The 57,671-nt window shown below is 55.7% G+C and carries 46 protein-coding genes (2 of these 46 cut by a window edge); 18 read left to right on the forward strand and 28 right to left on the reverse strand.

The features are described from left to right. From AB3175_RS03280 to AB3175_RS03315, 8 genes are all read right to left on the reverse strand, one after another. On the reverse strand, positions 1 to 181 hold the start of the coding sequence (locus tag AB3175_RS03280) for an FAD-binding oxidoreductase (protein WP_367359515.1). 1,202 nt of this gene lie to the left of the window's left edge; 181 of the gene's 1,383 nt are visible here — the first part of the coding sequence; its start codon is at positions 179 to 181; the stop codon falls past the left edge of the window. A 1-nt stretch (position 182) separates the two neighbouring features. Continuing rightward, positions 183 to 1,211: a heterodisulfide reductase-related iron-sulfur binding cluster gene (locus AB3175_RS03285; RefSeq protein WP_367359516.1), complete on the reverse strand. Its 1,029-nt coding sequence runs from the start codon at positions 1,209 to 1,211 to the stop codon at positions 183 to 185. A gap of 49 nt (positions 1,212 to 1,260) precedes the next feature. Continuing rightward, complete coding sequence (locus AB3175_RS03290; protein WP_367359517.1) at positions 1,261 to 1,785, reverse strand: gamma carbonic anhydrase family protein; 525 nt, start codon at positions 1,783 to 1,785, stop codon at positions 1,261 to 1,263. Between the two features lie 47 nt (positions 1,786 to 1,832). After that, the gene (gene moaA / locus AB3175_RS03295; protein WP_367359518.1) at positions 1,833 to 2,834 is read right to left on the reverse strand and encodes a GTP 3',8-cyclase MoaA; all 1,002 of its coding nucleotides are present in this window, start codon (positions 2,832 to 2,834) and stop codon (positions 1,833 to 1,835) included. A gap of 159 nt (positions 2,835 to 2,993) precedes the next feature. Further along, positions 2,994 to 3,347, reverse strand: a complete 354-nt coding sequence (locus AB3175_RS03300) for a DUF5320 domain-containing protein (RefSeq protein ID WP_367359519.1) — start codon at positions 3,345 to 3,347, stop codon at positions 2,994 to 2,996. A gap of 641 nt (positions 3,348 to 3,988) precedes the next feature. After that, positions 3,989 to 4,453: a PaaI family thioesterase gene (locus AB3175_RS03305; protein WP_367359520.1), complete on the reverse strand. Its 465-nt coding sequence runs from the start codon at positions 4,451 to 4,453 to the stop codon at positions 3,989 to 3,991. 26 nt (positions 4,454 to 4,479) lie between these two features. Next, on the reverse strand, positions 4,480 to 6,069 hold the full coding sequence (locus AB3175_RS03310) for a peptide chain release factor 3 (protein ID WP_367359521.1): 1,590 nt from the start codon (positions 6,067 to 6,069) through the stop codon (positions 4,480 to 4,482). A 277-nt stretch (positions 6,070 to 6,346) separates the two neighbouring features. Beyond that, complete coding sequence (locus tag AB3175_RS03315) at positions 6,347 to 7,546, reverse strand: TIGR03790 family protein (protein WP_367359522.1); 1,200 nt, start codon at positions 7,544 to 7,546, stop codon at positions 6,347 to 6,349. Positions 7,547 to 7,906: 360 nt separating this feature from the next. On the opposite strand from AB3175_RS03315, the gene AB3175_RS03320 reads away from it, so the two are divergent. The 7 genes from AB3175_RS03320 (at position 7,907) to AB3175_RS03350 (ending at position 16,549) form a co-directional block, all read left to right on the forward strand. After that, positions 7,907 to 8,617 carry a CerR family C-terminal domain-containing protein gene (locus AB3175_RS03320; RefSeq protein ID WP_367359523.1) on the forward strand — a complete coding sequence of 237 codons (711 nt, stop codon included), beginning with the start codon at positions 7,907 to 7,909 and terminating at the stop codon, positions 8,615 to 8,617. After that, positions 8,614 to 10,077, forward strand: a complete 1,464-nt coding sequence (locus tag AB3175_RS03325) for an efflux transporter outer membrane subunit (RefSeq protein ID WP_367359524.1) — start codon at positions 8,614 to 8,616, stop codon at positions 10,075 to 10,077. Before AB3175_RS03320 ends, AB3175_RS03325 begins: the two co-directional genes overlap by 4 nt. A gap of 24 nt (positions 10,078 to 10,101) precedes the next feature. Beyond that, complete coding sequence (locus tag AB3175_RS03330; protein WP_367359525.1) at positions 10,102 to 11,412, forward strand: efflux RND transporter periplasmic adaptor subunit; 1,311 nt, start codon at positions 10,102 to 10,104, stop codon at positions 11,410 to 11,412. Next, the gene (locus AB3175_RS03335) at positions 11,409 to 12,122 is read left to right on the forward strand and encodes an ABC transporter ATP-binding protein (protein ID WP_367359526.1); all 714 of its coding nucleotides are present in this window, start codon (positions 11,409 to 11,411) and stop codon (positions 12,120 to 12,122) included. Before AB3175_RS03330 ends, AB3175_RS03335 begins: the two co-directional genes overlap by 4 nt. Continuing rightward, complete coding sequence (locus AB3175_RS03340; RefSeq protein ID WP_367359527.1) at positions 12,122 to 13,327, forward strand: ABC transporter permease; 1,206 nt, start codon at positions 12,122 to 12,124, stop codon at positions 13,325 to 13,327. The genes AB3175_RS03335 and AB3175_RS03340 overlap by 1 nt, the downstream gene beginning before the upstream one ends. Before the next feature lie 224 nt (positions 13,328 to 13,551). Next, positions 13,552 to 15,465, forward strand: a complete 1,914-nt coding sequence (gene htpG, locus AB3175_RS03345) for a molecular chaperone HtpG (RefSeq protein ID WP_367359528.1) — start codon at positions 13,552 to 13,554, stop codon at positions 15,463 to 15,465. Positions 15,466 to 15,736: 271 nt separating this feature from the next. After that, positions 15,737 to 16,549 (forward strand): DnaJ domain-containing protein, encoded by an 813-nt coding sequence (locus AB3175_RS03350; RefSeq protein WP_367359529.1) that lies wholly within the window; start codon positions 15,737 to 15,739, stop codon positions 16,547 to 16,549. Between the two features lie 289 nt (positions 16,550 to 16,838). Here the strand turns inward: AB3175_RS03350 and AB3175_RS03355 are convergent, their stop codons facing one another. From AB3175_RS03355 to AB3175_RS03365, 3 genes are all read right to left on the reverse strand, one after another. Continuing rightward, the gene (locus AB3175_RS03355; RefSeq protein ID WP_367359530.1) at positions 16,839 to 17,849 is read right to left on the reverse strand and encodes a histidinol-phosphate transaminase; all 1,011 of its coding nucleotides are present in this window, start codon (positions 17,847 to 17,849) and stop codon (positions 16,839 to 16,841) included. Positions 17,850 to 17,964: 115 nt separating this feature from the next. Continuing rightward, on the reverse strand, positions 17,965 to 18,414 hold the full coding sequence (locus AB3175_RS03360; RefSeq protein WP_367359531.1) for an iron-sulfur cluster assembly scaffold protein: 450 nt from the start codon (positions 18,412 to 18,414) through the stop codon (positions 17,965 to 17,967). 63 nt (positions 18,415 to 18,477) lie between these two features. Further along, a complete protein-coding gene (locus AB3175_RS03365) occupies positions 18,478 to 19,119 on the reverse strand; it encodes an MBL fold metallo-hydrolase (protein ID WP_367359532.1) in 642 nt (213 codons plus the stop codon). Between the two features lie 505 nt (positions 19,120 to 19,624). On the opposite strand from AB3175_RS03365, the gene AB3175_RS03370 reads away from it, so the two are divergent. From AB3175_RS03370 to AB3175_RS03380, 3 genes are all read left to right on the forward strand, one after another. Next, positions 19,625 to 20,104 carry a flavin reductase family protein gene (locus AB3175_RS03370; RefSeq protein WP_367359533.1) on the forward strand — a complete coding sequence of 160 codons (480 nt, stop codon included), beginning with the start codon at positions 19,625 to 19,627 and terminating at the stop codon, positions 20,102 to 20,104. Positions 20,105 to 20,197: 93 nt separating this feature from the next. Further along, the gene (locus tag AB3175_RS03375; protein WP_367359534.1) at positions 20,198 to 20,827 is read left to right on the forward strand and encodes an NAD(P)H-dependent oxidoreductase; all 630 of its coding nucleotides are present in this window, start codon (positions 20,198 to 20,200) and stop codon (positions 20,825 to 20,827) included. Further along, positions 20,805 to 22,748 carry a monovalent cation:proton antiporter-2 (CPA2) family protein gene (locus AB3175_RS03380; RefSeq protein ID WP_367359535.1) on the forward strand — a complete coding sequence of 648 codons (1,944 nt, stop codon included), beginning with the start codon at positions 20,805 to 20,807 and terminating at the stop codon, positions 22,746 to 22,748. Before AB3175_RS03375 ends, AB3175_RS03380 begins: the two co-directional genes overlap by 23 nt. Positions 22,749 to 22,838: 90 nt before the next feature. Here the strand turns inward: AB3175_RS03380 and AB3175_RS03385 are convergent, their stop codons facing one another. Both AB3175_RS03385 and AB3175_RS03390 read right to left on the reverse strand, forming a co-directional pair. Then, positions 22,839 to 24,485, reverse strand: coding sequence for an HDOD domain-containing protein (locus tag AB3175_RS03385; protein ID WP_367359536.1), 1,647 nt, complete (start codon positions 24,483 to 24,485; stop codon positions 22,839 to 22,841). 23 nt (positions 24,486 to 24,508) lie between these two features. Continuing rightward, complete coding sequence (locus AB3175_RS03390; RefSeq protein ID WP_367359537.1) at positions 24,509 to 25,567, reverse strand: diguanylate cyclase; 1,059 nt, start codon at positions 25,565 to 25,567, stop codon at positions 24,509 to 24,511. Positions 25,568 to 25,916: 349 nt separating this feature from the next. Here AB3175_RS03390 and glp point away from each other — a divergent pair, with 349 nt between their 5' ends. Together glp and AB3175_RS03400 are read left to right on the forward strand one after the other, a co-directional pair. Beyond that, positions 25,917 to 27,149, forward strand: a complete 1,233-nt coding sequence (glp, locus tag AB3175_RS03395; protein WP_367359538.1) for a gephyrin-like molybdotransferase Glp — start codon at positions 25,917 to 25,919, stop codon at positions 27,147 to 27,149. A 30-nt stretch (positions 27,150 to 27,179) separates the two neighbouring features. Further along, entirely contained in the window at positions 27,180 to 29,138 is a 1,959-nt protein-coding gene (locus AB3175_RS03400) for a molybdopterin biosynthesis protein (protein ID WP_367359539.1), read from the forward strand. 139 nt (positions 29,139 to 29,277) lie between these two features. Here AB3175_RS03400 and AB3175_RS03405 read toward each other — a convergent pair whose 3' ends face one another. Next, positions 29,278 to 30,399 (reverse strand): putative sulfate/molybdate transporter, encoded by a 1,122-nt coding sequence (locus AB3175_RS03405; protein ID WP_367359540.1) that lies wholly within the window; start codon positions 30,397 to 30,399, stop codon positions 29,278 to 29,280. A 265-nt stretch (positions 30,400 to 30,664) separates the two neighbouring features. On the opposite strand from AB3175_RS03405, the gene AB3175_RS03410 reads away from it, so the two are divergent. Genes AB3175_RS03410 through arcC form a run of 3 tightly spaced genes read left to right on the forward strand, consistent with a single transcriptional unit; the run spans position 30,665 to position 34,731 of the window. Continuing rightward, entirely contained in the window at positions 30,665 to 32,416 is a 1,752-nt protein-coding gene (locus AB3175_RS03410) for a TrkA family potassium uptake protein (protein WP_367359541.1), read from the forward strand. A 52-nt stretch (positions 32,417 to 32,468) separates the two neighbouring features. After that, a complete protein-coding gene (locus AB3175_RS03415; RefSeq protein ID WP_367359542.1) occupies positions 32,469 to 33,800 on the forward strand; it encodes a cyclic 2,3-diphosphoglycerate synthase in 1,332 nt (443 codons plus the stop codon). After that, complete coding sequence (gene arcC, locus AB3175_RS03420) at positions 33,790 to 34,731, forward strand: carbamate kinase (RefSeq protein WP_367359543.1); 942 nt, start codon at positions 33,790 to 33,792, stop codon at positions 34,729 to 34,731. Before AB3175_RS03415 ends, arcC begins: the two co-directional genes overlap by 11 nt. Positions 34,732 to 34,908: 177 nt before the next feature. Here the strand turns inward: arcC and AB3175_RS03425 are convergent, their stop codons facing one another. Continuing rightward, a complete protein-coding gene (locus AB3175_RS03425) occupies positions 34,909 to 35,526 on the reverse strand; it encodes a hypothetical protein (RefSeq protein WP_367359544.1) in 618 nt (205 codons plus the stop codon). A 378-nt stretch (positions 35,527 to 35,904) separates the two neighbouring features. Further along, complete coding sequence (locus AB3175_RS03430; protein WP_367359545.1) at positions 35,905 to 36,489, reverse strand: M15 family metallopeptidase; 585 nt, start codon at positions 36,487 to 36,489, stop codon at positions 35,905 to 35,907. Positions 36,490 to 36,836: 347 nt separating this feature from the next. Here AB3175_RS03430 and AB3175_RS03435 point away from each other — a divergent pair, with 347 nt between their 5' ends. From AB3175_RS03435 to flaF, 3 genes are all read left to right on the forward strand, one after another. Continuing rightward, positions 36,837 to 37,988: a hypothetical protein gene (locus AB3175_RS03435; RefSeq protein ID WP_367359546.1), complete on the forward strand. Its 1,152-nt coding sequence runs from the start codon at positions 36,837 to 36,839 to the stop codon at positions 37,986 to 37,988. A 582-nt stretch (positions 37,989 to 38,570) separates the two neighbouring features. Beyond that, a complete protein-coding gene (locus AB3175_RS03440) occupies positions 38,571 to 38,972 on the forward strand; it encodes a flagellar biosynthesis repressor FlbT (RefSeq protein ID WP_367359547.1) in 402 nt (133 codons plus the stop codon). Continuing rightward, positions 38,953 to 39,333: a flagellar biosynthesis regulator FlaF gene (flaF, locus tag AB3175_RS03445; protein WP_367359548.1), complete on the forward strand. Its 381-nt coding sequence runs from the start codon at positions 38,953 to 38,955 to the stop codon at positions 39,331 to 39,333. Before AB3175_RS03440 ends, flaF begins: the two co-directional genes overlap by 20 nt. Before the next feature lie 12 nt (positions 39,334 to 39,345). Here flaF and AB3175_RS03450 read toward each other — a convergent pair whose 3' ends face one another. The 12 genes from AB3175_RS03450 to AB3175_RS03505 form a co-directional block, all read right to left on the reverse strand. Beyond that, positions 39,346 to 45,249 carry a glycosyltransferase gene (locus AB3175_RS03450; protein ID WP_367359549.1) on the reverse strand — a complete coding sequence of 1,968 codons (5,904 nt, stop codon included), beginning with the start codon at positions 45,247 to 45,249 and terminating at the stop codon, positions 39,346 to 39,348. Positions 45,250 to 45,310: 61 nt separating this feature from the next. Then, positions 45,311 to 46,447, reverse strand: a complete 1,137-nt coding sequence (locus tag AB3175_RS03455) for a methyltransferase domain-containing protein (protein WP_367359550.1) — start codon at positions 46,445 to 46,447, stop codon at positions 45,311 to 45,313. Positions 46,448 to 46,464: 17 nt separating this feature from the next. Then, on the reverse strand, positions 46,465 to 47,583 hold the full coding sequence (locus tag AB3175_RS03460; protein WP_367359551.1) for a radical SAM/SPASM domain-containing protein: 1,119 nt from the start codon (positions 47,581 to 47,583) through the stop codon (positions 46,465 to 46,467). A 13-nt stretch (positions 47,584 to 47,596) separates the two neighbouring features. Next, entirely contained in the window at positions 47,597 to 48,646 is a 1,050-nt protein-coding gene (locus AB3175_RS03465; protein ID WP_367359552.1) for a radical SAM/SPASM domain-containing protein, read from the reverse strand. Between the two features lie 20 nt (positions 48,647 to 48,666). Further along, positions 48,667 to 49,809: an FkbM family methyltransferase gene (locus tag AB3175_RS03470; protein ID WP_367359553.1), complete on the reverse strand. Its 1,143-nt coding sequence runs from the start codon at positions 49,807 to 49,809 to the stop codon at positions 48,667 to 48,669. 89 nt (positions 49,810 to 49,898) lie between these two features. Continuing rightward, positions 49,899 to 51,089, reverse strand: coding sequence for an FkbM family methyltransferase (locus AB3175_RS03475; protein ID WP_367359554.1), 1,191 nt, complete (start codon positions 51,087 to 51,089; stop codon positions 49,899 to 49,901). Positions 51,090 to 51,104: 15 nt separating this feature from the next. Beyond that, a complete protein-coding gene (locus AB3175_RS03480) occupies positions 51,105 to 52,271 on the reverse strand; it encodes an FkbM family methyltransferase (RefSeq protein ID WP_367359555.1) in 1,167 nt (388 codons plus the stop codon). 15 nt (positions 52,272 to 52,286) lie between these two features. After that, positions 52,287 to 53,462 carry an FkbM family methyltransferase gene (locus AB3175_RS03485; protein ID WP_367359556.1) on the reverse strand — a complete coding sequence of 392 codons (1,176 nt, stop codon included), beginning with the start codon at positions 53,460 to 53,462 and terminating at the stop codon, positions 52,287 to 52,289. Between the two features lie 104 nt (positions 53,463 to 53,566). After that, the gene (locus AB3175_RS03490) at positions 53,567 to 53,902 is read right to left on the reverse strand and encodes a hypothetical protein (protein ID WP_367359557.1); all 336 of its coding nucleotides are present in this window, start codon (positions 53,900 to 53,902) and stop codon (positions 53,567 to 53,569) included. Further along, entirely contained in the window at positions 53,889 to 55,727 is a 1,839-nt protein-coding gene (locus AB3175_RS03495) for a carbamoyltransferase (RefSeq protein WP_367359558.1), read from the reverse strand. The genes AB3175_RS03490 and AB3175_RS03495 overlap by 14 nt, the downstream gene beginning before the upstream one ends. Continuing rightward, positions 55,724 to 56,971 (reverse strand): SGNH/GDSL hydrolase family protein, encoded by a 1,248-nt coding sequence (locus AB3175_RS03500; protein WP_367359559.1) that lies wholly within the window; start codon positions 56,969 to 56,971, stop codon positions 55,724 to 55,726. The genes AB3175_RS03495 and AB3175_RS03500 overlap by 4 nt, the downstream gene beginning before the upstream one ends. A gap of 26 nt (positions 56,972 to 56,997) precedes the next feature. Next, positions 56,998 to 57,671, reverse strand: the end of a protein-coding gene (locus AB3175_RS03505; RefSeq protein ID WP_367359560.1) for a thiamine pyrophosphate-binding protein. The gene runs 1,126 nt beyond the window's last position; 674 of the gene's 1,800 nt are visible here — the last part of the coding sequence; its start codon lies off the right edge, out of view — the gene reads right to left on this strand; the stop codon is at positions 56,998 to 57,000.

The following is a 57,671-nucleotide window of genomic DNA, read 5'->3' on the forward strand; positions in this document are numbered from 1 at the left end:
CCCGCCCCGCCAGTCTGACGATCGCCTGAATTTCCTCGACGGACCGGGGCAGGACGACGTAATCGGGCGCATGAGCAGGCATCAGCCCGGGGTCTCTTCCATAGAAATACCGCTCCTCCGCGGAGGCGGAAACATAGGGCTTTCCCACGATCCCGGCAAGGGCCTGGACAATGCTCTCCATATCACCGCCCTCCTTCCGGCGTTTCACCGATGGCCATCCGGCACAGATCGATCAGGTGCAGGGGGGTCATTCCCCGAGCGGCCACCAGGGGGCTCAGGGCGTTCATGCACCCGTGGCAGTTGAAGATGCAGTATTCGGCGCCGCTTTGCGCCATATCCTCCAGGTTCCGGCCCTGGACATCGGCCATCAGGTCATATCCGTACATGGCCCGGAAGATGCTGCCGCAGCACAGGGCGGTTTCATCCTGGTAGGTCCTCTGCACCAGGGTTGCACCGATCCGATCCATGATCTTCCGCAGAAAAAGATGGCTGTCCCCGCAGAGCCGATTGGAGCAGGGGCGCTGGTAGACCACCTTCACATTTAAGGGTCTGATCAGATCCTTAAGCGCCGTTAAGCGGTTATACAGGTATTCAAAGTAGTGCACCGATTTGAAAGGGACCTCCATGCCGTAGGCGGGGGCCAGGGAGGTAAAGGCGGCATAGCACTCGTCATGGAGAAAGACCACCTCTTCAACACCCAGTTTATGGATATTTTCGATCACCACGGGAAGGCGCTCCTTGAACACTTTCGTATTGGCAAAATGGATATAGACGACGTTGCAGAAAAATTCCTGCCCGAAGAAGTAGGAGGGCATCACATCTTCGAAGAGTCTGCCCTTCGTGATCTCCTTCAACTGTGGCATGAAACCGAAGGAAAGGGCGATCTTTCCGATCCTGCCAAGTTCATACTTCCCCTTGGGCTCGCCGATATGGATCCACTGCCGCGTGATGGCGCGAGGGGCCGTCAGGATTCCCTTGTTCTCTCTCCTCTCGTTGATCAGGTAAAAGGGATGATTGCCCCGCTTGCAGTACTCCTCGCAGGCATAACAGGTAACACAGTCCTGCAGTACCGGGGAATCTTCACCCCGGAATATTTTGACCATCTCTTTCCTGGCCGGGTCGGCTTCATATTTCAGGTACTGGCACTGAACCAGACAGGCCCCGTCCGGGCAGGCCAGACACCGCTTTTCATCGAACTTGAGCTGATACATCAAGACCTCCTTTCAAAGGCCCTCTTCTTTTTGCTCCTGGAAAGAAAAATCAATCCAGGCGTTTGAGCTTTTCCGGATAGGATCGGGCAAGATCCACATAGAGCTGCTTGCCCCAGGTCCAGAATTCCTTGTGCCTCGGTTGAACGTCTCCAACCACCTTTGCCGGAACGCCGGCAACGAATTTTCCCGACTCGACCCGGGTCTTGCTGGGTAGAACCGAACCTTCCGCAACAATGGCCCATTTCCCGACGGTCACTTTCAGGCTGAGCACCGAACCCATGCCGATCACGGCGAAATCATCAATCCGATCGGCATGGAGAATCGCCCCGTGGCCGACGGTAACCCGTTCCCCGAAGATGCTCAGCCCGTCCGGCTCGATGTGAACCACGGCATTTTCCTCAATGGCGGTTCCCGGCCCGATCCGGATACTTCCGTAATCACCGCGTAAGATGACCCCGTGACCGATGTAGCACCCATCCCCGATTTCGACATCTCCGATCACCCGGGCGGAATCGCTGACGTAAACATCCTTTCCGATTCTGGGTACCCGGTCACCGAATGAATAAATCGCCATACGATGGACTCGCTCCTTTCTTCCTGCAGATCTTTGCCATAATTTCGTTACCCGCCGATACGGCTCATCGGCCGAACGCATTTGCGGGGGTTGTTCAAGTCGAGGTCGTGGCCCCTGGGTTTGTTTAAGATCGCATCCCGGATCAGTGCAGACAGGTAAGGGTCTTCCCGACCCTCCCGCAGCGGGGTCTTGAGGTCCGTTTCCCGGTCTGAAAAGAGGCATCCCCGCAGCTGCCCGTCCGCCGTCAGGCGGAGCCGATTGCAGGTCTCGCAGAAATGGTGGCTCAATGCCCCGATCAATCCGATCCTACCCCTGGCGCCTTCGAGGATGTACATTTCCGCCGGGCCGGCCATCGATTCGGATTCCACGCGCCGGACAGGCCCCAGGGTTGAAATCCGCTCCAGAATTTCCCCACTGGAAATAAATCCTTTCATCCGGGCGTCGGCCGCCCCGATGGGCATCATTTCGATGAAACGCACATGATAGGGTTTCCGGTAGGTAAGGCGTGCGAAATCCAGGATTTCATCGTCGTTGAAGCCTTTCATGGCAACCACATTGAGTTTGATGGGAGCCATCCCCACCGATTCGGCCTCTTCAATCCCCTCCCAGACCTTCTCGAAGAAAGGCCGCCGGGTAACGGCATTGAATTTCTCAGGCTTCAGGGTATCCATGCTCACATTGATCCGGCAGATGCCGTATTTCCGGAGGTCACGGGCAAACTCTTTCAGGAGGACGCCGTTGGTCGTCAGGGTGATTTCTTTCAGGTTTTCTATCCTGTTGAGCCTGTCAATAAAAGAGATAATGCCCCTGCGCACCAGGGGTTCGCCCCCGGTCAGCCGGATCTTTCGGATTCCATTGGCGACACAGAGTTCGACAAGATGCAGCATTTCCTCGTAGGTCAGGATTTCCCTGTGGGGAATAAAGGTCATCCCTTCGTCAGGCATGCAGTAGACACATCTCAGATTGCAGCGATCCGTTACGGAAAGACGCAGGTAGTTGATGGTCCGGTGGTGTCTGTCCGTCAAATCGGCCTTTTGTTCCAGAGCCATCCGGGAATACCGACCTTCAAAAGATTCTTGGCTCTTCTTTATCATGTTGATCAGGAAGTCTCCATAGCTACTTGAGTCTTTTTTGCCCGGATGTCCCGCATGGCGGCCGCGCGGAAAGAATAATCCGTGCGGCCGCCATGGTAATGATCGCCGCGGTTTTTATTCCGCAGCCTTTGCGGATTCCAACTCGTCCAGGCGCTTCTGGAGATCGCTCAGTTCCGCTTTCAGGGCGTCGGCCTCTCTTTTGAGCATCTGCTTTTCCATCTCCGGATCAGGGATTTGATATGGTGCGCCATACCCGGCGGGCCTCATCCATCCCCAAAATCCTGATGCGAAAAATCGATTTCTCCAGCCTCGACCTCCGCTCCGGAACCCGCGTCCCCGGCCGTAACCCAGCCCGAAGGCCGGCGGAGCATCCGTGTAACCCGGCGCTCCCAGCCATGAGCAGAATCCCGCTCTACGCCCCGTCATCGGACCTCTTCCCATGGGTCCCGTTCCATCTCCTCTCGGCATGATGGCATCCTCCTTTATTAATTTGATCGTTAAACATTTTTCATCCCAAAAACCTACTCCCTGGCCATTGTGCTTCCGCATTGCGGGCATTTCTGCTCGGCGCAGGGAACTCCGAGCCTATGTGGCTCCCGGTGACCGCATTGCGGACAAACACAGTATCCGCCGGGTCCAGCCGCAAGGGGTCCACCCATCCGGCCCAACCCACGGCCGCCACGCCCTCGACCTGGCCTGCCGCCTCCTCCCATGGGTCCCGTTCCATCTCCTCTCGGCATAATTCTGCCCTCCCTTACTTATTGAATCCTTCTTATCAAAGGCTTCGACGTTGATCTTTCTACAAACGCACACACCAAGGGAATATAAAATGTCACATTCCAACATTCCCTCTATAAGGTAAAAGGCATTCTCTATGCCAATGTTTTAGTTAAAAGAGGATAAGAACTAACTATTTGAATATAGAGGATAATATGGATGAGAGGGTGGACGGTGAACGATATGGAGTTGCTTATATGCTACTATATTGAGAAGAGACAGGTGCAGATATGCACCCATCTTTTTCCAGGCATGGCTGTCCAACGGGGGAAATGGCCCCGCCTGTTTTCAGGGGACGAAGGGGACTGCTTTTGGGGGCGCCGCTGCGGCCGTTATCTGTTTTCCGGGATCAGCACCATAATGGCTTCGCCCTTGGCGCGGATCTCGCCTTCGGCGGACAAGGCGGTACTGACAATGATCTTCCGGCCCTTGATCTCGAGGACCCTTGATCTCAACTCGATGGGTTTTCCCATGGGCGTGGGCTTGAGGAAATCAATCTTGAGGGAAGCGGTCACATAGCGGGAAAGGGGTTTATCGCCCAGGCCATGGCCGTCTTCGCGCAGCTTTGCAGCCGACGCCGTAGCTGCGCTGTGGCAGTCGATCAGCGAAGAGATGAGCCCGCCGTAGAAATAGCCGGGAAAACCGCCCGTGAAAAAGGGCTCCGGAACATAGCGGCAGACGCTTTCCTCCCCGTCCCAGTAACTCTTGATCTGCAATCCGTCCTTGTTCAGCCGCCCACATCCGTAGCAATGGGCAAATTCATCCGGGTAGAAATCCTGGAAGGCTTTTTCCTCCATGTTTTACTCCCTCCTGTCCGACTGCATCAACTGAGCCTCTGGCTGTGCTCCATCGTCTTGTGCATGGAAATGTCGGGCCATTCCTCCATGGTGTTGGAGAGGCGCCACTCACTCATGGCCAGATATATCAGATTTCCTTCAGAATCAAGGGCAAGATTATTCCTGTGCTGCTTTTCGAAGATCGCCAGCTTTTCCCGGTCCGCACAGGTGATCCAGCGGGCGGCGGCGTAATCGGCCGGCTCGTAATCCGCATCAACGCCATACTCGCTCAACAGGCGGGCCATGGTCACATCGAACTGAAGAACGCCCACCACGCCCAGGATGTAGTCATTGCTTGAAAGGGGCCGGAAGACCTGGACAATCCCCTCTTCCGAAAGCTGGGTGAGGCCCTTTTGCAGCTGTTTCATCTTCAGGGGGTTCTTCAGCCGGACCCGGCAGAAGTGTTCGGGAGCGAAATTGGGAATTCCCGTAAATTTCAGCTCCTCCCCTTCGGAAAAGGTATCGCCGATCCGGATGGTCCCGTGGTTGTGAATGCCGATGATGTCGCCGGGATAAGCCTCTTCCACCGAGGCGCGATCCTGGGCCATGAAGATCGTCGCATTGGCCAGCGTCACCTCTTTGCCCAGCCGGTTATGGCGGACCTTCATTCCCCTGGTGAATTTCCCCGAGCAGATCCGGACAAAGGCGATCCGGTCGCGGTGTGCGGTGTCCATGTTCGCCTGAATCTTGAAGGCAAAACCGGAAAATTCTTTCTCCGAGGGCAGAACTTCGCGGGTCGTCGCCAGGCGCGGGCGGGGGCTGGGAGCAAGCTCCACGATGGCATCCAGCAGCTCCCGCACGCCGAAATTGTTGATGGCGCTGCCGAAGAAAACCGGCGTCTGGTTCGCCTTGAGAAAATGCTCATAGACAAAGGGATTGGCAGCGCCCTCCATCAGGTCGATGTCCTCGCGAAGCTCGGCGGCCTGGGTTCCCAGCCGTTCGTCCAGCTCCAGATCATCGAGATCGCGGATGACGACAACCTCCCCGCCCCGGCTCGCAGCCCCGGGTTTGAAAAGCTGCAGTTCCCTGCGATACAGGTTGTAAACCCCGCGGAAGCTTTTTCCCATTCCAATGGGCCAGGACATGGGGACACACTCGATCTGCAGCTTTTTTTCGATATCGGCCAGAAGTTCCAGGGGTGACAGGACCTCCCGGTCCAGCTTGTTGATGAAGGTGATCACCGGCGTATTGCGGAGGAGGCAGATCTCCATGAGCTTCTCCGTCTGGGGCTCCACGCCCTTGGCCCCGTCGATGACCATGACCGCACTGTCTACGGCGGTGAGAACCCGGTAGGTATCCTCGGAGAAGTCCCGATGCCCCGGCGTATCGAGGAGGTTGATTTCAAAATCCCGGTAATGAAATTTCATCACCGAGGTGGTGACGGAAATGCCCCTTTCCTTTTCAATGGCCATCCAGTCGCTCGTGGCGTGACGGGTGGCCTTGCGGGCCTTGACGGTCCCGGCCAGCTGGATCGCCCCGCCGAAAAGGAGCAGCTTTTCCGTCAGGGTCGTCTTTCCGGCATCCGGATGGCTGATGATGCCGAAGGTCCGGCGCCGTTCAATCTCTTTCTGGTGCATCGTTATTTCTTGAATCCTTTCTTCTGCAAAACAATGAAAAAAAAGCGGGCCTCATTAGGCCCGTTTCACGTTATGTTTCACGTTATTTTTATGATGAGGCACTGCTTATATTGGACTGCTCCTATAGATAAAACGAACGTGAATGTCAATTAAATTCTATACCTGTCGCAAGGAAGATTCGAAAGAATTCCGCCGGCTGATCTGATCCGCTTTAAATTCAGGATGTGGAACGTCGCGACGGAGGAGTGCCTCCGGCCCGGATTTCTCTTCTTCCGTCCTAATTCACGGCTGGAAATCCGCGTCTCAGAAAGGGGCGATAGAGGGGATCCCCGATCAGGACCTGCTGCCATGACCAGAAGGGGTTTGACACGCCGTAACATTCTGCCAGGGCCGCCCGGCCGTCGAGGAGGCAGCTGAAAAAAACCTCGGGGGCGGGAAAAGACTGGAGATAAGGTTCCGCCACGGGGCCTACCGTTGCGCAAACGCCCTTCTCGAGCATGGCCTTGCACCAGACCGTTTTGCCCGGCACCTTCAGGGTCGTGCATTCGGAACTGGCCACATGGAATCCCACGGCCCCCCGGACCCAGGTGAAGGCATCCACATATTTCCCAAGGCTGTACCAGCCGCAGTAAAGGGCTGCATCAGGCGCCTCGCCGGGGCCGAAGAGAGTCGGCTTGTCATTGACGACCACGTGCAGCTTCCCGCTTTTCCGAACCACACGCGCCGTGTTGTGGATGGCCAGGTCGTACCGCTCGTAAGCCGACAACGTCTTGCCCTCTTTCGGAGCAGCCTTCTCAGGCCGACGCGTATCAAAATAGGCCCGGCCGGGAAGTCCGTGCACCTCGGCGTACATGCTGTCGTCGATGATGCGGCGGACAATCGAGGGATCCGGTCCGTCCAGACGGCTTACCAGGACGGGACGCCGGGGCATATTCTTTATTTCCTTTCCCTGAAAATTGAAATAATACCTGTTGGGAAGCCATCCATCCAGCTCGGGGGATTTTTCCCTGACCAGGGCCAGTTCTGAATCGACGGAGGCCCCCCAGTTGGACTTGCTCAGGATCTGAATCTTTCTCCTCAGATCAGCCAGTCTCTCCTGGATTTTCCGGGATTCCTCAGGCTGTTTCTTTCCGGCCAGATTCTTCCGCTGCGTCCATTCCTTCAGAGCAGTCTGAAGATCCTTGAGCTCGGAACCCTCCATCCGGGTTAAAGGCGGCGGCAAAACGCGCAGGGGCATGCCGTAGATGAGGGTGATGCACCTGAACCGCTTTCCCTCAGGGTCGTTTTTTTCCAGGAAGCTTCTCAGCGGCCCGGCGATCTGCTCATCATAGTCTCTCCTGCCCACCGTCTCGCGGGTGGATGTCCTGACCAGGAACAGGTTCGCAGATGGCACCGCACGCCTCTCCATGTAATAGCGGGCAAGCTCCAGACTCTCCGGAACGGCGCTGTTGGCTACGACGAGAAGTTCATCGGCCACGAGTGCATGGCTGTCAGGCCGGCCCAAAAAAAGGAGGAGGAAAAGCAGAAAGAGCTGAAAAAATACTACTTTTCCAGTACTCCGGAATAATCCCGTGAAAAACGGCATGGCTCGCATGGTTTCCCCTCCGCCTGACTTTCTTTTCAGCGCCCTTCTCCAAAGTCCATCGCCCTTGCGTCCGGCTCCCGCCGCGAATCCCGGTAACGAATCTGGGCTCTTCAAGCCGATCCATGACATGCCTTATAAATCAATCCGCATCTCTTTACAATTGCCAATTCCCCTCTTCTGAATTTTTCTATTGACTATTTGAAACATTTATTTTAAATGTTCATTCTAACTTCAGCTCATGCGAGGACGGTCATGAAGATTTCGAGGGAAGGGGCTGCAAAGACCCGCCAGAGCCTCCTGACAACGGCCGGTGAAATTTTTGGTGAAAAGGGCTACCGGGAAACCACGATTGCAGAAATCTGCAGGCGGGCTGGAACCAACATTGCAGCGGTGAACTATCACTTCGGCAGCAAGCAGGCCCTGTACATCGAAGCCTGGCGGCATGCCTTTTCCGAATCCATCCAGGCCTACCCCCCCTCCGGCGGGGTGAGCGGCGATGCGCCGCCGGAAGAACGCCTTCGAGGCCAGGTCAGGGCGATCCTGAGGCGGATCACGGACCGGAACAACAGGGAGTTTCTGTTCATGCAGCGGGAAATGGCCAATCCCACCGGGTTGCTGGAAGAGGTTCTCCGCGAGGAGATCTCCCCCCTGCAGCAGAGGACGGAAGCCCTTGTCCGCGAGCTTCTCGGTGTCATGATTCCTGAGCAGGAGGCAAAATTCTGCGAACTGAGCATCATCAGCCAGTGCATGAATCCCGTCGTGGCAGGCAGAGGCCTCGGGGGAAAAACCGGCGGGCGGAACGGCCCGCTGGACATTGAAGACCTGGAGGCTTATGCAGACCATGTCGTCAATTTCTCGCTGGCCGGGATTCGGGCCGTGCGTAAAGCATGGGAAGAAAGGAACAGAAGTAAAAAAGCCGGGAGACCGTCCGTCTCCCTCAAAGATGGAAGTCGCAGACCATGAACATCCCTCGGATAACAATCGGCCGCAAGGCGATGACCGCAGCCTTCCGGGCGGCGGTGGCGGGAATCCTCCTGATCCTGGCGGGCTGCGCCACGGTAGGACCCGACTATCTCCCTCCCGGAATGGATCTGCCGGAAAGCTGGAACAGCCCGCTTAAAGGCGGCCTGAGGGACGGGGAAGAACCTCCCGGATCGCTGGCCGGATGGTGGAAGACCCTGAACGATCCGGATCTCTCAAGCCTGACGGAGCGTGCGATTGCAGGCAACCGAGACCTGAAGCAGGCCCAGGCGCGTGTCCGCCAGGCGCGCGCCAACCGGGGCATTATCCGGGCCGGGCTCTTTCCAACGCTGGATGCGTCGGGATCCGCCACCCGGAGCCGCAGCAGCGAAGAGGCGGGAATGGGAACAACCCGGAACTTTTACATGGCGGGGCTTGACGCCGGGTGGGAACTGGACCTCTTCGGCGGCGTCCGGCGCTCCGTGGAGTCGGCTGATGCGGAGCTTGAAGCCAGTCGGGAGGATCTGCGCGACGTGCTGGTTTCCCTTCTCGCCGAGGTGGCTCTCAACTACGTGGATGTCCGCACCTATCAGGCCCGGCTGAGTGTGGCGGAAAGCAATCTGGCAACGCAGGGTGAAACCTTCGACCTGACCTCATGGCGGCAGCAGGCCGGCTTGAGCGACGAGGTGGCCGTTCAGCAGGCCCGCTACAATCTTGAAAGAACCCGTTCGCAGATACCGACCCTGCGGACAGGCCTTGAAGGGGCCAAAAACAACCTGGCCACCCTGCTCGGGGAAACGCCGGGAAAAATACATGCCGAGCTGGAAGAGCGCAAGCCGATCCCGGCCGCCTCTCCCTCCCTTGCCGTGGGCGTTCCGGCGGATGTACTGCGCCAGAGGCCTGACGTGCGCAGGTCTGAGCGTCAGCTGGCGGCTCAAACCGCACGCATCGGCGTGGCTGAGGCGGAACTCTACCCAAGACTGACCTTGAGCGGCTCCATCGGCCTGGAGTCCCTTTCCTCCAGCAGCCTGTTCTCCTCTGGAAGCCGGACGGCCAGCGGAGGGATCGGGATTTCATGGCGGATCTTCGATACCGGCGCGATACGGCAAGACATCGAGGTGCAGAGCGCCCTCCAGGAGCAGTCCCTGATGGCCTATGAAGCAGCGGTTCTCAACTCCCTCAAGGAAGTGGAAAACGCCCTCACCGCTTTTGCGGAAGAGGAGGAGCGCCGGCAGGCCCTGGAGGCGGCGGTCCAGGCGGCACGGAAGGCGGCGGAACAGGCCGGTTTCAAGTACCAGACCGGCCTCGCGGATTTCGACAGCGTTCTGGATGCCCAGCGCTCCCTTCTGACCTTTCAGGATGAGCTGGCCCAGAGCAATGGAACGGTTGTTTCGAATCTCATTCGCCTCTACAAGGCCCTGGGCGGCGGATGGATTTCTCTGGACCCCGACAACAAACATTGAAGGCAGATTTAAGGAAGAAAGGAAATGAAAAAGTCCCCTGACTCAGCCGATAAGGCCACAGATACCACCGAAATTTCAAAGGTCCTCGAGATTGACTCCTCTCCGGGGCGCTTTTCGGGATGGAAGAGATGGCGGATTCCGGTCCTGCTGATCGTATTGGTGGCGGCTGTCGCCCTCATCGCCTCCTGGAAGGGACGAAACGCGGCAGAATCGGTGCGCTACGAAACGCAGCAGGTACAACGCGGAAACCTCACCGTGCTTGTCACCGCCACGGGCACCCTCCAGCCCACCAATTCCGTTGAGGTGGGCAGCGAGCTGTCCGGAACCATTCGATCGGTGAAGGTCGACTTCAATGACCATGTAAAAGTCGGCCAGGTTCTGGCCATCCTGGACACCTCCAAGCTGGAGGCAACCATCACCCAGTACCGTGCCGCCCTGGAGTCGGAAAAGGCGAAAGTCCTCCAGGCCGACGCCACCGTTGCGGAAACCCGGGCCAAGCTGGCTCAGTTCAAGCGGGTATGGGAGCTTAGCAACGGCAAGGTTCCTTCACAGACGGAGATGGATGCCGCCGAAGCGGCCTATTCCCGTGCCAGGGCCAATGCAGCCAGCAGCCGTGCGGCCGTTTCCCAGGCCCAGGCCTCACTTTCCGCCGGTGAAACGGACCTGTCCAAATCGGTGATCCGATCCCCCATCAACGGTATCGTCCTCAACCGCAGCGTCGAGCCCGGCCAGACGGTGGCCGCTTCCATGACCACGCCTGTTCTGTTCAAACTCGCCGAGGATCTGGCGGAAATGGAACTGCAGGTGAATGTCGATGAAGCCGATGTGGGAAAGATCCGGGAGGGGCAGAAGGCCACGTTTTCCGTAGACGCCTGGCCGGACCGCACCTTCCCGGCCCAGGTCGTTCAGGCCCGTTACGGCTCTACGACCACGGAAGGCGTCGTGACCTATACGACCATCCTCAAGGTGGACAATTCGGACCTGTCCCTCCGGCCGGGGATGACCGCTACGGCGAGCATCACGGTCAACAGCGTGGAGAGCGCCATCCTGATTCCCAACAATGCGCTCCGCTTTACGCCGCCAATCCAGGCGGAGAAGAGGCCTTCCGGAGGACTGGTGGGCATGCTGCTGCCGCGCCCGCCCCGTCTTTCGTCCACACCGCGCGATAATTCCGCCGGCAAAAAGGGGCAGCAGGTCTGGGTTCTGCGGGATGGGCAGCTCAAGGCGGTCCCGGTCACCATCGGGGCCACCGATGGCGTTATGACGGAAATGCGCTCCGGTGATCTGCGGCCGGGAATGGCGGTGGTAACCGATTCCGTGCTGGGGGTGAAGTGAAGGATCTTTCCGGACAGCCCCTGATCGTTCTGAAAGGGGTCACCAAAATCTTCGGTGAAGGGCAGGCGGCGGTAGAGGCCCTGCGCGGCGTTGATCTGCGCATCGATACGGGGGAATTCGTCGCGGTCATGGGGCCCAGCGGGTCCGGCAAGTCCACCTGCATGAACATCCTGGGCTGCCTGGATACGCCCACTGCGGGAAGCTTCCTGTTCAAAGGCGTTGACGTCGGGCAATTAAGCCGGAATTCGCGCGCCCTGCTGCGGCGCCATTACCAGGGCTTCGTCTTCCAGGGCTTCAATCTTCTGAACCGCACCTCTGCCCTGGAAAACGTTGAACTTCCGCTGATTTACCGCGGCATTTCCGCTGCACAGCGGAAGGAGCGCGCCTTGCGGGCCCTGGAAACGGTGGGGCTCAAGGGATGGGAGCGGCTGACCCCCGGCGAGCTGTCGGGGGGCATGCAGCAGCGGGTCGCCATCGCCCGGGCCATAGTGACCGGACCGACGGTGCTGCTGGCCGACGAACCCACGGGAAACCTCGATACGGCCCGCAGCCGGGAGATCATGGACCTCCTCACCCTGCTGAACCGCGATTCGGGAATTACGATCATCATGGTGACCCATGAACCGGACATGGCCACCTATGCAAAGCGCATCATCCACTTTCTCGACGGAACGGTTGCTCTGGATGAAAAAACAGGAGGGAAAAACTGATGCTGGGAAACTCCATTCTGCTGGCCTTTCGTGAAATCCGGCGCAATGTCCTTCGATCCTTTTTAACCATTTTGGGGATTGTCATCGGAGTTGCCGCCGTCATCATCATGGTGACCATCGGCGGAGGGGCGACCGTTCAAGTCTCGCAGCAGATTTCCAACCTGGGGAGCAACCTGCTCATGGTGACGCCGGGGAAACGGCTGGGACCCGGCCAGACGTCCGAAACGGTCCCCTTCAAGATGAGCGATGTCGACGCCATCACCCGGGACGTCTCCTCCATTGCCGCCGTTGCCCCGGTTTCATCCCGGAGCCTGCAGGCCGTCGCCGGCAATTCGAACTGGTCAACAACCGTCACGGGAACGGAAAATTCGTATTTCAAGGTGACCAAACGGTCCATCCGTTCCGGCCGGACCTTCAGTGAAAGCGAACTGCGTTCAGGTTCGGCGGTCTGTATTCTGGGAGACACCGTCCGCAGAAAGCTCTTCGGAAACCAGGATCCCCTGGGTGAAAAGATCCGCCTGGAGAAGCTCTCCTGCAAGGTGATCGGCCTGATGGAGCCTAAAGGACAGAGTACCATGGGAACGGACCAGGACGACCTGGTGGTGATTCCCCTGCGGACCCTGCAGCGACGCGTCACAGGAAGCACGAACATCGGCCTGATCCAGGTTTCGGTCCGCGATGGGGCGTCGACGGAAAAGGTCCAGATGGAAATCGGACAGCTGATGCGGGAGCGTCGTCATCTCGCTCCCGAAGAGGACGACAACTTCAACGTCATGGACATGAAGGAGATCACGAAGATGCTGACCGGAACGACGCAGCTGCTGACGGCCCTGCTGAGCGCCGTGGCGGCGGTCAGCCTGCTCGTGGGCGGCATCGGCATCATGAACATCATGCTGGTGTCTGTCACAGAGCGCACCCATGAAATCGGCATCCGCCTTGCCATCGGCGCCCTGGAACGGGAAGTGCTGATGCAGTTTCTCGTGGAGGCGGTGGTCCTGTCGTCCTTCGGCGGTCTGCTCGGCATCGTGCTGGCCCTGGCCGGATCCGTCTGGCTTTCCGGCCTGCTCCGCGTGCCCTTCGTCTTCAACGCGGGGATCGTGATGATCGCCTTCCTCTTTTCGGCGGCCGTCGGAGTGATCTTCGGCTATTTCCCGGCCCTCAAGGCCGCCCGCCTCGATCCCATCGTGGCCCTGCGGCACGAGTAATTCCGCAGGGCCGGCCGGAACCGCCCCACAGGGCTTGCAGAGACAGCCGCCACGGCATACTCCGCCGGCGGCCCGGACGCTGCCGGCGAGGCAGCGGTTTTCTTCCCATCTGAACAATAGGGCCTTGACAACTGCGAATTGGTTGCCAATTTATCGGCGCAAAACCGTTTTATCCCCATGTCCCTGTGTCAGGGGATGATCAATTACGACGCCACGGAGGATTTATGGAAAGCCGCAAAGAAACGCACCCCTTCAAGACCGAAATCAACCAGCTGATGAATATCATCATTCATTCTCTTTACTCGCACCCTGAAATTTTTCTCAGGGAGCTGATTTCCAATGCATCCGACGCGATCGACAAACTCCGCTTCAAGGCACAGTTGGAGCCCGATATTCTCGGAACGGACACGGAATTCAAAATCGTCGTCAAACCCGACGCCGGCCGGAGAACCCTGGAAGTCTCCGACAACGGGATCGGCATGACCTATGATGAAGTTGCGGAAAATATCGGTACGATCGCCAAAAGCGGTACGGCGGTCTTTGCGGAGGCCATGAACGCCGCGAAAAAAAACGACGCCCTTCTCCCCGAGCTGATCGGTCAGTTCGGTGTGGGCTTCTACAGCTCATTCATCGTTGCCGAAAAGGTCACCCTGGTTACCAAAGCAGCCGGAAGCGACAGGGCCGTCCGTTGGGAATCTTCCGGAGACGGCTCCTACACGATTGAAGAAGCGGAAAAGGCCACCCGGGGAACGTCGGTGATCCTGAAGCTCAAGGAGGCGGAGGAAGACGGGCAGGACTTCACCTCGGAATGGGCCATCCGGGAGATCGTAAAAAAGCATTCGGATTTTGTCGCCTACCCGATTGTCATGGATGTGAAAAAAACAAAGCCCGTTCTTGACGCGGAGGGCAAACCCGATCCCGGCAGGACGGAAACAGTCGTCGAGGAGGAGACCCTGAACTCGATGAAGGCCATCTGGGCCAGGGACAAGTCCGAGGTTTCAGAAGAGGAGTACAACGAATTCTACAGCCACATCAGCCATGACTGGAACCCTCCCCACTCCCGCCTCCATCTCAAGCTTGAAGGCACGACGGAATACAGTGCTCTCCTGTACATCCCCACCAAGCTGCCTTTCGATTTCTTTCTCCACGAAAGGAAGCACGGCATCCATCTATACAGCCGGCGCGTCTTCATCATGGAAAACTGCACCGACCTGATGCCGCCTTATCTGGGCTTCATCAAGGGCGTCGTCGATGCGCCGGATCTCAACCTGAACGTGAGCCGTGAAATTCTGCAGCAGAATGCCCTGGTGCGGAACATCCGGACGAATCTCGTGAAGAGGCTGCTGGACATGCTCGCCGGCATGGAGAAGGAGAAATACGAATCCTTCTACGGAGAATTCGGCCACGTCCTCAAAAGCGGAATCTCCGCCGATTTCGAAAACCGGGAGAAGATCGCTTCGCTGCTGCGGTACAAGACGACAAGATCCGACGGGCAGTGGATCTCCCTGCGGGAGTACGTCAGCCGGATGATGCCGGATCAGAAGGAGATTTACTACATGACCGGAGAGAATCTGACGGTGCTCCTCAACAGCCCCCACCTTGAACAGCTCAAGGAGAAAGGCTACGAGGTCCTGCTGATGACCGACCCCGTCGATGAATGGGTCATCCGTGATCTGCATGAGTTCGAGAAGAAGGGCTTCCGGAGCGCCGAGAAGGGGGACCTGGACATCGGCGAGATCGACGAAAAGAAGAAGGATGTCTATAACGCCCTGTTCGGCTGCATTCAATCCTCCCTGGATGACGTGGTAAAGGACGTGAAACCGTCCACACACCTGAAAGAATCCATCGCCTGCCTTTCGGGCGACCCACACGACATGAGCGCCTTCCTGGAGAAAATCCTCCGTGCAAACGGCCAGGAGGTGCCCCGGACCAAGCGGGTGCTTGAATTGAACATGGACCATCCCCTGCTTTCAAAAATGAGGAAAATCTATGAAAAAGACCGGAAGGCGCCGGTGCTGAAAGACTACAGCCAGTTCCTCTATGACATGGCCGTCATCTCCGAGGGCGGCAGGCTGGACAATCCCTCCCGCTTCAGCAAAATGATCGGGGATCTGGCGACAGGCACCGTTGCCGATTGAAAAAGGCGCCTCAACTCCCTGATGGCTCGAATTCCAGCCCCGGCCGCTGGGAAAACCATGATGAATCACAGGGGCCTTCCTTTCCTCATTATCCCCGCGGATCATGAGGAAAGGAAGAAACAGCCCCTGAACAGCAAATGAATTCTCGCCATTTAAGAACATATTCCATACTGTGCCTGCCAAACTCTCCACCACCTCCAGCACAGCAGCCTGGTTCGATCTCTACCGGATGAGAAGATTTCAAGGAGGCCTTGACCGGAAACGAAAAACCATGGAACAAAAAGATTACTACAGCATATTGGGACTGGAGAACAATGCCACTCAGAAGGAGATCCGGGACGCCTACCGGAGGCTGGCCCTGCTGCACCATCCGGACAGGAACAGGGACAATCCGGAGGCGGCGGACCGGATGAAGGAGATCAACGAGTCTTACGCCGTGCTTTCCGAACCCCGGAAGAGAAGCGAATACGATGCGCTCAGGCAGACCTATGGATCATCGGCTTACGGCCACTTTCGGCAGACCCATTCCGATCAGGATATCTTCAGGGGCTCGGATATCCAGCAGATCTTCGAGGAGTTCAGCCGTGCCTTCGGATTCAGGGGCTTCGACGACATCTTCCGGGAATCCTACGGCGCGGGATATCGAACCTTTGAATTCAGAAAGCCGGGGGTATTCGGCCGGGTCATTGTGGGCGGCGTCGGAAACAGACAGGGCGCCGGAGGCATTGCCTACCCTGGTGGATACCTGGAGAAGCTGATCCGATACGGCCTGAAAAAGAAATGGGGCATTGAACTGCCTGAAAGGGGCAAGGACTTACAGGATTCCATCGTTCTTTCCCCTGAACAGGCCCGGCTTGGCGGAAGGGTGCGATATTCTTCCCAAAGGACGGGAAGGGAGCTTGTCGTAACCATCCCCGCAAACATGAGGACGGGGCAGCAACTGCGCCTCAAGAGAATGGGCGAGGCCGGCCGCGCCGGCGGAGAGGCCGGAGACCTCTATCTGAACATCCGCATTCGAAACCTCTTGATACAGAAGGTAAAAGATTTTATCGCCACCCTCTGGTCTTTTATGAAGCCCGGATAAGGAGTTTAACAGCAGCGTCCTGATTCCGGGTTGAAAAATTTTAGAATCAAGGCCTTCCATGGCATCGATCCCGCGTGCAGTAAGCGCAGGCAGGCATTGCCGGGGAGGGATCCAAACCTGTCGTCACACCCACCGGGATGCAAAACGACCACGTCCAACACCAATCTCTATTCCCAGGTCTTTCCAGGAGACAAACGGTTGCAAGGTGGGCAATTCTGAAAAGTAAGCAGCCTAATTTCTTTCAAACCGCCCCTCGCATCACAAATGATAAGTCTTGACAGGGCCAGCTTCAGACACCTGCCATAATCTCCCTCAGTGCATCGACAAACCGACGGTTGTCTTCGGGCAATGCCGTGGTGATGCGCATATACCCAGGGCCAAGGGCAGGATCATTAAGCGGCTTGATCAGGATGTTACGGTCGCGAAGTCGGTCCGCAAGTCCTGATGCGTCATAGGGTGAGAAGTCAGCCAGAAAGAAATAGGTCTCGGTGGGAAATGTGCTTACCCCCATACTTCGCAACTGGGCGGCGAGTTCCTCCGTCCAGGCATGCAATTGCGAAGCGCGGGCTTTAATCTTGTCTTCATGCTGAAGAGTGGCCATGGCTGCCGCCTGACTGGGACGAGCAAGCGGATAGGCATCGTTATGACTGTTCAGGTCATCGGCGACAGCCTCGGGAAATATTCCGTAACCCACACGAAAACCCGCGAGGCTGTGTGCTTTGGACAGGGTGCGGGTCACGAGTAGATTAGGATATTTGGGAACCAGGTGCACAGCAGATTCACCAGCCAAGCCTATGAATGCTTCATCAATAAGGAAAAGCGTCTCAGGGTGGCGGCACAGCAGATCGGGCAGAGGAGCCATATCGAAGGTGCCTCCATTTGGATTGTTTGGGTTTACAATAACTGCGAGAGTAGTGCCTGTGGGTATCGCCAGGTTGGCCAGGTCATAGGCAAAACCTTTTTCGGGAGAGAGTCTGGTTTCCGTGTAACGCCCTGCGATTTCGGGAAAAAGGACATAGGTCGGAGTCAGCAGGTGGACCTGCCTGCCAAAGCGGTCGAAGAGCTGACGGAGGATGAGTTCGGAGCCGGCATTGATATGAATAAGGCGTTCGGAAATGCCGAGCTGTTCGCTGATGAGCCGGCGCAGCGGCGCCGAATAAGCTTCTGTGTAGTAATTGCTTTGCGCCAACTCTGCCCCGGCTGCCGCGACGGCCTCGTCAATCGGCGGCAGCGGGTTTTCGCAAAGCAGGAGTTTAATGCCATGGAACGTTCCCCCGCCTTTTTCCATTATGATCGTCATGATGGGCCTCCTTCTGAAAAGGCCGCGCTGATTGCCGGCCTCATTTGTCCCGTTTTGTTGCCGGACACACCTTGGTCATCGAAGTGGTGGGCGCCGAAACCTTCTAGAGGGGGCATCAGCGCCGTTCGTAATATTTTTTCCAAGGTTCCCTGCGGCGATTCAGATGGTCGCTGATGGCAAGTTTGAGAGTCGTAGCAGCCAGCAGAGCACAATGTTGATCTTCCTCGGGAAGGCCGCCAAGTTCTCGTAGAACATCGACATCGCTTATTTCCAAGGCCTCCGACCATTTTCTTCCCTTGGCCAGCTCCGTGGTCATGCTGCCGCATGCCGCACTGGTGCCGCAGCCATCGGTGGAAAACCGTACTTCTTTCAAAATGTCCCCTGACATTTTTATCCACATCGACATAGTGTCGCCACAGGGACCGGTATATCTTGCCCACCCATCGGCATCCTTCAAGCTTCCCACATTGCGGGGATTCATGGCGTGGTTTATGGTCACCTCCGAGTAAATACGCCGCATATCCTCGTCAATCATTTTCTGCAATTCATCAAATGCGTCATCCATCTCAGCACCTCTCGATTGTTTAGTGTCGAAATATACAAAAAAACTATTCTTGGTTTGCCGTGTTTACCAGTCAATCACCTTTCCCACCCCATCCTGAATAAACTTTTCGGGAAATAGCGCCTCTATCTCCGATTTGTACAACGTGCAGTGTGTAGGACATACAATATCCAGCGTCCGGAGGAGGCCAAATTCTCTAAATCCATGCAATCCCCCGATCAGCGCACTCACTTTCCCGCAGCGAGTTGCCGTCTTCAGAATCTCTCCAACACCGGGATGGGAACATCCGGTTAATACCACCAGGCCCTTTTCCGTTTTCACGATCATTGACTGTTCAATATTTTTCAGCTCACCCGTAGAATAGATATTCTGGTGTATTTCAAGGGCAGGACCGACCTTGACGAACTCACCTGCGCCTGGAACACTTGAGAAAGAAGCAGGCACATAAACCTTGATTTTTCCCCCCCTTGCTCTGAGAACATCAGCAAGTGCACCCGTATGATCCCAATGATCGTGGGAGATAAAAATCTCATCCAGCGATGTGGGATTCACCCCGATCTTTTCCATGTTGCCCAGCAATATGGAACCATTGGCGCCGGTATCGAAGAGAATCCTCCTGCCTTCCACATCCACGATACATGAAAAGCCCCAATCTGGTTTGAGTTCTTTCCTTTGTGTTTCATTATCATAGACGATGGTAATCTTCACAGCCGTTTACCTTCGGATTCCGGCCTTTCCGCTGCTGGACATTTTTTCAATGCCTTGCCTGCTCAAATCGATGAATTTCGCATTTTGTGTGCCACAATGCCGGAACAGCCAGTTTCCAGATAAAGTGATGTTATTTTATCTATTTGAGTTATATATCAGAATAACAACCGTAAGCTAAAATAAAAATTACGGTTGTACAAACGCAACTACAAAAGGAAAAAGACTTTCATATATGCGATTTTTTCTTTCAACCAGGCCCTCACAGTTATGGTCAATCGGAACGATTGGAGCCAGAACATCACGCGGATCTTCTCCATATCTCAATAGAAATATCACCAGCCTGGAACTCTGACGCCGGACAGGCTTCATGCACGGATCCCGGAGCAGGACAGAACGGGGGGGCGAAATCGATTGCACATTTTAAGAATTGAATTACGGCCGTCCCGATGTTAGTTAATAGATTCATAAACGACTGATTTGCTTGTCCTGATTTGTGGAGGTGAATATGGATAAGGCATGGCAGGATGTACTCGACAGGTTTTCTTACGGAATCTATCTCGTCACAGTTTTATCCCCCGAGGGTTTTAACGGCATGATCGCCTCCTGGGTGACCCAGTGCTCCCATGAGCCGCCGAGGGTTGCCCTGGCCATCCGGAAGAGCAGACTCTGTCACGAACAGATCCGGGAATCGGGAACCTTCTGCATCAATGTCCTCCCCCGCGAATCCGCTGAAAGAATCCGCCAGTTCAAGATCGCGGACTGGCGCAAGAAATTCGATGCGTGCAGCTACAGTCCCTCGCCGTCCGGACTTCCCATCCTGGACGACTGCATTGGTTATCTGGACTGCACGGTGGATCATACGATCGGCACCGGCGACCATACCCTTTTTATCGGGACGATTCAGTCGGGGGGCATGATCTTGAGCGGCACAACCGCTCCTCTGACAACGGCCGACTACGGTGGCGTGTACCGGGGGGACAAGTAAGCGGATTTTCATCTTTTCACAGCGTTCCCCATAACGCGTCCCTCAGCCCGGGAACGTTTTCTTCGGCAGCCGGAACTCCATGAAAGCTGAACCATGAATCGGATTCTGATCCTTTTTACCCACCCCCGCTTTGAAAAATCGCGCGTCAACCGGGCGCTGTTGAAGGATATCGGCCAACATCCGGCGGTAACGCTTCATGACCTCTATGAACGGTACCCGGACTTCAACATCAACGTGGAACGGGAAAAGGAGTTGCTGCTGGAGCACCAGGTCATTGTCTGGCAGCACCCCATCTACATGTACAGCGCCCCGGCGATGCTCAAGCAGTGGATCGACCTGGTCCTCGAGCACGGATGGGCCCACGGCGAAGGGGGGGACGCCCTGAAGGGCAAATGGATCTTCAACGCCGTCTCGTCGGGCGGAGCGAGAAGCGAGTATGCGGCAAACGGCTTCAACCGTTTTTCCATGGGCGAGATCCTCATTCCCTTTCAGCAGACGGCCACCCTCTGCAGGATGATCTACCTGCCGCCTTTTGCCGTTCAGGGGACTTACCGACTGACGGATGCGGACCTGGAGCATTATGCCGCACGGTATCTCGACCTGCTGAACCGGCTGTCACAGTCCGATCCGGACATCGAATTCATCCGAACCTTTCCTTTTCTCAACGATTGGCTTCTTTTCGAGGCCGGGGAAACACACCATGACCAGCACCCTTCTCTATGACGCCCTCCTCTACCTGGCAGCGGCGATCGTTTTCGTCCCCATTGCCAAACGAATCGGAATGGGATCGGTCCTTGGCTATCTGATTGCAGGCATCATCATCGGCCCCTTCTGCCTTTGCCTTGTCGGCGGCGAGGGGAAGGACGTCATGCATTTTGCCGAATTCGGCGTGGTGATGATGCTCTTTCTCATCGGCCTTGAACTGGAGCCCTCCCATTTCTGGAGGATGCGTCAGCTTATCCTGGGGACGGGAATCCTGCAGGTCGGTCTGACAACCCTGCTCTTTGTGGCCCTGTTCCTTCTGCTCGGATTCTCCTGGACGGCGGCCCTGGCCATCGGACTGGCCTTGTCCATGTCGTCCACGGCGATCGTCCTCCAGACACTGAGGGAAAAGGGGCTGGCGGCGACACAATCGGGAAGGTGCTCCTTCGCCGTGCTCCTGTTCCAGGACATTTCCGTCATCCCCATCCTGGCGCTCCTTCCCCTTCTGGCCGTTTCCGGCGTTCCGGCCCAGGGGGAAGAATCCGCCTCCTTTCTCCAGGGTCTGCCCGGATGGGCCCAGACCATCGCCCTGCTCCTGGCCATCAACCTCGTGGTCGTCAGTGGACGGTTCCTGATCGTCCCCTTCCTGAGGTTTATCGCCCGTCTTCACCTTCAAGAATTGTTCACAGCCTCGGCCCTGTTCATCGTGATCGCCACCGCTACCCTTATGAGCCTGGTGGGGCTCAGCCCCGCCCTGGGAACCTTTCTGGCGGGGGTCGTTCTGGCCAACAGCGAATACAGGCATGAGCTGGAAAGCGATATCGCCCCCTTCAAGGGGATCCTTCTCGGCCTGTTCTTTATCTCCGTGGGGACCTCCATCAACTTCAGCCTGATCCTCAACGAGCCCTTGAAGATCCTCGCCCTCGTCTTCATGGTGATTGCCGGAAAGGCCGTCGTTCTCGCTCTCACGGGGAAGCTGGCGCGGCTGAGCTTTGATCAGAATCTGCTCTTCTGCATCGGCCTCGCCCAGGTCGGGGAATTTGCCTTTGTCCTCTTTTCCTTCATCAGCCAGCTTTCGATCCTGTCGCTGGAATGGACGGACACGATGATGGCCGTCACCGCGCTGAGCATGACGGCCACCCCTGTCCTGCTGCTGTTCAATGAGCGCCTGGTTCAACCCCGTTTCGGGACCCTGGAAAAAATCGAACCGGAACCCGAAGACATCGACCTCCACGCCCCGGTCATTATCGCCGGTTTCGGTCATTTCGGCAGTACGGTGGGAAGGTTTCTGAAGGCAAACGGTATCCATGCCACCATTCTCGACAACGATTCCGACCGCGTGGACCTGCTGAGGAGAATGGGGTGCAAGGTTTTCTACGGGGATGCCACGCGCGTGGACATCCTCAAATCCGCCGGAGCCGATCAGGCCAGGATTCTCGTTGCCGCCATCGGTTCTCCCGAAATCAATGCCGATCTCATCGAAAAGGCCAGGAAGCTTTTCCCCCATCTCACGATCATGGCCCGCGCCGAAAACAACCAGGACGCCTACCATCTGATGGACATGAGGGTATCCCATATTTACCGGGAAACCCTTGACACCGCCGTGCGCCTGGGGGTCGATGCCCTGGTCGAGCTGGGCTTCCGCAGGTACAGCGCCACGCGTTCAGGGCAGAATTTTATCCGCTACGACGAAGAAACTTTACTCAGGCTGGCGCCACACTCCCATGACAAGGACACCTACATAGACAATTTCCGGGAGGAGATTCGCAACCAGGAGGAAATGCTGTCCAGCGACCTGAAATTCGATCACAAGCAGTACGACCACGCCTGGGACAGCGAACCCAACCGGGAAGAATTCGACCGCCGCACAGAATCGGGCCCTGCGGCCAAGTCGGACGGGAGTAAGGACTCTGTTTCGTCCGACTCTTCTGAAGAACGTTAAGGAACATGCCGCGGAGGAAAAGCCCCGGCTGGAGGTTGAGCCTGTAAAGGGAACAGGCCGTTTTTCGACGCAGGGTGACCTGGACGCCTGTTATGGTCCGCAGCTTATGGCGGAGAGGAATATATCCCGCAACTCCTCCATGAACGTGATGTCCGCCTGGGTGATGACCGGCTCCGGGGTTTTTCTGTCCCCATAGAACATGCCGATGCAACCCTTTGGAGCAATCAGGGGGTAGATGAAAAATGACGGCGCAAGAAAAAAACGCCTGTACCAGTCGGGAAGAATTTTCAAGATGCTGGGGTTGGCGGAATTGTCGATAATGACGCCCTTGCCCTGGGCGATCACAATGTTGAAGAGATCCGAAGACCGACTGACCCGGAAGTGAAAACGCTGAACAATCTCCTCGACACTTTCCCCAAGCCCGAAACGGGCCGCCATCGTTCCCTGTTTCGTGTCCCGCAGGCAAAAGATGACGCGGTTCAATTCGAATCCGCGGTACATGGTTTCAAGAATCATGCAGAGGACATCGTTGAGGCGGTAAGAGCCCTTCATGGCCTCCTTGATCTCCTGCAGGCCATTGGCCAGAACACCGCCCCTTGCCTCCAGGCCGGAAGTGGAAGCGCCCGGACACGGATCGCGTCCGCCCGGAAGGGATGGATGTTCCGATTTCCCCGAATTTTTCGCCTTCTGGGTTTCAGGGGGATCGCCAGGTGGAGATTGGAATAACTGTTTGAACCGATCGGCGGCCTGCCTGTTGATCTTGGCCGCATCCGTATAAGGGTTTCCATTCGCAACGGCCGACTCGAGGAGCGATTTCATTTCATCCGGCTGGATCGGAATTCTCTTCCCGTATCGTTTCAGTACGGTTGCAAGGACCTCGGCCCGCTCGGGGGATGGAGCGTTGATCAAGTTGGAGAGCAATTCGTTGGAATAGCTGGACAGAAGCCGCAGGTTCCCCCATTCCGTTTTCGGCTGATCCAGGTTGTGATCGGACAGGGGCTCCATACTTCGGACAATTTTATCGGGAAAATTCCAGGACCGCGAAACCGCCATTCCCAGATCATTATAGGAAACGCCCAGGACGGATGTGGAGGCCTTGACCTCATCGAGTTCCAGATCGACCATCCGCCTCTTGATCTCTTCATACTTGTCCGGAAAATAGCAGATGACCAGCATCTTCCCCAGATTGAAGAGCATGGAGCAGATAAAAACCTCTTCCTTGTCCGCCATTTTCATCTTCGCTGCGACACTTGCAGCCACAAGACCGCTCATCAGGGACGTCGAGGCAATCTCCTGCAGCTCTTTGACCTGAGAGTTGTTCTCCAGGTGATCAAAGATCATGAGGGTGGCCGCCATGATCCGGATCTTTTCAATGCCGAGGAGAAACATGGCCTTGGAGATGGTGGTAACCTTTCCGGATTGTCCGGCGTAAAGGGCCGAATTCACGATTTTGAGAAGTCTGTTTGTAAGGGAAAAGTCTTTCAGGATGATCTTGGCCAGGTCCCCGGCAGAAGAGAAATTGACCGATGTCAGGGACGAAAGTTTGGTGTTGATTTCGACGATGTGGCTGGAAAAGGCGGGGAGTTCACCCTTGCTGTGTATGATTTTCATCAGAAAATCGGTGGTCCCGCAAGCGGCCTGACCGCTGTCCCCATGCTCCGGGGAACCAGGGCCTTCCCCGGGAATCGGTTCGTTCGCCATGCCTCCGGTATACCGGCCTTCCAAATGAGTGTCCAAGTTTTTTCACCCGCTATGAAACGTTATAGAATGCTTCCTTCCCGGCAAGGCTTGAAAACCAACGATTCCATACCATGGCGATGTCGCTCCGCACGATAGCAGGATTTCCGTTCCGTTCGATCAATCATCTCATACCCCCTGCCGCTTGATTCCATGCCCTCGGCCCCCTCGTTCTTCGTCAAGGACGGACAGAAGAAGTATTGATTCCGGCCCTTTTGCTTTGCCTGATACATGGCGATATCCGCATTTTTGAGAAGCGTTTCCGCATTTTCACCATCTGACGGATATATGGCGACCCCGATGCTGGTCGTCAAATAATAATCGCGGCCATTGAGCCTGAAGGGATCCCTGAAGCTGTTCAAAATCTTTTCTGCGACGAGCTTCATGGATTCAGCATGCCTTTGATTAGTAATCATGATCACGAACTCATCTCCGCCTATCCTGGCGACGACATCGGATTTTCGCACAATGGCGACCAATCGGCTTGAGACTCCCTTCAGCAGCTGATCTCCCGTGGCATGACCCATCGTGTCGTTGATCGTTTTAAACCCGTCCAGGTCCAGAAACATGATCGCGAGCTGTTTCCCCATTCGCCGGGACAGGGACACGGCATGGTCCAGTTCGTCCCTGAAGAGAAGGCGGTTGGCCAATCCCGTCAAATGGTCATGGTAGGCCAGATGCTCGATTCTGTCCTGTATCCGCTTGCGCCTGATCATCTCCTTCTGCAGGGATTCATTGGCCTTTCTGAGCTCCGACTGTATCTGCTTCCGCTGTGAGTTATCCACGATGCTTTCAATAAGATAATTTCTGCCCTCCAGGATCATCGGCACCGCGGTTTTTATGATGGGCAGCCTGGTTCCGTCAGCCCTGATCAGAATCTCTTCCGAGTTCTCCACGGACCGCCCCTCGTCGGTGACCGGACACCTGCCGCCCGCCCCGGGACACAGCACGCCGTGGCATGCGCGGCCGACGAGCATTCCAGCAGGATACCCGCCAATGCCATGGATTTTTCGATTCGCATAAACAATGCGGCGGGTGTCGGCATCCACAACGACAACACCGAATCCAAGCGCTTCAAACATGGCGGGTGAAAAGTATCCGATCCCGTTTCCCGCTGGGTGGATCACCTGTGGCGAGAAAGAAGAGTTAGTGAAATCCAAGCCCCCAGACAAGGCGTCCCCCCTATTCCCTGGGATAAAAATCCCTGCACCTCATGATGCTCTGCTCTCTGAGAATTATTTAACTTTCGCAAAATATATACCAGTAATGAGAAAAGAGGCTGTCGGGAACATTTCTTCAGGAGCGGAACGGCTCTTTGATGCACCGGCTTTTCGAACGTCTTTAAGCTGACCGGAAGGCCTTTTAGTAATGATTGACATGTGTGGAAGATGTCATATAGATTAGGCGTAAATGGATTTGCAAGGAGCCGTTATGCCGGAAATGTTCAAGGTGCTTCCCCCTGGAGAGGCGCTTAAAGCGCTGCTTGACCATCTTGGCCCCGAGGTCAGGAGCGAGGATCTCGCAACGGCTGAAGCGCTTGACCGCACACTTTGCGAGAAATTGACCGCTCCGTCTTCCCTTCCGTCATTTCCCCGCAGTACGATGGACGGTTACGCCGTCCGCGCCGAGGACACATTCGGTGCCACCGAATCGCTGCCTGCGTATCTCAGCGTAATCGGCGAAGTGCCGATGGGCCGTATATTCGAAGGGGTCGTCGGCCCGGCTCAGGCCGTGGTCGTTTATACAGGCGGCATGATCCCGCCCGGGGCTGATGCCGTCGTCATGGTGGAACGGACCCAGAAGCTCGATGAGGCAAACATCGAAGTGCTGCGCGCCGTTGCGCCGGGGGAGAACATGATTCAAGTCGGGGAGGATGTGAAAGAGGGCGAGTCCCTGTTTGACGCCGGACATATCCTCCGGCCGCAGGACCTCGGCGGACTGATGGCCCTCGGCATCACCCGCGTGCGGGTGGCAGCCGCTCTGCGGGCGGCGATTCTCTCCACTGGCGATGAGGTTGTCTCTCCGGAACAAATACCGGGACCAGGGCAGATAAGGGATGTCAACTCTTACGCCATTGCCGGCCTTATCGCCCGCTCAGGGGGGATTCCGCTGCTGCAGGGGATCATCAAAGACACCTACGAGTCGCTGCTTTCCGCGGCGCGCAGCGCATTGAATGCTTCGGATCTTCTGGTCATTTCCGCGGGGTCCTCCGTTTCCACGCGCGATCTGACGGCCGATGTCATCAATGCGCTGGGCAAACCGGGCGTCCTGGTGCACGGAGTCGCCGTTCGGCCCGGGAAACCGACGATTCTGGGCGTCTGCAACGGCAAGCCGGCCATCGGACTGCCCGGCAACCCCGTCAGTGCCATGGTGGTTGCCGGGCTCTTCCTGACGCCCCTGCTCCGGCGAATGCAGGGAGCGGAAAATCCACCTGCCCGAGGGCGAATCACGGCCAGGCTGACCCACAACATCTCCTCGGTTCCAGGGCGCGAAGACTATATCCAGGTGAGGCTGGAAGAGCGTGAAGGCGATCTCTGGGCGGAGCCGGTTTTCGGCAAATCGAATCTAATCTATACCATGGTCAAGGCTGAGGGGATGATATGCGTGCCTCTTGATTCCAATGGATTGCACAAGGGTGAACTCGTTGCTGTCGAGCTGTTTTGAAGAATGGACTATGGGAAATTGGAGAAAGGAATGAGCAAGAGCAGAAAATTTTATCTCGAAGATATTCCATTGGATGAGGCCTGGCGCCGATTTATCACGGCCATGGAAAGCTCCGGAGCATGGGCCAGGGTTCCCGGCGAGGAGCTGCCGCTGGAGAAAGCCCTTGGGCGCGTAACAGCGGCGCCAGTATGGGCCGCCCTTTCATCGCCGGGATATCACGCCAGCGCCATGGACGGCTACGCCGTCCGTTCGGCGGACACCCTCGGCGCTACGGAAACGGCGCCGAAGCGGCTCAGGATCGGCCCCGAAAGGCAGGCGGAATACGTCGATACCGGGGACCCGATCCCTTCCTGGGCAGACGCCGTCATCCAAATCGAGCATACACAGAACGTTGACGAAGGCGCAGCCGGAAAATTCATCGAGATCCTGGCCAGCGTCGCACCATGGACTGCCGTCAGGCCCATGGGCGAGGATATGGTCGCCACCGAACTGGTGCTTCCGGCCAATCATCTGCTGAAACCGGTGGATCTGGGGGCCCTTTCCGGTTGCGGGCACGCCACGGTCAGCGTCCGGCGGCGGCCGCGCGTGGCGGTCATCCCGACGGGAACCGAACTGGTGACTGTTGAACAGGCCGCGCAGTCAGGCCTCAAATCCGGCGACATCATCGAATACAACTCCCTCGTACTTGCTTCACAGGTGCGCCAGTGGGGCGGTGAGCCAACGCGTTACCCGATCGTCGTCGACGATTACGAACGCATCAGGGATAAGGTGAGAGAAGCGGCGGCCACTCACGACCTTATCCTCGTCAATGCCGGATCATCGGCAGGCAGCGAAGACTTCACGGCGAGTATTGTCGAGGAACTGGGGACCCTCCTCGTTCACGGCGTGGCGATACGCCCCGGACATCCCGTCGTACTCGGCACCGTGACGGACCGCCGGACGCCGATCATCGGCGTGCCCGGCTATCCCGTCTCCTGCGCTCTCACCGGGGAAATATTCGTGGAGCCCTTGATATCGCATTGGCTCGGGTTGCCGCAGCGGAAAAAGCCCGGGCTCAAAGCGGTCATCAGCCGCAAGCTTCTCTCGCCCATGGGTGAAGATGAATGGGTGCGGGTGACTGTCGGACGGGTTGGAAAACGAACCGTGGCTGCGCCCCTGTCCCGTGGAGCAGGCGTCATCACCTCCCTTGTCCGCGCGGACGGGATCGTCCGCATCCCCAGATTTTCGGAAGGCGTCGAGGCCGGGCAGGAGGTTACCGTGGAGCTGTACCGTGATCCGGCCGATATCGACCGCACCATCGTCCACATCGGCAGTCACGATCTCTGCTTGGACATCCTGGCCCAATACCTGGCCGACGACGGACTGCTCTTTTCAAGTGCCAACGCCGGCAGTCTCGGCGGACTGACGGCCCTGCGGAGGGGCGATTCGCATCTGGCCGGTTCACACCTCCTGGATCCGTCAACGGGCGAATACAATATTGCCTATGTCAGGCAGTATCTGCCCAGTACCCCCGTCGTGGTGATGACGTTCATGCATCGAGAGCAGGGGCTCATCGTCGCACCGGGCAATCCAAAGGGAATCAGAGGGCTGGCTGATCTGGCGCGGGACGATGTGCGTTTTGTCAACCGCCAGCGCGGAGCCGGCACCAGGGTTCTGCTCGACTACCACCTCAACAGGCTGGGGATGAAACATGAAGAGGTAAAAGGCTATCGGCGCGAGGAGTACACGCACCTGGCGGTTGCCGTTGCCGTTCAATCGGGCGCAGCGGACTGCGGACTTGGTATTGCCGCCGCGGCGCACGCCCTTGAGCTTGATTTCATCCCCTTTGAGAAGGAGAGATACGACTTGGTCATTCCGCGCATTCACTACGAAAGCCCTCTGTTGAAGCCGCTGTTCGACCTGATCCACGGTCCGGTCCTGCGCAAAGCCATCAGCGATTTGCCGGGCTATGACATAACCGCCATGGGGAACATCGTCATCGAGCTGTAGTCCAGTTCTGATGCGGCAATAATACGTCCGCACCGGACCTCCGGGCAGGGTGCGGGAAGGTTTTGAACTCACAGACCCGGGAGACGAAGCCAGGCGGATCCATGGCGAGCCGGAGCGAACGCTTTTAGCGACGCCGACGTTACCGCCGGTCGGCTCTTTTTCTCTGGGCAGTCGACATCAGGTAATGGCTTGCAAGACCTGCCAGAAAACCGCAAGCCATGTTGGAACCTAAGGAAACCCCCAGGGTAATGCCCAGGGGGATCAGATCCTTTCCAACGCGGACGTCCTTTGCAAACTTCATGAGCTCGATCCCGACCATGAACATCATGGCACCGATGATGGCGCCTGGAAAGACCGAGAAAAGCCCGGCGATGGACACCGAAAGAAACAGGCCAAGGAATATTTCAATGATCCCTTCCAGGATGTTGGCGCCACCGGTCCGTGCGCCGAAGTAGTACTGCCCGGCCAATCCGCCGGCACCGTGGCACATCGGCATCCCCCCCAGAACAGGCACGATCGTGTTCATCATCCCCTGACTCCAGGAAAGCATCCTGACCGATACCGGGCGATCCGGCCAATAGGTTGAAAGGAGGGCGGCGGTGGCGATCGTGGCGTTGGTGACGGTCAACGGGATCTGGGCAAAGCCCGCCAGCAGCAGCGTATCCCAGACCTCCCGGGGTGTGAAGGCCGTCAAAGTCGGCAGGGTGAGCCCGGGAGCGGCAATGTGCCGGAGCTGACCCTTTGCAAACATAACGGCTATTCCAAGGGCCATCAGGACCACCGCAGCTGGAGCGTGGCGGCTTTCCCTCAGGGCAAGAACGATCAGGAGTGAGACCAGGGCAAGAATCCATCCGGTTGACAGCAGCTTGATCGCTTCAATAGCCAGCATCACTCCGAGGGCCGCCTGGATGCCCCGAATAACGGAGGGCGGCGTCCATTTTTCCAGCCGGCCCACCAGGTCCGTGGCCGCAAAAAGAATCCAGACCAGCCCCATGCCGAAGCCCGAGGCGTACACCATGGAAGGCGTCCAGTGCTGCGCAATGGCCACAATGGCCAGCACTTTCATGGGTTCAATGGGCATGGGAAGGCGGTACACAATACCGGTGACGATGTTGGCCAGCCCCATCATGACCAGAAAGCCGGAGGGATTCAGACCGCAAACATAGATATAACCGATGGCGAGGGGGAAGAGGGTCCCAAAATCCCCCATCGCTCCGGCCAGTTCGCGCAGGTTGAATTCAAAGGATTTGATCTTCATCATGAAAATCTTTAGCATATTTCAAGACGAAAGTTCATGTCTTTTTCGATACAACACACCCCGGACCCCGCATCGTTTGACATTTCCGGTCCCACCCCCGGCGTCTTTTGCCATTCTCTTCCATTCCTCCTGACAAGCCATGTCCCCCGGACGTTGCGCCTTGACAGCGTGCCGTTCCTCTTCTATAGTCATTCCTAATGATAAAGGGTGTTTCCATGGGGGGCCCGGAGAGCGAAACCGACGCATCTGAACAGGGTGCCTCCGGCCCGTGGCGGCATCCGAGATTCCTGCCCATGAAACGGAGTACAGACACTACGTCATGAAGTTCAGCCCGGCCATACTGACAACCTATTTTCAGGGCGAAAGCGCAAAAAGCAATATCCGGCTCCTCCTGCGGTTCGTTTTTCTGCTGGTCGCCCTGGTCACTCTATACAGCGTCATCTTCCATTTCCTCATGGCCTATGAAGGGCGGTACCATTCCTGGATTACAGGATTCTACTGGACGCTCACCGTAATGACCACCCTGGGATTCGGCGACATCACCTTCAATTCGGATCTGGGGCGGACCTTTTCCATTCTCGTGCTTCTTTCAGGGGTTTTTCTCTTTCTCACCCTGCTTCCCTTTGTCTTCATCAAGTTTTTTTATGCCCCCTGGATTGAAGCGGAGACGAGGAACCGGGCCCCCAGCCAGTTGCCGCCGGATACGAAAGACCATGTGATCATCACCAGCTACGATCCGGTGACGGTGGCCCTCATTGAAAGGCTGAAGGATCACCGGAAGAGCTATGTCCTCCTCGAGGAGGATTTCGGCCGCGCGCTGCAGCTCTATGATGCAGGCTTTCGCGTCGCCGTGGGGAACATCGATGATCCCGAGACGTATCGCAGGATGCGGGCAGACCGCGCCGCCCTCATCGTTGCGACCAACCGGGACGAGATCAACACGAACATCGCCTTCACAGTTCGAGAGCTGAGCGAGAAGGTTCAGATCGTCACAACCGCCGATTCCCCCTATTCCGAGGACATCCTGGTCATGGCCGGCAGTTCGAGGGTCCTGCAGCTTTACGACATGCTGGGAAATTCCCTGGCGGCCTGGACCATCGGCGGAGAATGCCGGGCCAATATCATCAGCCGGTTCGATGAGCTGATCATCGCCGAGTTTCCCGCTCTGGGCACCCCCCTGGTGGGAAAAACCCTCTCTGAAAGCTGCCTGAGAGAAAATTTTGGAGTGACGGTGGTGGGAATCTGGGAACGGGGCAATTTCGAGATCCCTCATGCGAAAAGCCGGATCAATCCGAACAGCGTTCTGGTTCTCGCCGGATCGGAGGAGAACCTCGCATCCTACAACGAGATTTATTCCTTTTACCACATCTGCCAGCTTTCCGTGAATCCGGTCCTCATCGTCGGAGGGGGCCGTGTCGGACACACCATTGCGGAGCGCTTCAAGGAGCGGGAGATGCCCTACCTCATTATCGAGAAAAACCCCCGCCGGGTTCACGAGGACGCAAAGAACTACGTTGTGGGAGATGCCGCGGACATCCGGACCCTTCAGAGGGCCTGGATCGAGGAGGCCCCGGCGGCCCTGATCACAACCCACGACGACGCCACAAACATCTACCTGACCAAATACATGAGAAGCCTGAGGCCGGATATGCAGCTCCTCAGCAGGGCGAACCTGGACCGCAACGTGTCCTCCCTTCATCGAGCCGGAGCCGACTTCGTGATGTCCTACGCCTCACTGGGGGCCAATGCCATCTTCCATTTTCTCGGCAACGAGGAAACCCTGATGCTGGCGGAGGGCCTGAATATTTTCCGCATCAGGACGCCTTCGTCCCTTGTGGGAAAAAGCCTCGCCCAGTCGGGAATACGGGAGCAGACAGCCTGCTCCGTCGTCGCCATCAAGATGAATGGGAAAATGACGATCAATCCGGATCCCCAGATCCCGCTTCAGAGGGATGCCGAATTGATCCTGATCGGCAACTATGAGGGAGAGCGGAAGTTCCTGTTGTGGAGCGAACAATAGGAGAAGGAGCAGCGAGGCGGCGGCAGGCCGACCAGAAGGAGATGAGGGTACAGTGACCGGAGACAGACAGCGCGTGATCATCATGGGTGCAGCCGGGAGGGACTTCCACAACTTCAACATGGCCTATAGGGATTGTGCCGGATTTGAAGTCATGGCCTTCACCGCCACGCAGATTCCCGCGATCAGCGGCAGAACCTACCCCCCGGAGCTTGCCGGCCCCCTGTATCCCGGAGGGATCCCCATCCGGCCGGAAGAGGAACTGGCGGAGCTCATTCAAAAATTTTCCGTCAGCCAGGTGGTCTTTTCCTACAGCGACGTGTCCCATGAATACGTCATGCACAAGGCCTCGCTCTGCCTCGCCCTGGGGGCGGATTTTCTTCTCCTCGGGCCGGACCGGACGATGCTGTCCTGCTCCCGGCCCGTGATCTCCGTCTGCTCCGTCCGGACCGGGGCCGGAAAAAGCGGGATCACGCGGTACATCGCAGGCATCCTCAAGGGAATGGGAAAAAGGCCGATCGTCCTGCGGCATCCCATGCCCTACCTCGACCTGAAGGAGGGAAGGCTTAAACGATTCGGCAGCCTGGCGGACGAGGAACGCTGCGATTGCACGATCGAGGAGCTCGAAGAATTTGAGCCGCTCATCAGCGCCGGCATGACGGTTTATTCCGGAGTTGATTACGCGGAGGTTGTTCGGCAGGCCGAGGCGGAGGCGGACATCCTGATATGGGACGGGGGGAACAACGATCTGCCTTTTCTGCGGCCGGATCTGGAAATCGTCGTCCTCGATCCCCATCGGGCAGGACACGAGCTTTCCTTTCATCCCGGGGAGGCAAACCTGAGAAGGGCTGAAATCGCCGTCATCAACAAGGTGGATACCGCGGCAGCGGACGCCGTAAAGAGGGTCGAGGCAAATATCCGCCAGGTAAACCCCCGGGCAAAAATCATTTTCACAGCCTCCCCGATTTCTCTTGAGAACGCCGTAAACATCCAGGGAAAGCGCGTCCTGGTCGTTGAGGACGGCCCCACCCTGACCCATGGCGGGATGCCTTACGGAGCCGGGGTCCTAGCCGCAGGCAAAGCCGGCGTCGTGGAGTTCGCCGACCCGAGGCCTTACGCCCGGGGCTCCCTTCGGGAAGTCTTCCGGGAATATCCCCATCTCGGAAATCTCCTGCCGGCCATGGGCTACTCAGGGCAGCAAAGGCAGGAACTGAAGGAAACCATCGAAGCCACCCCCTGCGACGCCGTTGTGATCGCCACGCCGGCGGATCTGCGCAGACTGCTGGACCTGGACAAGCCCTCCGTCCGGGTCACGTACGAGATCCAGGAGGTGGAGGGCCACCTGCTGAAGCAGGCCATCGAGGTCTTTGTAGGCCGTGGAAAATAGCATCAGCATTGTTTCTCTCGGCGGTAACGCAATCCTGAGGCGCGGAGAGGAGGGAACGGTTGAGGAGCAGTTTCACAATGCCGATTCCTGCATGGCCGAAGTGGCCCGGATGCTTTCCTCGGGACACAAAGTGGTCATTACCCACGGGAACGGCCCGATCGTGGGAAATATCGTTCTCCGCGGCGAGTGCGCCCGAAATTCCATCCCCCCCATGCCCCTTTTCTACTCCGACGCCGATTCCGAAGGCGGGATCGGGTTCATGATCCAGCAGACACTGTACAATCGACTCATCATGATCCGTGAAGTCAAGGACGTCGTGACGATCATCACCCAGGTTGTTGTCGACGCCGACGATCCAGCCTTTTCCCGCCCGACGAAACCCATCGGCCCCTATTACCGGAAAGAGGAGATCGAGGCCCTCCAAAGGAATAACGGGTGGGTCATGATCAGGCAGACAGGGGGCTACCGGCGCGTCGTCCCCTCGCCGATGCCGAAACGGATCGTCGAAAAGAACGTCATCCAACGGCTTGCCCTGGAGGGGGTCGTGGTGATCGCTGCCGGCGGAGGGGGCGTCCCCGTTGTGGAAACCGCAGATGGAACCCTGCGGGGCATCGACGCCGTCATCGACAAGGACCTGACAACCAGCGTGCTGGCGACGGAGATCGGGGCGGAACGCATCGTCATCCTCACCGATGTAGACCGGGTCTACCGGGATTTCGGCACGCCGCGGCAGGCCGGTCTGGATCATGTCAGCCTGGCAGAGATCAAGGCCTTCCATGCGGAAGGACATTTCCCACCGGGAAGCATGGGACCGAAGATCATGGCGGCGATCCGGTTTCTTGAAGCCGGGGGGAAACGCGTCATAATCACCCTGCCCGAACTCATGGGAAAAGCCCTTGAGGGAAGAGCCGGGACGACGATTGTCCCCTGAGTTCAAAAATCCCCATGACGTTTGTCTTTAAAAAAAAAGAGACCCGGGCCTTTGACAGCGAGGGTCTCTTCTTCCAATCCAGATTTTCAGCAACACATCACACCGTGATCAAGGATCTGAAAGCGGCGGCCGATCTTTCTTTTTCAACGGGGAAATTTCCCATGCCGCCTTCAGGGTTCACCCCCTGGCGCCCCGTCTTCGAATCCCGATCAGCCCCATCAGGCCGCTCCCAAGGAGCCAGAAGGCGGCGGGAACAGGAACGGGGTTTTGCACGACGTTGGCGTCAAAACTTGACATGGCGCTTCCTTCGTGGATGATGACCGCTTCAATCTCCGTTATGGAACCCGTTGACGTCAGGGATGCGATATCCGTGCTGAATGAAGGAGTGTCGCCGGTATAGGAGGCAACCAGGTTGGAGTCGTTATACAGATTGAATGTCACGGAACCGCCCGTCGTTCCTCCAACATGGAATGAGGAAAGATCGCTGAAATCCGTATCCGTCAAGGTAACCGTCATGGTTCCCCCGGCGCTTGACGATACATTCCCGCTGACCAGGTCCATGAGATTACCGACACTGAACCCACCGGAAAGGTTCATGATCCAATTGCCGATCGCCCCACTGTAGTATACATAGCCATCGTTATCCGTGTCTGCCACCGTGATGACAGGATTGGTGCCATCGTCAAGTGTTAACGTCAGACCCGCCTGCGCCGGCGATTGAATCCCCAGGATCAGCACGGACAAAACAAGCAAGGCAGCAGCCAAAGACCTTGCACCACAAAGATACTTCTTCATCGTTCCGTTCCCCCTCTAATCAGAAATTTAATATTCTTGCTTCAAACTCACTCTCCCCATGCCGGCTCCAGGCCGGAAGCCATGGTGTACTGAACTTTCGGACAACCCGCCTGCGCCGTTGATCATCCCTCCCTTCCCGACTGACGAGATTTCAAAAGAGTCGGTACAATTTTATCAAGCAGAGCATGGGATCGGCCGTCTATGGCGTTTTGCACCTGCCCCGACAGCTCCTCCTTTTCGAGGCGTTCATGCACAACGTGGGAAGTAAATACAGGATCATCAGGCATCAGACAATCGGGCCGATCCTGATTTATCGGGAGGGAAACCCTTAATGCATCCCTGAAACGCCTTTAAGGGATCTTACGGATGGAATGGATTTTATAAGGGGAATTTTTCAGGCCGCTCAAAGTGGTGATAATCGCGGAAGTTCCGGAAATGCGCGCCCCAGAACCAGCCCCGCTGCAGAAACGCTTCCACGATGGGGGAGGATTCCGCAAGGGCGCCCGGCTGCCCGGGCGAGTAGATTGCACCCGACGGCAGGATTTGACCATTTTCATAGATGACGGGATTCTGGCGCGGATTGAGGTCGACGGCCATTCCGAGGGCGTGGCGGGAAAGCCGGTCCGTCCCGGCGATGAAGCGGTAATTGAACGCCGACGAATTGTTGGCTTCCATGGATGCTTCATCCGACCAGCCGTACCGGACAATGGGGATGACGGAATGCAGGGGAAAGCGTATTTCCAGGATCAGGGCAAAGATTTCCCGCACATCCTGTTCAACGGCGGTGGAAACAACCAGCTGCCCTGTGTGCCGCCTGCCGTCAAATCCGTAATATGCCACCTCAACGAGCCGGAGGTCATCCAGGACGGAACCCGGAGCCGACGAGCCGGAGACCGCCTCGGCGAAAGTCAGGTCGCTGTCGACCATGGCAGAAGATAAGATGTGATTCCCATTTCTTGACACAAGAGTCCCCTTTCCCCAATCCGTTCAGGCAAGGCGCCTGAAAAAAAAAGTGATCCACTTCGGCCTCCATGCGGCTGGGACAGCCATGGGCGGACAGGATCTTTCTGTCGCTTCATAACGTTTTCGGGCGCAATCTGCAAGCAGACCCTGCCGAAGATAATTTTTAAATAGCCTTAAAGTTTCTTTTCCAGGGGACCGATAAGAAAAACAAAGGCAGAAAAGAGGCAGCCGGAAAGGAGGATCGCCAGGAAGGGCTGCTCGAAGGTATCCCGCAAAAAACCGATCGAATCGGCGCATAACATTTCGGCAAGAAATGCCGGCAAAAAACCTAGAAAAGGAGAATGACCATGGCACTGAGTGATATTTCATTAACATCCGGAATGAGATCCAACCTTTTAAGTCTCCAGAACACCAGCGAACTTTTAGACCGTACGCAGAACCGCCTGGCCACAGGCAAGAAGGTGAACACCGCCATTGACAGCCCCGTATCCTTCTTCGCGGCACAGTCCCTGAACTCCCGCGCCTCCAAGATCGAAAGTCTGAAGGATTCCATGGGGCAGGCCATCCAGACGGTCACCGCCGCCGACAAGGGAATCTCGGCCATCACTTCCATGATTGAACAGGCCAAAGCCGTTGCCCAGCAGGCCCTGAGCGCGGATAACGCCGCAGGAACGGACGGCGTATCCTTCACCGTAACGGCCGCCTCACTGGAAGCGACGACCGATACCGTCGTGATTGACGGCGTGACGCTGACGGTTGGTGAGGATTTTGAAAAGGCAACGGCCGGGACTGCGGACGAAAACAACGCGGAGACGGCCGAATCTCTGGTGGCAGCCATCAACGCCAGTTCCACGCTGTCCGCCAACGGATGGACGGCCAGCATCGATGAAAACGATAACAATAACGTCGTCATTCGGAAGGCCTGGACGGACCTTGCAACGACGGATGTTACCGCAAGCGCGAATTTCGGCGCAGAAACAAAAGTCGACAAAGAAACGACGGAACTTACCAATCTCCAGGATCAGTACAACGAACTGCGCACCCAGATCACAGAGCTGGCGGAAGATTCCGGGTACAAGGGCAAAAACCTTCTGTCCGAGGATGAACTCGCCGTGAAGTTCGAAGGCAACAGCCTGATGGTGGAGGGCTTCAATGCAAGCGCCACGGGTCTCGGCATGACCGAAGTGGCCGGCACCGCGGAATGGAGAACGCACGGCACCTCCGCGATGGAAGATTCCCTTGACGAACTGGACGATGCCCTGTCGACGCTGGCCATGAACTCATCCAAACTGTCCAGTAATCTGAGCATCATCACCACCCGCGAGGATTTCTCGACCAACATGGTGAACACACTGACCGAAGGTGCGGACAAGCTGACCCTGGCCGACACCAACGAGGAGGGCGCCAACATGCTGATGCTTCAGACCCGTCAGTCCCTGGCCACCACGGCCCTGAGCCTCTCGGCGCAGGCGGCCCAGTCTGTTCTGAAACTTTTCTAACAAAGAACGACTAACAGGCGCGGATTGGCCGGGGAGGAAGAATTCCGCTCCGGCCGACTCCGCCATTCGTGGGTAGCACGATGAATATCCATAGCGTTCATAAATTACAGGGCCTGCAGAACGTAGTGAACCCTGTCGGCGAAGAGAACCCCGGTTTCTCACGGGGAGCCCCCTCCAGGGATGCACCGCGTGTCGGCAAAAGGTTTCCGAATGAGCCGGCTGCCTTCGGACGGCGGCCCCAAGAGGCAAGTCCTCTTGACAACAGCCTCAGAAAAGAGGACCTGGAATCGGATCCAACCGTTGTTCATTATCCCCCTTTTTTCCCGATAGCCACGTACCAGCGCCTTGATCTCATCAAGAAAGCGGGAGGAATGGAAGAGGCCGTCCAGGAACCCTCGCAGGGGAAGAGCACCTCGTCGACGGCCCCCGACAATATCTCGAGGGAGAAGACAACCGCTTCGGAGCTATCTGGAGCCAATGGTGAGATTTTTGCTTTCCATGATCAATCAACCGGGAGGGGACAGCCATCTCTGAAAGGCAAGCAACCCGGTTCAATCCTGGATATAGAGGTATAGACTTCCCATGGCGCTTAAAATACGTCTTAAACCACAAGAGAAAATGATCCTCAACGGCGCGGTCATCACAAACGGGAAGAGCCACTCCGAATTTGTTATTGAAAACCGGGTCATGATTCTGCGGGAAAAGGACATTCTGCGGATTGATGATGCCAAGAGTTATTGCAGCCAGATTTATCTGGCCATTCAGATGATGTACATCGATGGTGGGAAGAACCTGGCGGCATACCACAAAACCTTCTGGGACCTGGTCAGGGAACTCGTCAAGGCCGTACCGAGCACGGCCGAACATGTCGGCGTCATCAGTGAACACCTGCTTAAAAATGAATACTACCAGGCCCTCAAGGCTGCGAGAAAACTAATGGATTATGAACAGGAGGTCTTGAATCGTGTACGCAGCGCAAATTGAAGCATACAGGGTGGCTCAGAAGGAAACTCTGTCCGGACGTGAGATTGAAGCTCTGGCGCTCACAAATGCGGCATTGAAGCTCAGAAAATGCCAGGTCGACTGGGATTCCGAGGACAGGGACGGGAAACGATTGAACGCGCTTCAGATCAACCAGCGGATCTGGACGATTCTTCAGGGTGAACTTGCAAAGGAGGACAACCCCCTGCCGACACAGTTGAAGAAGGACCTGCTGACTCTGAGCCTTGTTGTCGACAAGCGGACGTTTGAAGTCATGGCGTTCCCGTCACCGGAAAAGCTGGACATGCTCATCAGGATCAACCTGAACATCGCTGCGGGACTTCGCGGCAACCCGGTGGAATGACGGCACCTCTTTTCATGACCCGTTTATTTGAGCGGCCTCAAGGCCATGAGAATTTTTACAGTACGAACCCGAGGCTCCAGCCATCCATTTCAGGATGAGCTCCGCCTCATCCTTTTTCCCGTAAGAGGAAAGTTTTTCACTGATATGTTTCAAGGTGGCTGATAGCGGAATCCCTTTCAGCCTTAACTGCCGGGACAATTCCCGGGCCTGTTCCTCTTTGTCTTCCAGGCAGTGAATAACCGCCATCAGAGACAACGCGGGGGGATAGTCAGGCATGTCCCGGAGCAGCTCTTCCAGCGCTGATGAAGCGGCGTTCAGCGAGCCGGCGATCATTTCACAATAGGCGTAAACATTTACATAGGCTGGCAGCTTGATCCTGGACTCTTTCATGGCTTTGCGTGCAAGCTCCAGCGCCTCGTCGCAACGATCAAGCATGATGTAAGCTGAGGCAAGCTGAATGTATATCTCCGGCAACGGATCTCCACAGGATATGGCGGCAATGGTTTTATACCCCGCGGACTCCGGGTTTTCCCTCAAGAGATCCAGGAGTTCCAGCCAAAGACGGGCGGCTTCATCATATTTCTTCAGCAGTTGGGCTTGCTTTGCCAACTCGTAGACATATTTCATATTCTTCGGATCACGTTCATACTTCATCCTGCCCAGCAGATAGTACTCTCTGCTTTTCATCCCCTCCCGTTCCGTGTCCAGTTTTCCGTAGTGATGGACGACGATACTGGATCTGAGGATGGGGATCTTTGCTTGATGCAGTGAATACTCCACCAGTTCATGGACGGGGTTGGAGAACCGGATATTGCTTCTTCTTTTGAAAAGCCGCACCTTTGCGCTTGGGATCCATCCCGCTCCCATTTCCTCGGGATATTGTCCGTCATTCGCCGTCCAACCGATGATTCCAAATTTTTCCACATAATTCCTGGTGGTAATCAGATAAGCTGCCGGGGAAGAGGAAGGCGTTTCAATTAATGTACGCAGTTCTTTAAAATCGCGTGGAGAAAGGACCTCATCGGCATCGAGCACAAAAATCCAATCGCCGGTCGCCTGGGCAAGCGAAGCATTGCGGGCCGCCGAAAAATCTCCCGTCCAGGGAACCTCAAATACCTTTGCCCCGAAAACCCTCGCGATCTCCATGGTCCTGTCCGTTGAACCGGTATCCACAACAATCATTTCATCCACGATATCCCGGACGCTCCTCAAACATGCGGCCAGGTGCTTTTCTTCGTTTTTCACAATCATGCAAAGCGACAGCGTGCTTTTCTTTGACGGGTTCTCGATTTTCGATGGGCCGATCTTATCCCGCACAGCCATGGCCGCGTTCAAAACGCCCTCGTCAATGCCGAACAAGGCGAGGGCGTCTTCGATTTTCAGCAGGGCCTCCTTGAGCTTTCCCAGTTGGAGAAGAATGTCAATATATAAGAAAGCGAGGTTTTTATTCTGTGGATACAGAGAAACGGCTTCCCGGAATTCAGCCTCCGCATTGCGGAACAGCCCCAGGGAAGAGATGGCGGAATAATAAAGGGAGCTCGAATCGGGTACCGTTGGAGATAACATGAACCCCCTGCGCAGACAGGCAAGGCCCTCCTCCTTCTCGTCGATCCCCCAGAGAAGAACGCCCAGGTTTGTAGAGGCCTCCCCATAACCGGGATCCACCTCAACGGCCTCCCGAAAATAATCGACGGCCTCTTCTTTTGCTCCGCTCTTATAGGCCAGAACACCTTTAAGATTCAGCGCCTCCGGGCAACTGCCATTTTGCAGCAGGATTCTCTCCGCATATCCCGCCGCTTCGCCATCCAGCCCTAAGCCTTCCTGGGTGTAACCCGCGTACTGAAGGCCCTTCAGGTCATTTTTCACGGCCTCGGGCATGGTCCCGACAACGTCCCATGCCTCGGAAAACTGTCCGGATTCCATAAAGAGCCTGACCAGTTCAAAATAAACCTCCTTGGAATCGGGAATGAGCTTGATGCAGTTGATGAGCGTATCGACGGCTTGTCCCATCTTCCCCTTCTGGTACAGATCACCAGCCAGCTCAGTGGCCTTCAATACCGCCAGCTTCTTTCCTTCGGGGCTGGCCGGACCCAGTTCCCACTTTTTGTTAAGAATCTGTCTGTCACCATGGGATTTTCCGCCTTCAAGACGGTGGACAAAAACATCGCCGGCAATGTAATTCCGATAATCGGCCAGAGCGGCTCTCAAGCAATAGTCTTCGTCTTCAAAATGCCCACTCTCAAAAGTTTCATCAAAAAGGCCGATCTTTTCGACCACCGAGCGCTTAAACAGCAGACAGAATCCGGCTACGCACCTGCAGGGAATCCGTCGGTGCCGGTATCGCTCCATGAATTTTGCCGCGTATTTATCCAGAAAATCGACAGATCGATAAGAATCGTCCAGGACCTGCTGGATACCGCCGCCGCGATTGGTCATGGGTCCGACGATGCCGGCAGCGGAGCATCTGTTGAGGCATTGCAGCATGGAATCCAGCCATCCCCGGCTGACAAGGGCATCCTGATCCAGAAGCACAATGTATTCGCCTTGGGCGGCATTGATGCCCTGATTGCGTCCTTTTATCAGTCCGACGTTTCCCCTGTTCTCAATGAGACGACAATCTTTATTTTCCTTGACCTGACGTTTCAGCCACTTCATCGTGCTGTCCTTGGAATCGTTGTCTACAAAAACGATCTCGTAGGGCCGGCGCGTGTGCCTGCGGATGCTGTTGACGCACTTTTTGGTAAAATCCAGCCGATTCCGGGTGACGATGACGATGGATACGCTTCCTTTGACGGTTTCGCGCCGCGTCGGGAACGTCGCCGCTCCGTCCGGATTCTCCTGAAACGCTTCGGGATGCCTTTTAAATTGTTCTTCATACCTGGATACGATTTTCTTCACTTCCGGGTTGCCAGGCTGCTTGAAGTTTGCCTGACTCACCGTGTCCGCTGCATTCTGAAAATCGCCCTGTTCAAGAAAAATCCCGGAAAGAAGCACCAGGGAAGGAATGTGGTGAGGATCCGCCTGCAAAGCCCGCCGGGCATGGTCGATCGCCTCCTCCAACCGCCTCTGTTTTACCGCAATCGAAGCAAGCTGATAACAGGCTTCGGCAAAATCCGGGTCTCTGCTAAGATCATCCCGGTAAATGGCGCCGGCCTCCGCGTATTTTTTCTCATCGAGGAGTTGCTCCGGAAGCCGCAGGGCATCATAAGGATGGGCATACCGTGTCCAATCGCCATTGACTTCGAGGCTATTCGCTTTTGCGATGAAATAGCTTTCCCCCCGGATTCGCCTCTGGAAAAACCAGGGCCATTCCTCTTCATTTTCACATCGGGCAAGTGCCATGCGCAGGGGACGGACAACGTTGAGGTTGATGACACATAAGGATAGATCCGCATAAGGGATCCTCTCAACTTCCGGAGCCGAATCCGGTTTGTGCGCATGAGTAAGGGCCCCATAGTTTCCTGTGGGAACCATCACGGCGACATCGGGATAGCACAGGGCGTATTCCGTCAATGCGGAAAGAATTTCCGGAGACGGGGCAAGGCGGGAATCGATCAGCACCAAAAAATCGAATTCATTTTTTTCAAGGGCTTTCAGGATCAGCGCCGAGATCGTTTCGCCGCGGCCCGGGATGATGTCTCCGTTATATTTTCTGGCTAAAGCGGCATAACCATATTCGGCACGTGATTTTCCCCCCCCCCTCCCCTTTTCAACGAAACAGACCCGGGGCGTTCGAATGGCTGTCCGTTCATCAACGGGGATCTCCTCATCCAGCCTGTAGGGTCTCACCTTGATGACCCCATCGGCCCCGACGGAAACCCGGTCGTTTTGCTGAAGCTTCCGGCGATATTTTTCCTTGTTGACATTCTGAGGGGCGCCGAAGAGATCCGGACGATCCTGCCTTGTCGTTACGCTGCCAAAATGATGGATAAAAACATCATTGGCCACGAGCATCCTGTATCCTGCCAATGTGAGCCGCAGGGAAAAATCATCATCGCTGAATCCGTAGCCGCCCTCCCTGCCGTTGGTGGGGAGATCGGGATCAAACCCGCCGATTCGCTCAAGAACAGATTTTTTCAATATATTCGCGACACCAACCACTCGATGAATGACGAAGTTGGACCCCTTGTGCCGTCTGCACCACTCGTCGGCAAATGCATGAAAGGCCTCCACCGTGTCGTACTCCGTCGGCATCATCTGGGGACCACTTACATTGTTCGAACGGGGCCCCACCATGGCTATGTCGGGCGCCGATTCCATCTGCCGAATAAAATTTTCGAGCCAGCCCTCGTGTACGATGGCATCATTGGCCACACATGCGATATATTTCCCACGGGCAAGCGAAAACACATGAATACCGATTTCTTCCACGACCCTGTTCTGAAAATGCCTGATAACACGGGTGTCGGGATGAAAGTCCTTTACCCGCTCAAAGTACTCGAACGTTCCATCAGCAGAACCGTTGTCAACAAGCAACAGTTCGTACGAACCGTTCGTATAGTGCAGAATGCTTTCCACACACTGCCTCGTGTACTCCAGTTTATTGAATGCCAGGACGATGATGCTGGTCTCGATTTCCCTTTCCTCAGGGGTGACGGACTCTTCCGTGCATCCCCTTGGATCGGAACATCCTGGAGACGCCGCCTCTTCGCCCCCCGGGAAATCTGACACGCCGGGGTATGGGTTTCTGGTGCCGGCCGGCGCCGACTCTCCGGGAATGGCGGCAAATCCGAGACACTCGAACATATCCTTCAGCCGATGAGACCAGGTATGTTCGGCCAGGGTGCGTTCATAACCGCGACGGGCGATTTCTTCACGCTCCTTGTCGTGCACCAGATAATAACGGCATTTGTCAATCAATTCCTCCAAAGAGGATGCGACGGCGACCTCTCTGCCGGGTTCATAGTATGCATCCAGATGTCCGGCGGGAATGGTCAAGAGAAAACCTCGGCAGCCCGGAACTTCAAAGGTCCGTTTCTTTATCTGCCTGGCTGCGAAATCACCGATATCGTCCAGGTTCAGGTTGATTCTGGATTGGCGGAAGATTCGCACCATATCCGCTAAAGGCAGGGTCAGATCCTCCTGCCAGTCTGGTCCAAAGGTACCGACAGCCAGGCCGTGTTGCCTCATTTTCCTGATAATTTCTGAGCGATCGCCTTTTGCGGTCCCGCAAAAGCTGATCCCCCGGCTTCTCGGCGAAAACGGCAATGCGTAGGTGAAGGGATTGAATCCCCATTGGGACATCATGATTTTTCTTCCGAAACCTGCGGCGGCATACCGTTGTGCGGAGTCGGGCGACAGGGTGACGATCAGATCCGCACACGCCTCCGAAAGCGCCAACCCGCCCCCCTGCCGTTCCTCTTGATCGTTCATCCAGAGAACGGTCTGCGTATCGGTTGAACCTGTAATCCGCTTTAAACAGGAACGCACAAACTCTGCAAAGCCGTCTGAAGAACCGCCATAGAAGAGGATGTCCGGTTTTTCCTTGAGGACGATGTTTCCCAGTTGCCCGCACATGGCTTCAATACCGCTGCGCCGCGCCTCGGCGGCGCAGTCGTAAAAATGCGCTTCAATATTCTCAAAGCGGTTGAGTGCATCAAAGAGATTCCACCAGACATAGTCGTAGCCCCGTCTCGCACTGCCGGATGCGTATTTGCTGCCGGCGGCCAGTACCCGGATTGCCGGCTTTCTGCCGATCAGGAACGATGTTCCACGGGCCTTCCGGGCATCAGCGGACTTGGAGGAGGCCTCCGTGGACACTCCGCTGATTCTTACCCCTTCATCGGCAGCGGACGCATCGGCGCATGGCTCCACAGGTCTGCCGTTCAGGCGCGCGGCGTCATAGGTTACGGGATTGCCGCCTGAAAGACCGGCGGCCACTGCAGCCGGATGATGAATATCATTGTGATCAGTCATTTCATGAAGTTCCTCATTCAGATCCCGGAGAACACCGGATTGCAAGGCTTGAATGCCGGGATCAAACTCGTTCCAATCCATCACCACGCAACACGGCCACCGGCATCTTCAGGTTACATTCCTGGCGGATCTTCCATGCCACCTCGTCGGAATAACTGCCGGCAATGACAAGAACGGCATCCACAGGATCCTCAAACAGGGCCTCAGGGGCAACAACGGGCAGGTGAGTGGCCGGAGTATACCTTCCCTGTTTGAACGGCGCGGAATCCACTACATACCGGATGCTTCCCGCAATGCCGGTCAGTGCGATCAGGGCCAGTGCCTGATGTCCCGCTCCCCAGACGGCTACGCGTTTTGCGGCGAATGGTTTCAGATAGGTCATCACTTCGGCTGTGATCTTCTCCTGATGCCTGTGGAAATAGGTGATGTCCAATGGCGGACGCTTTTTCACAACGGCGGAAAGGACATAATCATTTCGAAGTTCCTCACAACCTGTCCATTCGAATCCGTTTAGCTGCAGGGTGGACTGCAGAGTCTCCCTCGTAAAGTAAAGAAGGTGATCGCCGATAAATTCCGAGAATAGTCCGTTCTTCAGCACCATGTCGAAATTCGGCACTTCAACCAGGCCGACGGCCTGATCCGTAAGGTTGTCATAAAGGGTCCTCAGTGCCGCATTGGGGTCGGGCATGTGCTCTAAAAACATCAACAGCAGGAACGCGTCAAAGGGCCCGTTTTCCAGCAAACCCGTACACCCGCCGGGATAGCCCCGGGCGACATGCAGGCCGGCCTTGAGACACTCAGCGACGGACGTTTCCGAGAACTCCAGCCCATAGGCCTGAACCTCCAGCGCCGACAGCAGGGAAAGGAACTCACCCCGTCCGCAGCCGATCTCGATCATTTTCTTTCCACGAAGGGAATGCTTTCCGATGAAATCAGCAAACTGCCGTGCCTTCTCCTTTTTTATCGCCTCGGAGACCGCGGCAGCCCGTATCACTTCCCGATAATAGGGGACCGGTTCGCCGCTCAGCTGCACCAACCCGCACCCCATGCACTGACAGACCTCCAGGTCCAGCCCCGTCTCGTCGGCCAGATCCGCCGCCGCCGGGAAGTTCTGCGCGGCCTTCGGCATGTTTTCATACCGGAGCAGGGGTCCTCTGAACAACTCCCGTCCGCACACCCTGCATGCCCGAATTGCCATTTCCTTCTCCCTGATCTTCACACCTGTTTATGATCCGTCGGGAAATCATCGGACGCCGACTCTTCTTCCCCAACGACGTGAGGTGGCTGGTGCCCACAGCCCCGGCCAAAAAATGATCCGCGCAGATTCGCGACAGGAAATCCGTCAATGTTGTCCAGCGTGTAATGGCTGCTCGCGTAGATGTCACACCGAGCACAGGAATAATTCTCATGCTTCCTGTTTTCCAGCTGCATCTTCTGAAACTCATACCAGGGACTGGAGTTCCAGAGCTCCTGCAGACTCCGGTCATTTATATTTCCCAGATTCGTGCCGCCGATAAAGTCCACACAGCAGGGCGAGATGTCGCCGTTGTTGCGGACCGCCATCGTGGTGAACGGCATGGGGCAGGCGACACGGCGCGTCCTGCTGAGCCTGAGATCGGCCATTGCCTGGTCTGCACCGTCGTTATAATAATTCCTGATGAAGTCCGCGTTTTCCACTTTGATCCAGGCATGCGGCTTGTCAATGTACGCTTCATCGGCAACATCCCGGTACAGGCGGATAAACCGTTCATTTTCCCCGCTGTAGGAATCAAGCATTTTGCACCCGACAAAGGGCCTTTCGGAATGGCTGGACTGCTTGATTTCCTGCAGGATGCGGAGATTTTCATGAATGGCGCTGACCTTGGCCCCTGATCCGGTAACCGTTTCGTGCCGTTTTTGGTCGCACGCATAGATTGAGACCCTCAGATAGTCCAGTTGGTGCTCCACCAGCTGTTCAGCGATGCCCCGGCTCAGAAGAGAGCCATTGGTGGTGGTTTCAATCCGCTCGGCAATGTCTGCACGGCGCGCGATACTCAGCATGTTCCCGAAGTCCGGGTTGATGAGCGGCTCTCCGTACAGGCTGAGCTTCAAAACCTTGAGCTTCGGCCCCCGCCATGCCTTCAGTTGATTTATGACCTCCTGGAAACGCTCTATCGGCATGTTGCCCCGGATTCCGGTGAAGTAGGAGTCATCCCTGATGCTCTGGAAACACTGGATACACCTGAAATTGCAGAGGCTGGAAGGCTCGATGAGCACGGTAAAAGGCTTCGCAAGGGGCAGCACTTCCATCAGGTTCTGACGATTGGTGCTTTTCAGTTCCGTGTATTTAATCATGCGCGCACCTGCCTCATGACAAAAAGTCCTCCTTTTCAAAGGCTTCGCTCCAGTGAAGCGGCAGGGGTCTGCCATAAAATTTCGTCATGTAGTTTTGAATAAACCCCCTGTTTTCGCCGGACAGACAAAGCCGATTGAACCTGTTGAAAACCTTGATGCTCTGACCGCGACTGATGATGTCCGCAAGACGTTCTTCAAAGATGTTGCCGATGGAAATGTGGATGAACACACAGGGCAGGACATCACCGTACGGCGTCAGGTGCAGCGTGGAATGGACACAGCCGCATCCCTTGTCCATGCCGTACGAGGGAAAGGTGTCGCGGTGCAGAACCGGGTACTCCTCATGGGCCTTCCTGAGAAACTCCGCATCTTCCGGCGTGATCAGCACCTCATGTCTGCCCTCCCACGCACCGATGGCCCGCGCCACCATGACATCGAGAGAAAAGCCGTTTTCCTGCGCGAACCTCGCCATTTGAAGAGTCCTTTCCGTGCTGCAATTCTGGTGAGTCACTACCGTCTGCACCACCACGCTGAGATCCGCATCGCGGGCATTCATCATTGCATCCAAGGCCTTCCTGTAGGCCCCGGGATGGTCCCGGTTGGCGTCGTGCAGCTTTTCGTCAAAATCATCCATGCTGATCTTTACCTTGTCCAGGCCGATCGCCTTGAGGTGCCTGGCCATGGCCGGTGTCAGAAAATGGCCGTTGGTACTCATGCTGAGGTGAAATTTGTCCGGTTGAAGTGCAGCGATAACTTCATCGAGATCCTTGAAAATCAGCGGCTCACCGCCGGAGAGGTTGAACTGGCACAGGCCGAGAGCATCCGCCTCATCACTGAGGTTTTTCAAGTCGACAGGGGTCAGTTTGCGCCCTTTATTTTCAAATCTGGCCGCCGAACAATGCCGGCACTTCAGATTGCAGGCATGGCTGTACGCAATATCGATGATGGGTGTGGCAATCCCCTGCGCATGGCGTTCACTGATCCGGATGATTTTCTCATAGACGCCGGGCTTTTCACGGCGCAGTTTGGTTCGCTTGGCTTCTTCGATCGCTTTTTCCTGCATGGATCCTCCACTCCAATCTCTTACGGAACCGCATAACATACGGTCTCATACTCAAGGTTTGTATGGTGCCTCAGAAAGATTCTATATTCGGGCACGAGGCTCTTTAAGTATGAGGGAATTTCCCAAAGGTGTTCCGGCCTGTGATACACGCAGACGGCAAGCTTCGGTTTCTGATTCCTGATGACTTCTTCAGCCCCCAGCAGAGCCTTTAACTCAGAACCTTCAATATCCATTTTGATGAAACTCACCTCGGCATCTCCCGTGATATCGGAGAGCCGGACAGCCCTGCCGCTTTCTCCGGGGGAACCGATCACATTCATACAGGAGCTTTCACTTCCGGCCTCGCCACTTTTGTAGGATATCTCTGTCTGCTCATCCCAAAGACCGCAATTGTACAATGCAATCTTGTTCCTCAGCGCTGGATCCAATTGGCCGCAGGCTCTTTCCAGGTCCGTAAAATTGTTCCTGTCCAACTCAAAGGCGAAGATGGATTTGAATTCCTTCCCGCTTCTGTCCACGAATTCCAGCAGCGTGTCGCCATTATAGGCCCCGGCATCCACAAAGACTTCATCGGGCCGCAACTGTATAATATCAGACGGATAATACTGGTCCCTGGAAAAGATACCGCGGTAGCCGGCACCTTCGATAGAAAAAAGAAACCAGTTGCTGATCAGGACCAATAAAATCCTTCTGGATTGCTCGTCGCTCAACAGATCCACCATCCTGACGGCGTTGCGCCTGATGACTTCAAGGTTTTCCGGGCGCTGGAGGTAGGCTTGATTCAGCAATCGATATTCCGTCATGACATGTATATTGTTCAAACCCCTCTTTTTGAGCTGTTCGTGGATCTCGCGGTACGATTGCGTCGCGATGAGCACGGCAACATCATTGCCGAATCCAGCCAGTTCATCGGGCGAAAGGCATTTCAGATTCTGATGGTAATAGTTTCCCCATTTGGCCGGATCGTTGTCACAGACAAAATCTATTTGGAGCGTCGTGAAATTTCTGATCGCGGCAACGATCGGATGGGATATCGTGCCCAGACCGAAAACGCAGACATATTTTGAACCGTTTATGCGCTCGAGGATCTCCGCCACGGGATCCGGTTTCTGCTCCCCCACTTGGTCCAGCAGCTGTTCAATCTCTTTTTTATAATCTTTCATCCGTTCCTCGGTCTGCCCCGCTGCCCATGCATTTTTTCCAGCGGCCTTCAACTCTCTCATCACCTAAATCCCCGATCATGGAAGCCCTGTTAAATGGTGGCATAGCAAATCGTCTCGCAATCCAAAACGGCATGATGCCTGATGTATATCTTGTACTCAGGCACCAGGCGCTTCAGATAGAGGGGAATCTCCCACAGATGCCGGGGCTTGTGATAAATGGAGATGGCCAGTCTGGGTTTCTGCCGTACAAGCAGCTCCTCGGCCCCGGACAATGCCTCCATTTCAGAGCCTTCGATGTCCATGTTGAGATAGGTGACTTTTCTATCCTTCAACATATCGGAAAGTCTCACGACTTTGGCCACGTTGACGGCGCCGGCGGCTTCGCTGATGCGCGAATCTTCACCCTTGCGATACCCCGCTTCGTAGCCGATCATCTTTTCTTCGTTCCAGACGCCGCAGGGATATAAGTGAATTTTGTCCCTGGTTTGACCGTCCAGGCGGTTCACGGTGCTCTCCAGGGCCTTGAAGTTTCCTTGATCCAATTCGAAGGCATGGATCTCCTCGAACGAGCCCCTGGTTCGATCGATAAATTCCAACAGGGTGTCGCCGTTGTATGCACCGGCATCGACAAAGGATTCCTGATCCGTCAAATCAATAATCCCCATGGGATAATGGGAATCTCCCGTGCAGATGGCTTTCAAAACGGCCCCGGAAAAGTCCGGATCGAACCAGTTTCGGATCAAGACGTTCAGAATGCCTCTGGAGTGGTCATCCTCCAGGATCTCCATCAGGTGCAGAACGTTTTTCCTGATGGCGGGAAGATTGTCCCTGTCGTGGAGAAAGTCGCGGTTGGCCAGCCGGTATTCCCCGAATACATAGATTTGATCAAAATCCATTTCACAAAGCTGCGCATAGATGGGTTCCCAGAAGATCGATGCGACAATGACGGCGACCTCGGCCCGGTGCTTCCGGAGCTCCGCGGGGGAAAGGCAGACAAGGTCCCCGTAAAAACACTTTCCCCATTTCGCCGCATCGTTGTCGCACATGAAGTCGATTCTTAGAGCGAAAAGCGAGCGGAGCAGGAACACGATGCGTTGCGACGTCATGCCGGCACCAAAGACGCAGACATATCTGGACTCCCGAATTCTCTCGATGGCCCGGTCCAGGCGATCCTCCCTTCCGGCCTTCAAGCCGTCCAGATAGGACGCCATTTCTTTTTGATAATCTCTCACGAAGAGATCCCTTTCCGTGATATCGTAATGCCCCTCGCCATCATGCATCCATCAATCCGGAGCTTACGGCACCGCGTAGCATACGGTGTCATATTCGAGAATTCCATGATGCCTCAGGTAAAGCTTATAGTCTGGAACCGTTTTCTTCAGGAATAACGGCACCTCCCACAAGTGTTCAGGCCTGTGATAAACACAGACGGCAAGCTTCGGCCTGTGCCTTCTGATCATCTCCTCAGCTCCGCGCAAGGCTTTCATCTCGAACCCCTCGATATCCATTTTCATGAACGTCACCGCTTCGCCTTTTAAAAGTTCCGACAACCTGGCAATCCGACCGACATTCATTCCACGGCCGCCTTCAATGACGCAGGAATTCAGCCCCTGCCCGCCTCCCTTTTCGTAACGGATCTCCTTTTCTTCATCCGCGAGTCCGACGGGGCACAGCGTTATTTTATCGCGTATCGACGCCTCCAGCTCATCGACGGTATGCTCCAGCCGGAGGAAATTGTCCTTGTCCAGTTCGAACGAGAAGATTTTAGCGAATTTTCCCCCGGTCCTGTCCAAAAATTCCATCAACGTATCGCCATCGTATGCACCGGCATCCACAAAGATCTCCTGCTCGCCCAACGAAATAATCCCCTCGGGATAATAGGGATGACCGGAACAGATTCCCCCATAGCCGGCATCGTCCATGCTGAAATCGAACCAGTTGTGGACAAGGGTAAGCAGCACTTCCTTCGATTCCTCGTCTTCCAATATCTCGAGCAGCGCCAGGGTTTTTTCCGCTATCGTATCGATATTGCCCTTGCTTTTGAAAAAATCGCCGTAAAGGAGCCGAAAGACCATCAGAACATGTATGGGGTTGAACCCACTGTTTCTCAATTGTTCGTAGATCTCCCCATAATATTGAGTGACTAGAACAACGGCAACCTGCCCCTTGTAGGCTTCGAGATCATGAGGTGACATGCAGATCAAATTCCCGGGATAAGATTTCCCCCATTTGGACGGATCGTTATCTGAGAGCAGGTTGATTTGAACGCCTGCATGATTCCTCAACGTGTCCATCACCGGGTGAAATGTTTTCCCGATGCCGAACAGGCAGACATGTTTTGATCGCCGGAGATCTTGAAGGGCAGCCTCCAGATAATTCCGCCCCTGGTCCCTGACCGTGTCCAGATAGGCGGCAAGATCCTTCCGGTAATCCCTGTTGGCCTTTTCTGAATGCGTACCCATGGTTCTCCGATCTGTTCAGGGGATGAGAAATATGTCCGTATACGTATCCCTGTACCGCGTTGGCAGAAGATCGATCTCCGAAATGCTGTGAACGCTTTCGCCCTGGACATTCAGGTATTCCCGAACATCGACATATCTCGAGAAATGATCCTTGCAGAACCGGCACAGGAGCTCCGTCGTGTTTGTCTCCTCCAGGCCATAAGGCCAGAATTCCATTTGTACGGCCAATTTCCCGAAACGGGATAACAGCCGCTCCGCTCCCCGGAGGACGAAATATTCATAGCCTTGAACATCAATCCACATAAATGCGACATCATCGGCGCAATCTTTCGCCACGTCATCGATCGTTACGGCCACAATCCGTTCCACCTTGGAATCCGGAGCACGAGCCGCACTGTTTCTCACCCGATGATCTCCCGATGAGTCCGGTGACAGGAGCAGATCGACAGGATCATTCGAATTGGAAGCGGCGGCGTGAATGGCTCTGATCTTGCCATGGAGTTTGTTCAGGTAAATGTTGCACTGCAAGAGGGCAAAATTGTCGCTGGATGGCTCGATCGCTATCACATGGGACACATGATCATTTTTTGCCGCTGCCAGACTGGTGGTGCCGATGTTGGCGCCAACGTCCAGGAAAACGCCCCTTCTGGCGCCGAAATATGTTCCGGCCAAACCGAAAAAGGCATCCAGTTCTTTTTGAGAGAACGCTCCGCTGTTGATCAGAGAGGACGCGATGACCGCGTCATGAGACGGAACGAGAAATGTGAAATTATTTTTTTCAACAGGAACAATGGTGCCTTTTGTCACAGTGTATCTCAGGGAAATGCCGGACTGGTCATCAATATAATATTCATAGAGATTGCCTTCATCGTTCTTCATCAAAAAATTGGCAGCTAAAACAATCTTCTCTTTACGGACGCCCAGGCCAAGAAGTTGCCTGACCACCTGCTCCTGGTGAAGGATGATGGTGATGATCACGCTGTCAAAAGCGTAGTTCCGGATTTCTCCGGGATGAACGACCTCTGCGCCGTTAACGAGAACGCCTTGTTTCTGTTCATCGTTATCCATGAGGGCAACGACGTCATAGGTTTCAAACAGATCATCTTTCAAGGTATGGAAAAATTGGCCGATCCCGAAGACAATGACCTTCGATTTGGCCTTTTTTCCCGGGATCATTGGCTGTTCAAACATAAAATTTTCCGTTCTTCGTTCAATTCAAAGCAGGCACGATGAGGCATGGAGGAGACATCATGGATTTTTTCCGTTTCGCAAGCCGTGCTGCCCCGTGAGCAGCTCTAAAATTCATAGATGAAAGCGGAGATCCCTTTTGCCCCTTCCTCATCGGCCGGTGCATGCCGGCATTTAAACGCCGCAGCCGTACAGACCGCCATAAAGTCACGCATGAAGTCCGCATCCTGATATTTCCACATTCCTTCAAGTTCTCCCATCAGTTCCATGGGAGTCTCAAAGGCATATTCAAACATGGGTCGCTCAAAGAGTTTCAAATCAATTCTGTCTCTGAAATAACTATCGGAACCGCCGTCGGCATCGGGAAAGGCATTCGCGATTTTCCCGTTCAGCCGGGATGCGATTTCATGAATTTTCGTTCTTTCCTGATCAGTCAGGCTCATATTCGTTCCTCCAATCCATCCCTTGCAACATCGGGTTTTGATCGCTTTTCAGAATAAGAAAATTCTCCAGAACCAGGACATCCAGATCCGTGTGCATAAAGCACGCATAGGCCTGCTGGGGAGAGCAGACGATGGGTTCACCGCGAACGTTGAATGAGGTGTTCACCAGTACGGAACAGCCAGTGATTCTTTCGAAGGCCTTGATGATGCCGTAATAGAAAGGGTTGTCGTCCTCGCTGATGGTTTGGACTCGTGCCGTAAAATCCACGTGTGTCACCGCCGGAATGGTCGATCTCTCCTTATTCACGATCGGCAGCATGTCATCCCCATTTTCAGCAAACAGCTCTGTCAGGTCAAAGGATCTGCGCAGCCCCTCCTTGACCTCGGCCACCAGAAGCATGTAGGGGCTCTCCTGATCCAGGTCGAAGTATCGGCTGACGGACTCGGAAAGAACCGTCGGGGCAAAGGGCCGGAAGGATTCCCGGAACTTGATCTTGACATTGAGCTTCGACTGCATTCCGCCGGTCATTGGGTTGGCAATGATGCTGCGATTTCCCAGGGCCCGGGGTCCGAACTCCATCCTGCCTGAAAACAGGCCGATGGTGTTGTTGTCGGCGAGCCGTTCGGCGATTTCCGCCGCCAGCGCCTGCTTGTCACCAAACAGGCGATAGGTGATGCCGTTCGAATCGAGATAGTGTTGTATTTCATTCAGGGAGAACCCGGGACCGAGATAGCTGTTTTTCTGCATATCGCGAACTCCGGTTGCGCGCTGCTTCCCTGAGCAGTGATAATAGAAGTACAGAGCACATCCCAGGCTACCGCCGGCATCCCCGGCGGCCGGTTGAATCCAGAGGTCGTCAAAGATCTTTTCCTTGAGCAGCTTCCCGTTGGCCACGCAGTTGAGGGCAACGCCGCCGGCCAGGCACAGCTTGGTTTCTCCGGTTATTTTTTTTGCTGTTTTTGCCATCCTGATGATGACTTCTTCCGTGACGTTCTGAACAGATGCCGCCAGGTCCATTTCGCGCCTGGTAATGGGGGCATCGGCTTCCCGGCGCCGGCCGGCAAAGAGTCCACCGAAATAATCATCCGTCATTGCCGTATCCCTCGTGAAGGCGAAATACGTTGTATTGAGGCGGTATGAGCCATCCTCCTTGATCTCGATTAAATGATCCTTGATCAGGTCGACATATTTTGGCTCTCCATACGGGGCGAGCCCCATCAGCTTATATTCGCCGGAATTGACCTTGAATCCGCAGAAGTATGTCATGGCGCTGTAGAGCAGACCCAGCGAATGCGGATAGCTGATCTGCCTGAGGATCTCCACTTCGTTCTTGTTGCCCACGCCGATGGTTGTCGTAGCCCATTCGCCGACGCCGTCAACGGTCATAATCGCCGCACTCGAAAAAGGTGATGGATAAAATGCTGAACCGGCATGTGAAATATGGTGTTCGCAGACGAAAAGCTTCCCCTTTTTTCCCAGGCAACCGAGCGTCTCGCGGATCGCGTCATGCACCCAAAGCCTTTCGGCAAAGAGACTTGAGAAGGATTTCTCGATTAATTTTTTACTGCCATCCCCCTCCTGGATACAGTTTTTCAGCCACCGATCCAGGGTCAGAAAGGGATTGTCGTAGTAGCAGACAGCGTCAAGATCATGGGGTTTCAATCCGCCGGTTTCCAGGCAGAAATTGATGGCCTGCACCGGGAGACCGTGATCATGCTTTCTTCTGGTAAACCGTTCCTCCTGGGCGGCTGCCACGATCTCTCCATCCCTGATCAGCGAAGCGGCGCTGTCATGATAATAGGCGGATATTCCCAGCACATTCATCTTGCACGCTCTCCTGTAGGCTCCAAATATCCGGAGGAATTGCGCCCCGGGGTAACGGCGAGGTCGCCTGCCTCTGCATCCCCCTGCTCCGGGCCGCATCGGCCTCCATGTGCCTGGTGCGCGAAGTCTTCATCATATCCGACAAATTGAAAGACAAATTGCGCAATGGCTTCGTTTCCTGACTCGCTGTAATGGGCAAAATCCACATATGCGCTGTCTATTCCATCCAGGATGGACGTGGCATCAAGAATGAATCCGGATTGCCTCGCCAGGAGAGCCGCTTCTCCATAAAAACGCTCGATTGCCGATTTTTTTCCGTCGTCTTCCACCCCCTCAGCCTGACGGTACAGCGAGGTCGGCTGCAGAAACGGGAGATATCGAATGTTGAATTCCTGGCAGATCGCCCTGATAATCCTCAGGTTTTGATACCAGCGTTGAGGTCGGTTCCCATGATTTTCACAGCCAAGGGTAACGCCTTTCAATTCATGGTTGATGCTGATGTCGATTCTGGCTGTCGCCTCGAACATGGTGTCGAAAGTCTTTTTACAGTAGGGATGAAAAAGGGGGTACTCCGGTTGCACCTCCAGAACGGCATCGTTGAAACCGTCAAAGGTGATGACGATATCAGGCGAGAGAGTCAGGCAATCCCTGATGCATTTCAGCATTTCCTGCGCGGAAAAGTACCCGGCGATTGCCCCGTTGTAGACGACGGCATCCAAGGAAGATTGAACGCACTGCTCATGGAGATATTCCGGCCATGATTTATAGCCGCCAAAGGACGGATCCGATGTTGAACCGCCCAGCACGACGATTCTTGTTGCCCGGGCGGAATCTTTCCCGAAAATCTTGAAGCCCATGAGGTCGCCCCCCCGGTTGTATCCCAGGAAGGGATCGAGATAGTCCAGAGGGGCATAAAGATCATTAAACATCACCGTCTCAAAGTGGACACCCTCTTTCAACCCAAGTCCGACCAACTGCTCCTTGATTTGAAAAACATGGCAGTCCCGGCAGGCGCTGATCACGACCAGGATGTCGCTGATCTTCTCGTAGAGGATGTCGTAAGGCGAGTTGACGGCCTTTCCGAACATTCGATTTCCCTTTTTATAATTGTCGATAAAATACAGGACCTCGACTCCAGCCCTCTCGAAGAAGCGGTACAGCGCCTGTCCCCCGGCGCCGGCGCCGAAGATGATGATTTTTTTATCGGCATGTCTTTTTAAGAGATCCGCCGTCAAACCATTCATGTCCATAGATCTGCTTCACCGTTATTTCAAAGATCAGCCGGTTGAATGATCATGTTGGAGCGATATTCCTCCCGGCTCAAAAAAGGCCACATATCCTCCAGGGGCCGTGAAGCCATCGAACCATCCGGCTGCTGGACGGAGGTTACCCTCGGCGCACGCTCCTCATCAGGCACAATCATCACATCACACACAACCGGTCCTTCCCTGTTTAGAATGCCTCTGATTTGCTTCCTCAGATCGCTGGGATCAAAAATGCGCACCGCATCGAGACCGTAAGCTCCGGCCACGTCAACGACATCGGGAAGTGTCAAGCCGCTTGGCGCGTCCGCCCCGGTCAGCCGGCCGAAATAACCCTGCTGCGAGGAACGGATGGACCCATAACCCCGGTTGTTCATAACAAAAAACGTGATGGGCAGCTCCAATCGCCTGACAACTTCCAGTTCCTGAATGTTCAACTGAAAGCCGCCATCTCCATCGATGCAGACGGTCGGCCTCTTTCCGCCGGCCAGGCATGCGCCGATGGCGGCAGGCTGGCAAAAACCCATGGCCCCGGTCCCTTTGTTGTGAAAAACGCGCTGCCCTTCCTTGACCTTGAAGGCCGTGAGGAACAGTTCGCTGGAATTGCCGGCATTTCCTGGAAGAACGATATGATCGCCGGAGAGCTCCTCTGAAAGGATGTCGGAAAATGCGTATACGCTGA

The sequence above is a fragment of the Syntrophus sp. (in: bacteria) genome (genome assembly GCF_040768185.1).
GTDB lineage: Bacteria > Desulfobacterota > Syntrophia > Syntrophales > Syntrophaceae > Syntrophus > Syntrophus buswellii.

Coding starts and splice junctions, on each gene's coding strand:
- AB3175_RS03320 (WP_367359523.1), top strand. CDS start 7,907: ATGAAGATTTCGAGGGAAGGGGCTGCAAAGACCCGCCAGAGCCTCCTG.
- AB3175_RS03325 (WP_367359524.1), top strand. CDS start 8,614: ATGAACATCCCTCGGATAACAATCGGCCGCAAGGCGATGACCGCAGCC.
- AB3175_RS03360 (WP_367359531.1), bottom strand. CDS start 18,414: ATGGATGACGCATTTGATGAATTGCAGAAAATGATTGACGAGGATATG.
- AB3175_RS03485 (WP_367359556.1), bottom strand. CDS start 53,462: ATGTTTGAACAGCCAATGATCCCGGGAAAAAAGGCCAAATCGAAGGTC.
- AB3175_RS03370 (WP_367359533.1), top strand. CDS start 19,625: ATGGATAAGGCATGGCAGGATGTACTCGACAGGTTTTCTTACGGAATC.
- AB3175_RS03475 (WP_367359554.1), bottom strand. CDS start 51,089: ATGCATGATGGCGAGGGGCATTACGATATCACGGAAAGGGATCTCTTC.
- AB3175_RS03340 (WP_367359527.1), top strand. CDS start 12,122: ATGCTGGGAAACTCCATTCTGCTGGCCTTTCGTGAAATCCGGCGCAAT.
- AB3175_RS03460 (WP_367359551.1), bottom strand. CDS start 47,583: ATGATTAAATACACGGAACTGAAAAGCACCAATCGTCAGAACCTGATG.
- AB3175_RS03465 (WP_367359552.1), bottom strand. CDS start 48,646: ATGCAGGAAAAAGCGATCGAAGAAGCCAAGCGAACCAAACTGCGCCGT.
- htpG (WP_367359528.1), top strand. CDS start 13,552: ATGGAAAGCCGCAAAGAAACGCACCCCTTCAAGACCGAAATCAACCAG.
- AB3175_RS03390 (WP_367359537.1), bottom strand. CDS start 25,567: ATGTTTGAAGCGCTTGGATTCGGTGTTGTCGTTGTGGATGCCGACACC.
- AB3175_RS03500 (WP_367359559.1), bottom strand. CDS start 56,971: ATGAATGGTTTGACGGCGGATCTCTTAAAAAGACATGCCGATAAAAAA.
- AB3175_RS03310 (WP_367359521.1), bottom strand. CDS start 6,069: ATGCACCAGAAAGAGATTGAACGGCGCCGGACCTTCGGCATCATCAGC.
- AB3175_RS03495 (WP_367359558.1), bottom strand. CDS start 55,727: ATGAATGTGCTGGGAATATCCGCCTATTATCATGACAGCGCCGCTTCG.
- AB3175_RS03305 (WP_367359520.1), bottom strand. CDS start 4,453: ATGGAGGAAAAAGCCTTCCAGGATTTCTACCCGGATGAATTTGCCCAT.
- moaA (WP_367359518.1), bottom strand. CDS start 2,834: ATGGCTCTGGAACAAAAGGCCGATTTGACGGACAGACACCACCGGACC.
- AB3175_RS03480 (WP_367359555.1), bottom strand. CDS start 52,271: ATGGGTACGCATTCAGAAAAGGCCAACAGGGATTACCGGAAGGATCTT.
- AB3175_RS03375 (WP_367359534.1), top strand. CDS start 20,198: ATGAATCGGATTCTGATCCTTTTTACCCACCCCCGCTTTGAAAAATCG.
- AB3175_RS03380 (WP_367359535.1), top strand. CDS start 20,805: ATGACCAGCACCCTTCTCTATGACGCCCTCCTCTACCTGGCAGCGGCG.
- AB3175_RS03470 (WP_367359553.1), bottom strand. CDS start 49,809: ATGAAAGATTATAAAAAAGAGATTGAACAGCTGCTGGACCAAGTGGGG.
- AB3175_RS03330 (WP_367359525.1), top strand. CDS start 10,102: ATGAAAAAGTCCCCTGACTCAGCCGATAAGGCCACAGATACCACCGAA.
- AB3175_RS03290 (WP_367359517.1), bottom strand. CDS start 1,785: ATGGCGATTTATTCATTCGGTGACCGGGTACCCAGAATCGGAAAGGAT.
- AB3175_RS03440 (WP_367359547.1), top strand. CDS start 38,571: ATGGCGCTTAAAATACGTCTTAAACCACAAGAGAAAATGATCCTCAAC.
- AB3175_RS03355 (WP_367359530.1), bottom strand. CDS start 17,849: ATGACGATCATAATGGAAAAAGGCGGGGGAACGTTCCATGGCATTAAA.
- AB3175_RS03490 (WP_367359557.1), bottom strand. CDS start 53,902: ATGAGCCTGACTGATCAGGAAAGAACGAAAATTCATGAAATCGCATCC.
- AB3175_RS03300 (WP_367359519.1), bottom strand. CDS start 3,347: ATGCCGAGAGGAGATGGAACGGGACCCATGGGAAGAGGTCCGATGACG.
- AB3175_RS03405 (WP_367359540.1), bottom strand. CDS start 30,399: ATGATGAAGATCAAATCCTTTGAATTCAACCTGCGCGAACTGGCCGGA.
- AB3175_RS03450 (WP_367359549.1), bottom strand. CDS start 45,249: ATGACTGATCACAATGATATTCATCATCCGGCTGCAGTGGCCGCCGGT.
- AB3175_RS03435 (WP_367359546.1), top strand. CDS start 36,837: ATGGCACTGAGTGATATTTCATTAACATCCGGAATGAGATCCAACCTT.
- AB3175_RS03455 (WP_367359550.1), bottom strand. CDS start 46,447: ATGGCAATTCGGGCATGCAGGGTGTGCGGACGGGAGTTGTTCAGAGGA.
- AB3175_RS03425 (WP_367359544.1), bottom strand. CDS start 35,526: ATGAAGAAGTATCTTTGTGGTGCAAGGTCTTTGGCTGCTGCCTTGCTT.
- glp (WP_367359538.1), top strand. CDS start 25,917: ATGCCGGAAATGTTCAAGGTGCTTCCCCCTGGAGAGGCGCTTAAAGCG.
- AB3175_RS03400 (WP_367359539.1), top strand. CDS start 27,180: ATGAGCAAGAGCAGAAAATTTTATCTCGAAGATATTCCATTGGATGAG.
- AB3175_RS03285 (WP_367359516.1), bottom strand. CDS start 1,211: ATGTATCAGCTCAAGTTCGATGAAAAGCGGTGTCTGGCCTGCCCGGAC.
- AB3175_RS03350 (WP_367359529.1), top strand. CDS start 15,737: ATGGAACAAAAAGATTACTACAGCATATTGGGACTGGAGAACAATGCC.